Origin of the sequence: Thalassotalea loyana (assembly GCF_030161435.1) — a bacterium.
In the GTDB taxonomy this organism is placed as follows: domain Bacteria; phylum Pseudomonadota; class Gammaproteobacteria; order Enterobacterales; family Alteromonadaceae; genus Thalassotalea_G; species Thalassotalea_G loyana.
Genome location: NZ_BSSV01000002.1, coordinates 403701 through 461371 on the forward strand (window position 1 = coordinate 403701; position 57671 = coordinate 461371).

The 57671-nt window shown below is 41.2% G+C and carries 54 protein-coding genes, 1 other RNA gene and 1 pseudogene (2 of these 56 cut by a window edge); 31 read left to right on the top strand and 25 right to left on the bottom strand.

Annotation, left to right across the window (positions count from 1 at the left end; genetic code table 11):
• A protein-coding gene (locus QQK05_RS07030) for a hypothetical protein (protein WP_284296991.1) crosses the window boundary here: on the top strand, positions 1–1336 show its 3' portion. Its footprint begins 149 nt before the window's first position; only the last 1336 of its 1485 coding nucleotides appear in the window; its start codon lies beyond the left edge, outside the window; it ends in the stop codon at positions 1334–1336.
• Between the two features lie 74 nt (positions 1337–1410).
• Here the strand turns inward: QQK05_RS07030 and QQK05_RS07035 are convergent, their stop codons facing one another.
• Positions 1411–2196 (bottom strand): sulfite exporter TauE/SafE family protein, encoded by a 786-nt coding sequence (locus QQK05_RS07035; protein ID WP_284296993.1) that lies wholly within the window; start codon positions 2194–2196, stop codon positions 1411–1413.
• Between the two features lie 207 nt (positions 2197–2403).
• Here QQK05_RS07035 and QQK05_RS07040 point away from each other — a divergent pair, with 207 nt between their 5' ends.
• Together QQK05_RS07040 and QQK05_RS07045 are read left to right on the top strand one after the other, a co-directional pair.
• Positions 2404–3444, top strand: coding sequence for a flavin reductase family protein (locus tag QQK05_RS07040; protein WP_284296995.1), 1041 nt, complete (start codon positions 2404–2406; stop codon positions 3442–3444).
• Positions 3445–3509: 65 nt separating this feature from the next.
• Positions 3510–4502 (top strand): fatty acid desaturase family protein, encoded by a 993-nt coding sequence (locus QQK05_RS07045; protein ID WP_407704868.1) that lies wholly within the window; start codon positions 3510–3512, stop codon positions 4500–4502.
• 54 nt (positions 4503–4556) lie between these two features.
• On the opposite strand, the gene QQK05_RS07050 is transcribed toward QQK05_RS07045, so the two are convergent.
• Positions 4557–6194, bottom strand: coding sequence for an HAD family acid phosphatase (locus tag QQK05_RS07050; RefSeq protein WP_284296999.1), 1638 nt, complete (start codon positions 6192–6194; stop codon positions 4557–4559).
• Between the two features lie 270 nt (positions 6195–6464).
• Here QQK05_RS07050 and QQK05_RS07055 point away from each other — a divergent pair, with 270 nt between their 5' ends.
• The 3 genes and pseudogenes from QQK05_RS07055 to QQK05_RS18690 all read left to right on the top strand — a co-directional run.
• On the top strand, positions 6465–8561 hold the full coding sequence (locus QQK05_RS07055) for a metallophosphoesterase (protein ID WP_284297001.1): 2097 nt from the start codon (positions 6465–6467) through the stop codon (positions 8559–8561).
• Positions 8554–9663: an alpha/beta hydrolase family protein gene (locus QQK05_RS07060; protein WP_284297003.1), complete on the top strand. Its 1110-nt coding sequence runs from the start codon at positions 8554–8556 to the stop codon at positions 9661–9663. Before QQK05_RS07055 ends, QQK05_RS07060 begins: the two co-directional genes overlap by 8 nt.
• 310 nt (positions 9664–9973) lie before the next feature.
• Positions 9974–10363, top strand: a pseudogene (locus QQK05_RS18690) (hypothetical protein); the annotation flags it as partial.
• Positions 10364–10376: 13 nt separating this feature from the next.
• Here the strand turns inward: QQK05_RS18690 and QQK05_RS07065 are convergent.
• The 8 genes from QQK05_RS07065 to QQK05_RS07100 form a co-directional block, all read right to left on the bottom strand.
• The gene (locus QQK05_RS07065; protein WP_284297005.1) at positions 10377–11321 is read right to left on the bottom strand and encodes a sigma-54 factor interaction domain-containing protein; all 945 of its coding nucleotides are present in this window, start codon (positions 11319–11321) and stop codon (positions 10377–10379) included.
• A gap of 195 nt (positions 11322–11516) precedes the next feature.
• The gene (gene gcvP / locus QQK05_RS07070; RefSeq protein ID WP_284297007.1) at positions 11517–14417 is read right to left on the bottom strand and encodes an aminomethyl-transferring glycine dehydrogenase; all 2901 of its coding nucleotides are present in this window, start codon (positions 14415–14417) and stop codon (positions 11517–11519) included.
• Positions 14418–14575: 158 nt separating this feature from the next.
• Positions 14576–14965, bottom strand: a complete 390-nt coding sequence (gene gcvH, locus QQK05_RS07075; protein WP_284297010.1) for a glycine cleavage system protein GcvH — start codon at positions 14963–14965, stop codon at positions 14576–14578.
• 132 nt (positions 14966–15097) lie between these two features.
• Positions 15098–16183: a glycine cleavage system aminomethyltransferase GcvT gene (gene gcvT, locus QQK05_RS07080; RefSeq protein ID WP_284297012.1), complete on the bottom strand. Its 1086-nt coding sequence runs from the start codon at positions 16181–16183 to the stop codon at positions 15098–15100.
• A 240-nt stretch (positions 16184–16423) separates the two neighbouring features.
• Positions 16424–17653 (bottom strand): FAD-dependent monooxygenase, encoded by a 1230-nt coding sequence (locus tag QQK05_RS07085; protein WP_284297014.1) that lies wholly within the window; start codon positions 17651–17653, stop codon positions 16424–16426.
• Positions 17654–17673: 20 nt separating this feature from the next.
• Positions 17674–18870, bottom strand: coding sequence for a 2-octaprenyl-6-methoxyphenyl hydroxylase (ubiH, locus tag QQK05_RS07090; RefSeq protein ID WP_284297016.1), 1197 nt, complete (start codon positions 18868–18870; stop codon positions 17674–17676).
• Between the two features lie 9 nt (positions 18871–18879).
• Complete coding sequence (gene pepP / locus QQK05_RS07095; protein WP_284297201.1) at positions 18880–20205, bottom strand: Xaa-Pro aminopeptidase; 1326 nt, start codon at positions 20203–20205, stop codon at positions 18880–18882.
• A gap of 15 nt (positions 20206–20220) precedes the next feature.
• Entirely contained in the window at positions 20221–20790 is a 570-nt protein-coding gene (locus tag QQK05_RS07100; RefSeq protein WP_284297018.1) for a UPF0149 family protein, read from the bottom strand.
• A gap of 189 nt (positions 20791–20979) precedes the next feature.
• Here QQK05_RS07100 and QQK05_RS07105 point away from each other — a divergent pair, with 189 nt between their 5' ends.
• The 4 genes from QQK05_RS07105 to metK all read left to right on the top strand — a co-directional run bounded on the left by QQK05_RS07105 (position 20980) and on the right by metK (position 23859).
• Complete coding sequence (locus QQK05_RS07105) at positions 20980–21291, top strand: cell division protein ZapA (protein WP_284297021.1); 312 nt, start codon at positions 20980–20982, stop codon at positions 21289–21291.
• A gap of 136 nt (positions 21292–21427) precedes the next feature.
• Positions 21428–21609, top strand: a non-coding RNA gene (gene ssrS / locus QQK05_RS07110) — 6S RNA.
• Positions 21610–21690: 81 nt separating this feature from the next.
• Positions 21691–22527 (top strand): glutamate racemase, encoded by an 837-nt coding sequence (murI, locus tag QQK05_RS07115; protein ID WP_284297023.1) that lies wholly within the window; start codon positions 21691–21693, stop codon positions 22525–22527.
• A 144-nt stretch (positions 22528–22671) separates the two neighbouring features.
• Positions 22672–23859, top strand: coding sequence for a methionine adenosyltransferase (gene metK, locus QQK05_RS07120; protein WP_284297025.1), 1188 nt, complete (start codon positions 22672–22674; stop codon positions 23857–23859).
• Between the two features lie 12 nt (positions 23860–23871).
• On the opposite strand, the gene QQK05_RS07125 is transcribed toward metK, so the two are convergent.
• The 3 genes from QQK05_RS07125 to QQK05_RS07135 form a co-directional block, all read right to left on the bottom strand.
• Positions 23872–24639, bottom strand: a complete 768-nt coding sequence (locus QQK05_RS07125) for a substrate-binding periplasmic protein (protein ID WP_284297027.1) — start codon at positions 24637–24639, stop codon at positions 23872–23874.
• Between the two features lie 154 nt (positions 24640–24793).
• Positions 24794–27904: an efflux RND transporter permease subunit gene (locus QQK05_RS07130; RefSeq protein WP_284297029.1), complete on the bottom strand. Its 3111-nt coding sequence runs from the start codon at positions 27902–27904 to the stop codon at positions 24794–24796.
• Positions 27905–27913: 9 nt separating this feature from the next.
• Positions 27914–29107: an efflux RND transporter periplasmic adaptor subunit gene (locus QQK05_RS07135; protein WP_284297031.1), complete on the bottom strand. Its 1194-nt coding sequence runs from the start codon at positions 29105–29107 to the stop codon at positions 27914–27916.
• A gap of 226 nt (positions 29108–29333) precedes the next feature.
• On the opposite strand from QQK05_RS07135, the gene rsmE reads away from it, so the two are divergent.
• The 5 genes from rsmE to QQK05_RS07160 are packed head-to-tail and all read left to right on the top strand — an operon-like array spanning position 29334 to position 32981.
• Positions 29334–30068 carry a 16S rRNA (uracil(1498)-N(3))-methyltransferase gene (gene rsmE, locus QQK05_RS07140; RefSeq protein ID WP_284297033.1) on the top strand — a complete coding sequence of 245 codons (735 nt, stop codon included), beginning with the start codon at positions 29334–29336 and terminating at the stop codon, positions 30066–30068.
• Positions 30069–30084: 16 nt separating this feature from the next.
• A complete protein-coding gene (gene gshB, locus QQK05_RS07145) occupies positions 30085–31038 on the top strand; it encodes a glutathione synthase (protein WP_284297035.1) in 954 nt (317 codons plus the stop codon).
• Positions 31039–31053: 15 nt separating this feature from the next.
• On the top strand, positions 31054–31608 hold the full coding sequence (locus tag QQK05_RS07150) for a YqgE/AlgH family protein (RefSeq protein WP_284297037.1): 555 nt from the start codon (positions 31054–31056) through the stop codon (positions 31606–31608).
• On the top strand, positions 31608–32039 hold the full coding sequence (gene ruvX, locus QQK05_RS07155) for a Holliday junction resolvase RuvX (protein WP_284297039.1): 432 nt from the start codon (positions 31608–31610) through the stop codon (positions 32037–32039). Before QQK05_RS07150 ends, ruvX begins: the two co-directional genes overlap by 1 nt.
• 9 nt (positions 32040–32048) lie before the next feature.
• The gene (locus QQK05_RS07160) at positions 32049–32981 is read left to right on the top strand and encodes an AEC family transporter (protein ID WP_284297041.1); all 933 of its coding nucleotides are present in this window, start codon (positions 32049–32051) and stop codon (positions 32979–32981) included.
• Here QQK05_RS07160 and QQK05_RS07165 read toward each other — a convergent pair.
• Positions 32978–33895: a permease gene (locus QQK05_RS07165; RefSeq protein ID WP_284297043.1), complete on the bottom strand. Its 918-nt coding sequence runs from the start codon at positions 33893–33895 to the stop codon at positions 32978–32980. The two genes, QQK05_RS07160 and QQK05_RS07165, sit on opposite strands and share 4 nt — an antisense overlap.
• 117 nt (positions 33896–34012) lie before the next feature.
• Here QQK05_RS07165 and QQK05_RS07170 point away from each other — a divergent pair, with 117 nt between their 5' ends.
• Together QQK05_RS07170 and QQK05_RS07175 are read left to right on the top strand one after the other, a co-directional pair.
• Positions 34013–34315: an ArsR/SmtB family transcription factor gene (locus QQK05_RS07170; RefSeq protein ID WP_284297045.1), complete on the top strand. Its 303-nt coding sequence runs from the start codon at positions 34013–34015 to the stop codon at positions 34313–34315.
• Positions 34316–34348: 33 nt separating this feature from the next.
• On the top strand, positions 34349–34738 hold the full coding sequence (locus QQK05_RS07175; RefSeq protein ID WP_284297046.1) for an MAPEG family protein: 390 nt from the start codon (positions 34349–34351) through the stop codon (positions 34736–34738).
• A 30-nt stretch (positions 34739–34768) separates the two neighbouring features.
• Here QQK05_RS07175 and QQK05_RS07180 read toward each other — a convergent pair whose 3' ends face one another.
• The 3 genes from QQK05_RS07180 to QQK05_RS07190 form a co-directional block, all read right to left on the bottom strand.
• The gene (locus tag QQK05_RS07180) at positions 34769–35929 is read right to left on the bottom strand and encodes a hypothetical protein (protein ID WP_284297048.1); all 1161 of its coding nucleotides are present in this window, start codon (positions 35927–35929) and stop codon (positions 34769–34771) included.
• A gap of 110 nt (positions 35930–36039) precedes the next feature.
• Positions 36040–37173, bottom strand: coding sequence for a PilT/PilU family type 4a pilus ATPase (locus QQK05_RS07185; RefSeq protein ID WP_284297050.1), 1134 nt, complete (start codon positions 37171–37173; stop codon positions 36040–36042).
• Between the two features lie 8 nt (positions 37174–37181).
• Entirely contained in the window at positions 37182–38225 is a 1044-nt protein-coding gene (locus QQK05_RS07190; RefSeq protein ID WP_284297052.1) for a type IV pilus twitching motility protein PilT, read from the bottom strand.
• Between the two features lie 33 nt (positions 38226–38258).
• On the opposite strand from QQK05_RS07190, the gene QQK05_RS07195 reads away from it, so the two are divergent.
• The 4 genes from QQK05_RS07195 (at position 38259) to QQK05_RS07210 (ending at position 40850) form a co-directional block, all read left to right on the top strand.
• Complete coding sequence (locus QQK05_RS07195) at positions 38259–38933, top strand: YggS family pyridoxal phosphate-dependent enzyme (RefSeq protein WP_284297054.1); 675 nt, start codon at positions 38259–38261, stop codon at positions 38931–38933.
• A 36-nt stretch (positions 38934–38969) separates the two neighbouring features.
• Positions 38970–39779: a pyrroline-5-carboxylate reductase gene (proC, locus tag QQK05_RS07200; RefSeq protein ID WP_284297056.1), complete on the top strand. Its 810-nt coding sequence runs from the start codon at positions 38970–38972 to the stop codon at positions 39777–39779.
• A gap of 68 nt (positions 39780–39847) precedes the next feature.
• On the top strand, positions 39848–40396 hold the full coding sequence (locus QQK05_RS07205) for a YggT family protein (protein WP_284297058.1): 549 nt from the start codon (positions 39848–39850) through the stop codon (positions 40394–40396).
• 16 nt (positions 40397–40412) lie between these two features.
• The gene (locus tag QQK05_RS07210; RefSeq protein ID WP_284297060.1) at positions 40413–40850 is read left to right on the top strand and encodes a DUF4426 domain-containing protein; all 438 of its coding nucleotides are present in this window, start codon (positions 40413–40415) and stop codon (positions 40848–40850) included.
• 36 nt (positions 40851–40886) lie between these two features.
• Here the strand turns inward: QQK05_RS07210 and QQK05_RS07215 are convergent, their stop codons facing one another.
• Entirely contained in the window at positions 40887–41138 is a 252-nt protein-coding gene (locus QQK05_RS07215; protein ID WP_284297062.1) for a hypothetical protein, read from the bottom strand.
• Between the two features lie 133 nt (positions 41139–41271).
• Here QQK05_RS07215 and QQK05_RS07220 point away from each other — a divergent pair, with 133 nt between their 5' ends.
• From QQK05_RS07220 to tadA, 3 genes are read left to right on the top strand one after another with little or no spacing between them, the layout of a single operon-like run.
• Entirely contained in the window at positions 41272–41871 is a 600-nt protein-coding gene (locus tag QQK05_RS07220; protein ID WP_284297064.1) for an XTP/dITP diphosphatase, read from the top strand.
• A 4-nt stretch (positions 41872–41875) separates the two neighbouring features.
• Positions 41876–43039, top strand: coding sequence for a radical SAM family heme chaperone HemW (hemW, locus tag QQK05_RS07225; RefSeq protein ID WP_284297066.1), 1164 nt, complete (start codon positions 41876–41878; stop codon positions 43037–43039).
• Between the two features lie 4 nt (positions 43040–43043).
• Positions 43044–43556 carry a tRNA adenosine(34) deaminase TadA gene (tadA, locus tag QQK05_RS07230; RefSeq protein WP_284297068.1) on the top strand — a complete coding sequence of 171 codons (513 nt, stop codon included), beginning with the start codon at positions 43044–43046 and terminating at the stop codon, positions 43554–43556.
• A gap of 12 nt (positions 43557–43568) precedes the next feature.
• Here tadA and QQK05_RS07235 read toward each other — a convergent pair whose 3' ends face one another.
• Entirely contained in the window at positions 43569–43715 is a 147-nt protein-coding gene (locus QQK05_RS07235; RefSeq protein ID WP_284297069.1) for a hypothetical protein, read from the bottom strand.
• A gap of 197 nt (positions 43716–43912) precedes the next feature.
• Positions 43913–45349, bottom strand: coding sequence for a membrane-bound lytic murein transglycosylase MltF (gene mltF, locus QQK05_RS07240; RefSeq protein ID WP_284297071.1), 1437 nt, complete (start codon positions 45347–45349; stop codon positions 43913–43915).
• A 373-nt stretch (positions 45350–45722) separates the two neighbouring features.
• Here mltF and purL point away from each other — a divergent pair, with 373 nt between their 5' ends.
• Entirely contained in the window at positions 45723–49649 is a 3927-nt protein-coding gene (gene purL / locus QQK05_RS07245) for a phosphoribosylformylglycinamidine synthase (RefSeq protein ID WP_407704867.1), read from the top strand.
• A gap of 165 nt (positions 49650–49814) precedes the next feature.
• On the opposite strand, the gene QQK05_RS07250 is transcribed toward purL, so the two are convergent.
• Positions 49815–50594: a substrate-binding periplasmic protein gene (locus tag QQK05_RS07250; RefSeq protein ID WP_284297075.1), complete on the bottom strand. Its 780-nt coding sequence runs from the start codon at positions 50592–50594 to the stop codon at positions 49815–49817.
• 325 nt (positions 50595–50919) lie between these two features.
• Here QQK05_RS07250 and QQK05_RS07255 point away from each other — a divergent pair, with 325 nt between their 5' ends.
• Together QQK05_RS07255 and QQK05_RS07260 are read left to right on the top strand one after the other, a co-directional pair.
• On the top strand, positions 50920–51417 hold the full coding sequence (locus tag QQK05_RS07255; protein WP_284297077.1) for a DUF2569 domain-containing protein: 498 nt from the start codon (positions 50920–50922) through the stop codon (positions 51415–51417).
• Positions 51418–51588: 171 nt separating this feature from the next.
• Positions 51589–51939 carry a hypothetical protein gene (locus QQK05_RS07260; protein ID WP_284297079.1) on the top strand — a complete coding sequence of 117 codons (351 nt, stop codon included), beginning with the start codon at positions 51589–51591 and terminating at the stop codon, positions 51937–51939.
• Positions 51940–52041: 102 nt separating this feature from the next.
• On the opposite strand, the gene QQK05_RS07265 is transcribed toward QQK05_RS07260, so the two are convergent.
• Complete coding sequence (locus QQK05_RS07265) at positions 52042–52560, bottom strand: type II secretion system protein (protein ID WP_284297081.1); 519 nt, start codon at positions 52558–52560, stop codon at positions 52042–52044.
• Between the two features lie 159 nt (positions 52561–52719).
• Between QQK05_RS07265 and QQK05_RS07270 the strand changes: the two genes are divergently transcribed.
• The 3 genes from QQK05_RS07270 to QQK05_RS07280 all read left to right on the top strand — a co-directional run bounded on the left by QQK05_RS07270 (position 52720) and on the right by QQK05_RS07280 (position 55979).
• Positions 52720–53265 carry a dienelactone hydrolase family protein gene (locus tag QQK05_RS07270; protein ID WP_284297083.1) on the top strand — a complete coding sequence of 182 codons (546 nt, stop codon included), beginning with the start codon at positions 52720–52722 and terminating at the stop codon, positions 53263–53265.
• 96 nt (positions 53266–53361) lie between these two features.
• Positions 53362–54036, top strand: coding sequence for a nitroreductase family protein (locus QQK05_RS07275; protein WP_284297085.1), 675 nt, complete (start codon positions 53362–53364; stop codon positions 54034–54036).
• Positions 54037–54170: 134 nt separating this feature from the next.
• The gene (locus tag QQK05_RS07280) at positions 54171–55979 is read left to right on the top strand and encodes a cytochrome-c peroxidase (RefSeq protein ID WP_284297087.1); all 1809 of its coding nucleotides are present in this window, start codon (positions 54171–54173) and stop codon (positions 55977–55979) included.
• A 16-nt stretch (positions 55980–55995) separates the two neighbouring features.
• On the opposite strand, the gene QQK05_RS07285 is transcribed toward QQK05_RS07280, so the two are convergent.
• The 3 genes from QQK05_RS07285 to QQK05_RS07295 all read right to left on the bottom strand — a co-directional run bounded on the left by QQK05_RS07285 (position 55996) and on the right by QQK05_RS07295 (position 57346).
• A complete protein-coding gene (locus tag QQK05_RS07285; protein WP_284297088.1) occupies positions 55996–56682 on the bottom strand; it encodes a substrate-binding periplasmic protein in 687 nt (228 codons plus the stop codon).
• A gap of 82 nt (positions 56683–56764) precedes the next feature.
• Complete coding sequence (locus tag QQK05_RS07290) at positions 56765–56977, bottom strand: hypothetical protein (protein ID WP_284297090.1); 213 nt, start codon at positions 56975–56977, stop codon at positions 56765–56767.
• Positions 56978–56986: 9 nt separating this feature from the next.
• Positions 56987–57346 carry a ribonuclease E inhibitor RraB gene (locus QQK05_RS07295; protein WP_284297092.1) on the bottom strand — a complete coding sequence of 120 codons (360 nt, stop codon included), beginning with the start codon at positions 57344–57346 and terminating at the stop codon, positions 56987–56989.
• A gap of 77 nt (positions 57347–57423) precedes the next feature.
• On the opposite strand from QQK05_RS07295, the gene QQK05_RS07300 reads away from it, so the two are divergent.
• A protein-coding gene (locus QQK05_RS07300; RefSeq protein WP_284297094.1) for an RluA family pseudouridine synthase crosses the window boundary here: on the top strand, positions 57424–57671 show its start. 628 nt of this gene lie beyond the right edge of the window; the window shows 248 of its 876 coding nt (coding positions 1–248); its start codon is at positions 57424–57426; its stop codon lies beyond the right edge, outside the window.

Here is a 57671-nt window from a genome sequence, read left to right on the forward strand (position 1 = left end):
TGTCCTCTACGCATTACCTCGCCAACGGGTAAAAATAACGATTAAAAGTGAGCTTGTGACGAAAGAAGGAATTAAGCAAACAATCACTAAACGCTATGCTGAAGTAGACAAAAGTAAGGCAAAATTAATACAAGCAACCAAAGAAAAAAAGAGTGCAGAAGATCGATTAGCAGCTCATAAAAATGCAGAGGATATTGGAGAAAGCTATGAAACCTATGCAAGTCGTGTAGCAATTGAAATATTCGAAGCGAAAGCAATCATAAAAGTAGAAACAGACAAAATTTCTGCACTAAACAAACAAATCGTAAAGTTAAAAAATCAACTTACAAGTTTTCCTGATACACCTGCAATACATACAATTAGCATGACACCAGTAGCTGAAGCACCCCATGCCGATGGTGACGCAATGTTATCGGCGGTCATGGTTGATAACCCTAAAACCGCAGACTCATTTGAAATAACAACAACCGATGCGGGCCTATTATCAGGTGGTAGCGGCACTTCCAAGGGGCAAGTTGATGAAATTATTGTCTCGCTAGCAAAAGCGATTGGCGCATTTAACGCACCAACGACAACAGTCAATAAAAATGCACCTATTGGAAGCCATTCGTTTGTAGCCGCCAAAGGCCTTTGTAAACACAAAGCATTTAACAAAACCTTTGTGCTAGATTTTAAACATAGTGATGCTCCTGAAGCTGAAATTAATCGTTTTTTTAAAACAAACAAACTCTGCCTTAAATTTAATATCAATAACTCAAGCAGCTTCACTTCAGATTACTCATTACTCACTTATGACATCAAGGCCGAAGATGAAGCTGGAACTGAAGACGACGACAAAGGGCTTTATGACGGCCTCGTTTATCCAAGAAAGTCGGCGCTAAACATGTCATTGTGCGAAACCATCAATACAGATGTGCAGCAATGTAGCCCTATGGCATCTTTTCCAACCCAGTATTTTTCGTTAGACATCATAGATCCAAGTCGTGTCGGGGTGATAAAACTTGATCAAGGCACATTCGCTGACAACAATTATGAGTTTGAATTTAGCAATGGTTTATTAACGCGGTTCAAGAGTGATAAACCATCAGAAATTATTTCTGCACTAGCGATGATTCCTGCCGCCGCAAAAGCATTAGTTGAAATTCCAGCGGAGATCATTCAATTAAAATTTGATTTATCAGATAAAGATCGCGCGTACTACGAAATGCAAACAGCAATCTTGAAAGCTAAATTGGAGCACGATGCGATTTCAGAAAATCAAGAGCAATATCAGCAAAACATAGAAGACGAAATACTCGGTACCGGTGACACGACCGATGGCGACGATAACAACTAGCCAAATTCCCACTCATGTTGACTAAAAAAGCCACGCGTTAATCGCGTGGCTTTTTTAGTTAATGTTTATGTTGCTTAAAAGAATAAAAAGCGAATACCAACGACAAACAATAAGGCCGCAAATAACTTTTTAAGTAATTTAGTGTCTAACGAATGGGCAAGTTTAGCGCCTAACTTAGCGCTTGGAACACTCGTAATAGCAATACCAAGTACAGCAGGCCAGTAGACGTAACCAGTGCTCCATTCAGGTAATGCTGATTGATCCCAGCCTGTAACAACGTTTGATACCGTTGCAGCGATCGCAATAGGTAAACCACATGCAGCAGAGGTAGCGACGGCTTTCTTCATGTCGATTTTTAGCCAAGATAAATACGGAACCGTAAACGTTCCACCGCCAATACCAAACCAAGAAGAGCCGAAGCCAATTACGCCACCAGCAGCCGAAATCCCTAAAGCACCCGGTTCCTTGCCCTCACCAGGTGGTTGCCAGCCTGAAAACATTTTAAGTGACAGTAACAAAGCAAAAACACCAATAAGCTTTTGTAGAACGGGTCCTGGGACCGAGGAAATAAAGAACACGCCCATCGCCGTACCTATCACTAAACCAACAGTCATTGCTTTAACAACACGCCAAATCACAGCGCCCTTCTTGTGGTGAGCCATTACAGAACTAATTGACGTAAACACGATACTTGCGAGAGATGTCGCGACCGCCATATGCGTCAAGATATCAGGTGAAACACCAACAAAAATAAAACTAAAGATAAGCACTGGCACGATTACCATGCCGCCGCCAACACCAAATAGTCCGGCTAACAGCCCAGCGAATGCCCCAATCACTAAGTAAAGAAGAAAAAACATCAATATCCCTAATATACGACTAACCCAAATAGCGAACACATTATAACCAGCCACTTAACAATAGCCATCACTATCTCTGTAACAAATTGATTTAGCTAATAACTTTTTGCTAACCGATTGCTTTTTGAAAATAAGTTGATTTTTTACCCTTTCAGCGTACACTTGTACGCCTAATTTCAGCGTACACATGTAAGCTAAATAATTCATATGCAAAAAACGTTTAACTGGCTTAGCCAACAATTACTCAATCATTCGTCCGTAGGGGCATATTTTGAACCATTAATTCAACAACTTATGCCTGCTTGGCGAGTTGATTATTTTCGTGCAAAAGTTCAAACAATTGATTTTTTATCACCAGACACCGTAGCGTTATGGTTAAAGATCAATAAATCGTGGCCTATTCATCGTGCGGGCCAGCATATTCAGCTCACGCTTGAGATAGACGGGAAGCTCTGCACTCGAGTATTTACCATTGCGTCATCGCCACAAAAAGCAAAAGTAGACCATCTAATTAGACTGGTGATTAAACAACAGCCAACGGGGCAATTTACACCAAGTTTATCTTCGCTGGCTGTTGGCGACTGGATTAACATTTCAGCACCACAAGGTGATTTCACACTTGATAAGGTCTCAGAACATTCGCTTTTTTTGGCCGCTGGCTCCGGCATAACCCCCTTTATCGCAATATTGTCGGCAATGAATTTTGAGAATAAAAAGACAAAGGTTCACTTGATCTACTATGCGAAGAAAAGTCAGCATTTACTCGTTGATGAACTCGCAGCAATCGCAAATAAGCACGCAAACTTTAGCTTTGACCTATTGCATCGTGAAAACCACGGTGATGTTTCTCAGCACCTGGCAACACATGCGTCATCAAACTTTTATGTATGCGGCCCAGCGCCGTTTTATAACTGTATCGAGGGATATACAACGGCACAAAATCGCCAACTGTTTTCTGAGCACTTTACTGCGCTACCGTTGCCAACTACCAACCAAACAACGTTCAAATTGGGCTTTAGAGATAAACAACTTGACGTGACAAACAGTGAGCCTTTGTTAACCCAATTACTGTCCTTAGGTGAAAGCGTAACTTACGGCTGCAAAATGGGTATCTGCCATCAATGCCAATGCACAAAATCGAAAGGTGTTGTTAGAAACATACTCACTGGGGAACTGTCAGATACAGGTGAAGAACTTATTCAACTATGTACCGCACAAATGATAACTGACGTGGAGCTTAAAGCATGACGGAAATTGCAAAGCCAAACTATGAATTATTGGGCCAACAACTTGACGACCTGAGAGCCAAAACCATGGCTAAAGTAGGTCAAGAAGATGCTAACTACATCAAAAAAATCATTTTATGGCACCGATTGTTTGAGTGGAGTGGCAGAATCTTATTGATGCTAGGCTTCATCAACCCTGTGCTGTGGGTCATTGGTGTATTGTCGCTTGGCTTAGCTAAGATTCTCGACAATATGGAAATTGGCCACAATGTGATGCACGGCCAATACGACTGGATGAACGACAAGCATATTAACTCAAAGTCCTATGAATGGGATATTGCTTGTGACGGAGCTAGTTGGAATAGAGTCCATAATTTTGAGCATCATACATACACGAACATTATTGGCAAAGATCGTGACTATGGATATGGCTTATTGAGGCTATCGAACGACTTTACCTGGCGTATCAAAAACCTTTGGCAGCTTCTAACCTATCTCAATTTAAGCCTGCTTTTTCAGTGGGGAATTGCCTATCATGAACTGGCTGCTGAACGTGTTTTCTTCGGTAAAAAGAAAGACAACCGTGAAAATAAGGTGTCCCATACACAGCTTAAAAAAAGGTTTTTCAGTAAAGGGGCAAGACAAATAGCAAAAGATTACATCATCTTTCCAGTGTTAGCTGGTCCGCTCTTTTTGTGGGTCCTTGTGGGTAATATTTGTGCCAATATCATTCGCAATTTATGGACCTCAACCATTATATTTTGCGGTCATTTTACGGGCGATGCTCAAACATTTACCGAAGCTGAGTGCGAGAATGAGACCAAGGGCCAGTGGTACTATCGACAAGCGCTTGGCTCGTCAAATTTAAGAGGTGGAAACTTATTTCATGTGCTGACAGGTCATTTAAGTTTTCAGATAGAGCATCACTTATTTCCAGATATGCCTGCTAAGCGATATCGAGAAGTGGCTCCCGAGGTCCAACGTATCTTTAAACAGCATGGGATTCATTACAATACAGGAAGTTTTGTCCGTCAATACGGTTCCGTATTAAAAAGAATATTTAGGTACTCATTCCCTTAAAATAAACAATAAAAAAGGCAAACCTAGGTTTGCCTTTTTCTCTTCAAATGTGATCTACCAAGAGCCGTACATGGCGTTAGGTAGCAAGACCAGTCCATTTTTCTTCAACAACTGCTCGATATTTGCGTCGTGCTGTAATACACCAGCAAAGTCCTCAATATTGTCGCCAACTTGCATTAATATTGTCGCTTTTGGGAAGCCATTATGACGCTTGCCTTTGGACGCGAAACAACTTGTTTCACCATTGACTACTTGAGCTCGACGTAAGTCTTTATCGTTAATGACACCGTTTTTACCCATTTCTAGTTTGTCAGCTTTTGTACGCCCCATTAAACATGTATTTTCAATTGAAACAGGGATTTCCATCTGCTGTAGATTTTTCCATGTATGGTGGTCTAAGGCTCTTTCACGATTCGTCACTAACGCAAGCTTTCCACCATTTTCTAGCACAGCTTCAATAAACATTTTTGCACCTGGTACAAGTGCAGCTTTTTCAGAAGCAACCCATTGATTCCACGTTTTACGCTCGTAAGTTTTTCCAACCTTTTCGATACCAGCGTTATAAGGGCTGTTATCCAAAATAGTCTCATCAACATCCATTACAACAACCCAATCACCGTCAGGTTTTGTCATTGCCTTTAATGCCTTTGTTGCGTTTTTATACGCTAATTCAGTAAGGTAGCGATATTCAGCACTGGTTGTTTGCCAAGTTACTCCATTACTTAACGGAAGTGGCTTGTTTGTAAGCTCCAAGCTAACCGCGCAATGATCACTTAACATTGCCTTTGGCTCCATATCACTGAAAAGGTGTGCTTTGACATCTTTTTGATAATTTGAAGATAGTTTGCCTACTAAAATATGGTCTATTGGTGCAGGATAGTATGGATGACAACCAATTAACGCCTGAGTGGTGTTTTCCAGCGCAGCATACTCTGTTGTCGCGTTGGCTAACTTTTGTGTCATTGCATTGTATGGCGCAGATAAACGGTGATTGAAGTCACCTAAGATGATGTATGGCACAGAGGCTTTATCTTGCTCTTGTACCCAATCAACTAAAACTTCTGCTTGTTTAGCATAGGTCATACATGAGTCTTTGTCTGATCGTTTGTAATTATCGACAAAACAACCACTTTTCATGTGTACGTTTAATAGCTTAAATTTACCCAACGAAGAATTAACGACCAATTCAACACCATAACGCAAACCTGGGTTATCTAAACCTAACGCTTTTAAGCTTGTCAGGCTCTCTACCGCTACCCCTTTTTTAACAGCAAATGCGACTTTTTGTTGCGTCGACATAAACCCTGTTTTGCGACATTCGTAGGCTTCATTATCCGGTCTATCAGACATTAATACTTGCCAGTTATCGGCTGGGAATAGTTGCGCGACAGCTTGCTTTGATGCCACTTCTTGTAAAGCAACAATGTCTGCATCGATGCTTTTTGCGTAAGCTTTAAGTTGAGCGATTTCTTGTTCAGTTCGCGGTCGACAACCATCAGTATGTGGAAACGCTAAATGCTCAACATTCCATGTAGCGACTTTAAGCGACTGTGTTAAATTTGTATCGTGCGACTGCACGTTATGAGATGAAACATTCGCATCTGCTGCTGCTTGAACAGCCTCATTGCTTTTACACCCAGCGAGCGATAATCCGCACATCAACAGAGTTAAGTAAAATTTTTTATTAATCATAGCTTTATTTCGCAATATATATTTTTATAGTGATGAAGAGTCACTTAATGACAGCGTGTAACTCGAACATACATGAGAAGAAGTCTTAAACGATATTGTATGAATCAGTCGAGTATAAAATCAACCATTTTTGTTCAATTGGTCAAGAATCAAATCGATTGGAGAAGACATATTTATCCAGCAAAAACAGGGTGCTTTGCTAATAAGTTGTGAAAATAGAAAATTGGACTAGAGTTTTATTCATAAAAATAACAAAGATAAGGATATTGTATGTTTAAAAATATTTCTTTAGCAGGTATCTTTCTTTGCTTGTCCTCATGCTCTTCGCTAGATCTAGACAGCACATCTACCTACAGTAATAATCGTCAAGCAATTGAAAATAACAATCTAGCTTTTTCGGATACCCCCATATTATTTATCGCAGACAACCAGAAAGCGCTCGTTCCTACAGAGCCAATCTTTGAGCAAAGCTTTCTTTCAGAAATGGCAGTAAACACAGCCCACCGCCGCCCATCATTAGACGCGTTTTCTTTGGATATCGTCAATTATATTATCAACAATAATGAACACCAATTACTAATCCATGGTGGCGATTTACTTAACAACAGTTGTGTCGAAGAGTTCAATGTATCAGTGGAAACACTCAATCGAAATCCCAACAAATCTTGGTTTATTGCGCCAGGCAATCACGATGGATACTACCTGGGTATATCATCGCCGCTAAACCTTTCCAAACGAATGATTCCATTGCATAACACGTTACTGGATGAAAGAGCTGGGTGGGGATTAACCTGCACTCCCATTAACAATGAGCGTATAAATAAGGTCAATAATCTTCGAGCAACTGGTAAACTCAATAACACACAAGCTGCAGGTTATGAAAACTTAAAAGACTATGCAACCGTGCATAAAAATATTGCCGATAAATCCGTGTTTAATTGGTTGTATCTAAAAGCGTTAGGGATTAACGAGAAAATTGCCGAAGGAGTAACCGTAGACGTTCAGCCAACATTAAGTAAAGAGTTCGAACAATACTCATTACGTTGTGTCGATTTTGAGTCTCAAGGTGAATTACATAATACCTTTATGACAGACATTTGCTGGACACAGCACGAGAGCTATGGAGATAACTACTTCAAGGAACAACCAAATAAATATACGTATACGAACAATATAGAAACTCAATTTGTAGAGCGACATCCTTGGCGCAATTTCATTATTCAAAAGTTGACGACAACGTTCAGTAACGAACCTTTAGATATCATCATTATCGATACGTCGAGTTATAGCGAAGGAAGAGCTATAAAAAACAATGGTGAATTATATTACCGTAGCTATGGTGCTGCCGACGCCGCTGAAATCGTTCCTCCTCAACTAAAGATCTTTGATAAATGGATAAATGAAAACAAAGAGCTTAATAGAAAGACGATTATCGTTGGTCATCACCCGCTGTTTGATTTCAACGTCAAATCCTATGCAGCCATAAATAAGGCATTTGATAGTAAACACGTTTTAGCATACGTATCGGGTGACACGCACGACGGCTACCATGGCACGCACATTTTCCCTAAAGAGCAAATGAATAGTCAGGTACTTGAAGTCAACTTAGGATCTTCAATCGACGCTCCTATTGAATATGCTTTAATAGGGACAACACAAAAAGACAACACGCATTCATTTCTTGCCAAACGATATTCTTTGACACCTTTAGTATCGACAGAAACTGAGCAAGTCAGTCGCCCAAAACACAGGGCAACTATTATCAAACCGAAAAAATATAAGAAAAGTGGTCACCTAGATAGTCCCAAGTATTATGCCGAGTTTAATGATTCTCTCTGGCGAAAATGTAACGACCTTTGGACATTTGATAGTAATGCCAAGCCTTACGACCCTTTATCACTGTTGAGTTACGACGAGAGAACAACAATCGAATCACAAAACATCAAACAGCCTATTTCATATTTTGGTTTACCTTATTTAAACCTTACAAATTTAGATAATGTAAGAGATGATGCATTGAGGGCTTACAAACTAAACAGACTAAAACATTTAGCAATTGTCTATGAACAAATGTTTAATGCCGCCGATGTCGTATTTAGTGACAAGGTAAAACGATTACAAGGTTTAGCCTACGATGAATACGAAAATTTAAGAGCAAACAATTTTTCAAGTTATTGGACGCGGGAACAAGAGTATATTAGTACGCTTTTTAGACTAGCAGAGCTTATCCTAGCGATTGAAGCTGAACTCCCCCGCATTGACCAAGAAGGCAAAGACAATCCAAACCCAAGAGTACAATTGTTTACAGTATGTAGTGCGATTTTTGACGCGGAAATAGAATATAAGGCAGGAATATTCGATGGCTAAATTTCGTTATCGTCCTCTTGTTACATGTGGTGTTTTTTTCGCGTTAATTGCTTGCACGAATAATCCCTATCAGTTCACTGAGAGCTTTAGGCTTTTTAACACACCTTTTGCGGCAATAGATGAACAAAAAGATCTCTCATCAACGTTCAAAAGTAACTTCTGTAAATCGATTTCAACAGAAGCAGAATCTACGGCATGTACTCAGTATTTTTATCCTTACCCAAATGATAATAAAGATGGAGAAGTTACCCATCTCAGAGACATAGATGACAAAGCCAAATACCTATTTGTAATCGTCCCAGGCATTTTAGGCGAATGTATCATTGATGAAGTTGCTCCATTTGAGAAATCAATCCCCTTGGTCTCAGAGAAATATCCAAACATTCGTTTTCACACTATCAAGACTGTTAGTGGCAGAGCAAGTAGCACATACAATTCGAAAACAATTTATACCGAAATAGAAAGACTAGAGACCTACCCTGAGGAAAAAATCATCATAGTCGGCTATTCAAAAGGTGCAACCGACAGCTTGGTTTACTTTTCAGATTATTATTTTAATCCTAGTGTAAAAAATACAAAGATAATTTCAGGATTTGTAACCATTTCAGGCGTTATTCTTGGTACCCCCATTGCCAATACAGAATATTTAAACAGTGAATCCATCGTCGCTAATTTTCCAATTGATACGTGCCCAACAAAAGACGAAAGTGGCGTTAACGATTTAAGTAACTTAACTAGATTTGAATGGTTCAAACAACAATACAGTACTGAGATATCTAACATACCAAGCTTTTCATTAATATCAGCGAGTACAAGAAAAAACACATCATTAGTTTTTAACACTTTTCACAAAGATATAATGACGATGGCTGGGATAAATGATGGCCAAGTGCCCGCCAGTATGCAGTTTATGCCTAATTCATACTATTTAGGTACAGTCAATGCGGATCACTGGGCCGTCATCCTTCCCTTTAGTGATCATGAATCCTCTAACCTTACCTGGTTGAACAAATTGACTAAGAAAGTAGCCACCAAGAATACATACCCTAGAGAAGCCCTTCTTGAGGCACTTGTTTTAACGGTTGCCTCCAAAATTCATTAGCTCTCAATCAGTGTTGTTTGTTTCACGTTAATATCGTACTTCCATACGAAAGTACGACGTTAACATGTTGAATTTCGCCATTTTTTAGTGACAATAGCACAATAAACAAATAACAATAATCTATAACTCCTTAGTTTTCATACAGTTAATCCTTGGCACGATGTTAGCTTAGTTATTGGTAATTACTGAAAAAGGACAAGATATGGCTGCTACTAACGCAGATGAACAATCATCACAAACGTCAACCTCCAGGATTGGAATTATCGCAAACTATGAGCTGACCCGTTTATTCAACACTAAGCGCGGTTGGATGGCATTAACAGCATTTGCCTTAGTTTGGTATTTTATTTTGCGGTATCCAATTTATTACGCCACCTCAATTATCGCTGAATCAAATTTTGAAGAAATGCTGATTCAAGCTTTTGGCATGGTTGGTATAGAAAGCTTGCTTTCCTGGCCTGTCGCTGAGCTCGCTGTTTTTTGGGTTATTTCTCTCATACTTTATCCCCTATTTACACTACTCATTACGTCAGACCAAATATCTTCTGACAGTGCCCGCGGTACTTTGCGGTTCATCGTCTTGCGCAGTACGCGATTTGAACTCTTTTTCGGTCGATACCTTGGGCAATTATTGATACTCATTATTTTAGTACTGGCTACCTTAATTGCAGCATCGCTGATGGCGATATATAGAGATCCAGCGATAGCATCTTCTATCGCGATGCATTTTGGTTACGTGCTCTTTCACCTGACGTTCGTTTTAGCTCCTGTGGTTGCAGTGCCCTTAACAACTTTACTTGAGCATCTGGTGTCAGTTCACCGACTTCGTCTAAAAATAAAGTACCGCCATCTGCCTGTTCAAATAATCCAGAATGATCTTTTACAGCGCCAGTAAACGCACCTTTAACATGCCCAAAAAGTATTGAGTCAACTAAGTTTTCAGGTAGAGCACCACAGTTAATTGTTTTAATAGGCTTTGATGATCTATTGCTTGCTTTATGGATGGCGTTTGAAATGACCTCTTTACCTGTACCTGTCTCACCAAGTACCAATACGGGCAAATCCAACTCAGCTAATTTTTCAGCCTTTTCAATAACCGATTTCATTTGGTTTGATGTCGCTGTGATATCTTTAAATGCCTTGGTTTGGACAGGTAAGGCAGATGCTTTTGATGAAATTGACCTTGCAACGGATGCGTCATATTCAGCAACAAAGTTAAAAGGAATATCGTCTATAAATATTTCACCGCCTTCTCTTGATTGACAAAAGTTAGTGTTGTTTTTCCCTTTACCTAGGATAACGCTTACAGCCGACATCGCAGGAGTACCTGATGATAAATTTATATATAAACTTTCACTTTCCGCTGATAATTTATTTATCCACTTTTGTGATACATCAGAAATTGATTTGTAGTCTATGGGACTGGCGATTCTGACTCTGTTAATTGATACGTCCTCATATGGACGATGCGCTATTGCTAGTTTTTTCTTGAGCCAATTTTCATAATCGATCCAATCCTCATCCCAATAATTGGCAACGATTACAATTTTATCAAACGGCTGAGCCATTTTTAGAGCTATAACAGAAATAGGACCGCTAACATCCTTTTTCATGTTGTTGATATCAGTTTTGCCCAGCCAAGAGTATAGAATATTCACTGTTTACACTTTTTCTTGATTATTATGTAAATAATCTTACATGTTCTATTATTTTTTTACATAAAAAAGGTGAGCTAATTTGCTCACCTTTTAAATATTCAGACAATCTGATCTAACTAGTTTCCATGTACATTTGCGGTTTCCAAGTACATTTGTTCAGTTTCCAATTAGATCTGTCGTGATCATAACTTGATATTAGTCTTTGTATGTATCCGTTGAAGGACATGAACAAACTAAGTTACGGTCACCGTATACGTCGTCGATACGGTTCACTGTTGGCCAGAACTTGTTAGCTGCAGCAGCTGGTACTGGGAATACCGCTTCAGCGATTGAGTAGCCACGTGTCCACTCATCAGTAATGTCTGCCATTGTGTGTGGTGCATGGCTTAATGGGTTATCTTCTAAGCTCCATGTGCCCTGCTCTACCTTGCGAATTTCTTCACGAATACAAACCATTGCTTCAATGAAACGGTCGATTTCAACTTTGCTTTCAGACTCAGTTGGCTCAATCATTAATGTGCCAGCAACTGGGAATGACATTGTTGGTGCGTGGAAACCGTAGTCCATTAAACGCTTAGCTACGTCCATTTCAGTGATACCTGAAATTTCTTTTAACGGACGTAAGTCAACAATACATTCGTGCGCTACACGGCCATTGTTACCCGTGTATAAAATTGGGTAGTGTTGGCTTAACTTGTGCGCTAAGTAGTTAGCGTTAGTAATTGCGTATTTCGTTGAATCCGTTACACCTTGCTTACCTAACATTGCGATGTAAAGGTAAGAGATACATAAAATACCTGCACTACCCCATGGCGCTGCTGATACCGCTTCGTTACCTTGTGTTGACTCGTCAACGTTAATTAACGGGTGATCTGGTAAGAATGGCGCTAAGTGTGCTTTAACACCAATTGGACCCATACCTGGGCCGCCACCACCGTGTGGAATAGCGAATGTTTTGTGTAAGTTTAAGTGAGATACGTCTGCACCAATGTAGCCTGGTGAAGTAATACCTACTTGCGCGTTCATGTTTGCGCCGTCTAAGTATACTTGACCGCCGTTTTCATGAACGATGTCACAAATATCTTTGATTGTTTCTTCGTATACACCGTGAGTAGACGGGTATGTGATCATGATACAAGATAAGTTTTCACGCAGTTCTTCAGCTTTCGCTTTTAAGTCTGCCATGTCAACATTACCGCTCTTGTCACAGTCTACAACCACAACTTTCATACCAACCATTTGCGCAGACGCAGGATTAGTACCGTGTGCAGAAGAAGGAATTAAACAAATGTTACGGTGCGCATCACCACGGCTTTCGTGGTACTTATGAATTGCGATAAGACCTGCGTACTCACCTTGTGCACCTGAGTTAGGTTGCATTGAGATGTTGTCGTAACCTGTTAACTCAACTAACCATTTGCCAAGCTCGTCAATCATTTGCTTGTAACCTTGTGCTTGGTCCATTGGTGCAAATGGGTGCATGTTAGCAAATTCAGGCCATGATACAGGGATCATCTGAGCCGTTGCATTAAGCTTCATCGTACATGAGCCTAATGAAATCATTGAGTGGTTTAATGCTAAATCTTTTGTTTCTAAACGCTTAATGTAGCGAAGCATTTCTGTTTCACTGTGGTACGAGTTAAATACTTCGTGCGTTAAGAAGTCTGATTGACGTTGTAAGTCAGCTGGAATTGAAGAGTGACCACAGTCAACAATCTTCGCATCTAATTCCGCTACGTCTAAACCGTGGCCTTCGCCAAGTAATACGTCGAATAATACCGCTACGTCTTCACGTGTTGTTGTTTCGTCAAACGATATGCTGATTTGACCTTCAACGTCGGTACGTAAGTTCATGCTGTTTGCTAATGCACGTGCAACAATCTCTTCTTTATTGTCAACAGCAAACGTTAATGTGTCGAAGTAGTTAGCGTGAACGGCTGTTAAACCTTTCGTTGCTGTACCTAAACAAGCGATGTCTGCTAAACGGTGAATACGGTTAGCAATTGTTTTTAAGCCATCTGGACCGTGGTAAACCGCGTAGAACGCCGCCATGTTTGCTAATAATACTTGCGCAGTACAAATGTTTGAGTTCGCTTTTTCACGACGAATGTGTTGCTCACGTGTTTGCATTGCCATACGTAATGCGTTGTTACCGCGCGTATCTTTAGATACACCGATAATACGACCAGGCATTGAACGCTTGTACTTGTCAGACGTTGTGAAGAATGCCGCGTGAGGACCACCGTACCCCATTGGAACACCAAAGCGTTGTGATGAACCAATTACTACGTCAGCACCTAATTTACCTGGCGCTTCTAGTAAAATTAAGCTCATGATATCAGCCGCTACTGCAATGATACCTTTTTTCGCGTGAACCGCTTCAATTGTTGGGCGAATATCGCGTACTTCACCTGTTGCAGATGGGTACTGAATTAATGCACCGAAAACGTCATGGTTTTCAATCTCAGAAACTGGCGCAACAACCACGTCAAAACCGAAGAATTCAGCACGGTTTTTCACAACAGAAATAGTTTGTGGGTATACGTCGTCAGCAATGAAGTATGTGTTGCACTTCTTGTTTTTTGATACACGTTTCGCTAAAGCCATTGCTTCTGCAGCCGCTGTACCTTCGTCAAGTAATGACGCTGACGCTAGGTCTAAACCCGTTAGGTCTAAACACATTTGCTGGTAGTTTAATAATGACTCTAAACGACCTTGTGCAATTTCAGGCTGGTATGGCGTGTACGCTGTGTACCAACCTGGATTTTCTAATACGTTACGTAAAATTACGTTCGGCGTTAATGTGCCGTAGTAACCTAAACCAATGAATGATTTGTTTACTTTGTTAAGGCTAGCAACTGCTTTTAAGTCAGCTAATGCTTTAACTTCAGTTTTACTTTCTTCAATCGCTGGCAATTGCGATAAACGAATGTTTTGAGGAACAATTTCATCAATTAATGCATCAACAGATTCAGCGCCAATGTCATTCAACATAGCTTGAGTTTGCGCTTCGTCTGGGCCAATGTGGCGACGAATAAAGTCTTGAGTTTGCTCTAATTGTGCTAAAGACAATGAGCTGTGCGATTGAGTAGTCATAAAACAACAATACCTAAATATAAGCAATAAATTGGTTTATGGTTTTTGTTTGAGGCTAGTGTAGATTGCTAACCGTAAACTAAAACCATGCTTTAACTAAAGCATTAAAAAAATAAGCCCCGTAAGTATCCTTACGAGGCTTTAAATCTGGTCGGCGATTAATCTTCGTCGATAGAGTTTGCGTAACCTTCAGCGTCAAGTAAGCTTTCTAACTCACCTGCGTCTTCAAGTTTAATTTTGAACATCCAACCGTCACCAAACGCGTCAGAGTTAACTAACTCTGGAGAGTCTTCTAAGTCTTCGTTCACTTCAACAATTTCACCTGCAACTGGTGCGTAGATGTCTGAAGCTGCCTTTACAGACTCAGCTACAGCAACGTCGTCGCCAGTGCTTACGCTTTCACCAACTTCTGGTAACTCAACAAATACCATGTCACCTAATAATTCTTGTGCATGCTCTGTAATACCTACAGTTACGATGCCGTCACCTTCGTTACGTACCCACTCGTGTGACGTTGCGTATTTTAATTCTGAAGGAATGTTACTCATTTTTATGTTCCTAATTTTGACAGTTTTTAAAATTTTTATAATCTAGTTAGCAATCTACATCATGAATATAGAGCATCTGCCAACTTAATCAATAATCTTTTTGCTAAAAGCGTTGACGTTAATCAAGTAATCTTAAAGTACTGATTTACCGTTACGTACGAAGCTTGGCTTCACTACAGTCACTTTTACTAATTTTTTACGCATTTCAACTTCAACCGTATCACCTACTTTTACCGCACGTGGTACACGCGCCATTGCAATTGAGTGACCTAATGTTGGAGAGAATGTACCTGACGTGATAACACCTTCACCTTCAGGTGTAACAACTTTTAAGCCGCCACGTAATACGCCTTTTTCTTCAAGGACTAAACCAACTAATTTTGGCTCTGTACCGGCAGCGCGTTTTTCAGCTAAAACCGCTTTACCGTTAAAGTCACGCTCTTCATCCCAAACGATCGTCCAAGCCATGTTTGCCGCTAATGGTGTCACTGACTCGTCCATATCTTGGCCGTATAAGTTCATGCCTGCTTCTAAACGTAATGTGTCACGAGCACCTAAACCACAAGGCTTAACGCCTGCGTCTAATAATTTCTGCCAGAAGTCAGCCGCAATGTCGCTTGGTAATGCGATTTCGTAACCAGCTTCACCTGTGTAGCCAGTTGTTGCGATGAATAAGTCGCCTGCTTGTGCACTAAAGAATGGCTTCATGCCTTCAACAGCTGCTAATTGCTCGTCGTTTAATAACGTAGCAACTTTTGCTTTTGCTTGTGGACCTTGTACAGCGATCATCGCGTACTCTGGACGCTCTGTAATCGTTACGTCAAAGCTTTGTGCTTGTTCGTTGATCCAAGCTAAGTCTTTTTCACGTGTTGCTGAGTTAACAACTAAGCGGTACTGCGTGTCAGTGAAGAAATAAATGATTAAGTCATCAATTACACCACCTTCAGCATTACACATACCTGTGTAAAGTGCTTTACCAGCAACGTCTAATTTTGCCACGTCGTTGATCACTAGCTTGCGTAAAAATGCTTTTGCATCGCTACCGTCAACATCAACAATCGTCATATGTGAAACGTCGAACATACCAGCTTCTTGACGAACAGCATGGTGCTCTTCAATTTGAGAACCATAGTTAATCGGCATATCCCAGCCGTAGAAATCAACCATTTTAGCGCCTGCTTCAAGGTGCTTTGCATGTAAAACTGTTTTATTTGACATCAGTCGTTCCACTTTGTGTTGTTGTATATTTGGTTTAAAGCCTAGTCTAAATTGAATTAAATTCTTAACTCATCTTAGTGACTTTTTATCGTGCGAAAGATTATAACGATGCAATAAATGGGGATCAATCAATAACGAGTAATTTACAAATAAAAAACCACTTAATTAAATTCTTCCGAAGAATATTTAAAATAAGCGGTTTTTATAAAATAATATTTGGCTTTTTAGCGGTTTTTACAATTAGCTAACAGCCCATTTTTCTGACTGTTTGGTCAAGGTAGGCATATGAGATTTCTCACCTAACGCTTGTTTGATCATTAATTGTTTTGCTGGTTTTATTTGATTCAAAATATCTAAACCAAACCCACGCAATGTTTGTAATGGTAATGGTAAAGGTGAAAACACTTGTTTAATCGCTTCCATCGCGCTGATCATTTCAATCGCATCGTTTTTACGCCAACGTGCGAATGCTTTTAATGCAACGTGCGCATCAATGTCAGTAAGCTGGTTGCTGTTCACTAAGTCGGCAAAGCTATCGGCTAATGCTACTGCGTCAATAATACCGAGATTAACGCCTTGGCCCGCCAGCGGGTGAATGGTATGTGCCGCATCACCAATTAAGATCGCGCGATCTTTGATAAAGTCTCGAGCTAAACGCATCTTTAACGGGTAACTATAACGCTGACTCGCTAAGGTTAACTGGCCTAATTTACCGTCGCTTGCCGCGGTGATTTCTTTACCGAACTCTTCAGCAGCTAAGCCTTGTAAACGCTCAGCATCGTTAGGGTTTGTTGACCACACAATAGAGTAACTGCCTTCTTCGTATAACGGCAAAAAGGCTAATGGACCTGTCGGTAAAAAGACCTGCCAAGCGGTTGGTTTTAGTGCTTGTTCAGTTTTCACCGTTGCAACTAACGCGTGGTGATCATAATCCCTGAAGGTTAATGGCATATCTAACTGGCTTCGTAACCACGAATTAGCGCCGTCTGCACCAATAATAAAGCTAGCGACAATTGGCATTTGTCCTTCAAAGCTAGCAAACACCTCATTTTCACCAACGCCAATCGACGCAATTTTTTGATTAATAAACGCAATGCCAGAATCTTGTTGGGCTTTTTGCCATAACGCTGTGCGAATAACGTTGTTTTCGATAATCGCGCCAAGGTTGTCTTTATTTACATCGTCTGCGTCAAAATCGAGTTTACCGCCAGCCGATTTATCCCAAATATGCATCGCTTGGTATGGCTTATGGCGCAAGTTAGTGATCAACGACCACACATCCAAGTTCTTAAAGACTTGCTCACTGGCTTGGTTAATGGCACTCACACGTACGTCAGGCTCTGCCGTTAACTCGTTAGGTGAAGTATCATCAACAATGGCAACCGATAGGTTTGATAGCTTTCTCACAGCCAGTGCCAGCGTTAAGCCAACCATGCCACCACCAACAATTAATAAATCGTACTTTTGCATCTTCGACGTCTTGTGTTTCGTTAATAACCCATCGTTTTAGCAACGAAAGGTTGTTTAATACAGTTAAAGTAATTGAGCGCTTTTAGGCCAATATTTCGACCAGCAATTAATGGCGGTAACTCATTCGAGAATAAAGTCACTAAGGAGTCAGTTAAACCAATCACCTGCTGATGATCTTGTCGCCTTTTCGCTTGATAGTGTTGTAGCAAACTTAACGAGCCAATGTCTTGATCATTATCAATAGCTGCGCCAATCATCTGCGCTAAATCTTTGGTGTCTCGAAGTCCTAGGTTAAATCCTTGGCCCGCGATTGGATGAATCGTATGCGACGCATTGCCCACTAATATAGTGCGATGATAAACCTGCTCATTCGCTTGAATTAAATTCAGTGGGTAAATAAATCGCTGGCCTACTTGCGTGATCTCACCCAGCCAACCACCAAACGCTTCATATAGCGCTTGCTTAAATTCAACATCATTTAACTGAGAAATCGTTTGCGCTTGCTCTGGGTTTAATGTCCATACCAAAGAGCACCTATCTTTAGACAGCGGCAGCATGGCCAATGGACCATTCGGTGTGAACCGTTCAAACGCGACATTTTGATGTTTCTTTGCCGTACTGACGTTAGCGATAACGGCCGATTGTTGGTATGACTTTGACGTGGTATCAATACCTGCTGACTGACGAACAACAGAATGGCCACCGTCACAACCCAAGAGAAGTTTCGCCGTGATTGAGGTTTGATTATCTAACGTGATTGACACCTGCTGCGCTTGGTAGTCAACCTGCTCAATAGATTGCGGGCAAAACCAGGTAATATTGTCGTACTGACTCAGCTCTTGATGTATCGCTTTACCAATCAACGCCATTTCAATGACGACGCCAAGGGCAGAGACATTATGCTCATGAGCATAAATACGTGCTTTACCGTAATTGCCTTTGTCAGAAATATGAATCGTTTCAATCGGTGTTGCAGCAGATTTCATATGCTGCCAAACATCTAGCTCAGCAAGGTAACTCACACTTTGATGAGAAAGCGCGAGCACGCGATCATCAAAGTTTAAGCTTGGCGTGTTATTAATCGGTGCATTTTCTACTATCGCAATGCTGAGCCTTTTTGTAGGCTCTTGAGTCAACTGCGATAAACTCAATGCGGTTAGCGCGCCAGACAAGCCACCGCCTGAGATTACAATATCGAACGCGCTTGTTGTTGCCATAATACTCGCCTATTTACCTTCCGCCATTAATGCTTCAATCGCCTCAATCGTTTTAGGCACACCTAATGAGAAATTCTCAAAGCCCGTTTCAGTGACCACTACGTTATCTTCGATTCGAATACCAATACCTCGGTATTTTTCATCTACTTCAGCGTCTAATGGAATGTATAAACCTGGCTCTATTGTCATGATCATACCCGGTTCAAACGCTCGGTTTTGGCGTCGATCTTCGTCGATGTCGTAATCACCCACGTCATGAACATCCAATCCTAACCAGTGGCCTAAACCGTGGATAAAGTATTTTTTACAGGCCTTTTCTTCCATTAAGGTGTCAAAGTCGCCCGTTAAAATACCCAGCTCTAGTAAACCTTTGGTCAATACTTGGTGAACAATATCGTTAAGTTCAGCGAAGCTTACCCCTGGTTTGATAGCGTCAATCGAAGCAATTTGCGCGTCGAGTACTAATTGATAAATCTCTTTTTGCGCCGGAGTAAACTTACCGTTTACTGGGAATGTGCGTGTGATATCAGCGGCGTAGCCTTCTAATTCGCCACCAGCATCAATTAAAAGTAACTCATTGTCATTTAATGCTTCGCTGTTATCGGTGTAATGCAAAATATTAGCATTATCGCCACCAGCGACAATTGAGCCATACGCAGGATGACGAGCACCGTTGAAGGCAAATTCATGATGAATTTCCGCTTCAATTTGGTATTCAAACATGCCCACTTTACAGCTTCTCATTGCACGTACATGTGCATTAGCTGAGATGTCATTTGCTTTGCGCATCACGTCTAATTCAGCGCTTGATTTAATCAGTCGCATTTCCGCTAACATGCTTGAGCAATCAATTAATTGGCTTGGCGCTTTATCACCTGCTTTGACACCTGACTTAACTTGGCTCAACCAATCAAAAATTTGTGCGTCAAAGCCGTCGTTTTCATTATGAATCGTATATAAAGACGACTTGTGCTTGAGCATTTCGATCACTTCTTCGTCAACATGCTCTAACGTGAAGGTTTGATCAAATGCATACGTTTCTTTTGCTAATTCTGCACCAACACGGCGACCATGCCACACTTCTTGTAACGGATCTTTATCGCGACAGAATAAAGTCGATTGTCCCTGGCCTAAGGCATTTTTCACCAAGACCAATAGTGCTTCAGGCTCGTTAAAGCCCGTTAAGTAAAAGAAATTTTTGTTTTGGCAAAATGGAAATTCAGTGTCATTACTGCGTGTTACTTCTTCACCTGCACAGAAAATAGCAATGGAGTTAAGCTCCATTTGGTCAATAAAGCAGGCTCTACGAGCAACAAATTCTTGTACATCAATCAACATAATTAACTCTTATTAATGTAATGTTTTATTCGGGCTTTTTTGTTCTGGTGCGCTACCTAATTCTGAAAAAATTAATAGCGACGATATACGTACATACTCTTCAATTTCAAAAAAAGCTTGCTCGCCCTCTTCATCTTCGTCAACTTCTGTTGATAAATTGGCAATTTCAGCAAAATCTGCAATCACTTCTTTAACTTCTTCAGACGCGATATCAGATTTTTGATGTTGCATACCAAAACCTAAGTTAAAGCCTTGTACCCAATGTCCTAATCCGGCACTACGTTGGGCAAGCGATTCGTCATCGTCTGGTAGTAATAAGCTAAAACCGTACGAATCGTCTAATAATTTTTGCCAGATCTCGCTGTATACAGACTGCAAGCTTGATGTCAGTGTGGCACTAAATTTTTCGCCGTTATTAAATGCATCAGCAAGTAAGTCTAAGTAACTTGCTTCATCAAATTCATAACCAGCAGAAATTAACCCCGTTAAAAAGCCATGAAGCTCACTGGCATGAGCAATAACATCTTGGGTAGAAATAACAGATTGAAGGGTGGAAAAATCAATTGCGTGTGCTGAACTCATAGTCAACTTCTTTCTTTTGAAAAATTGGCACTATCCTACACTTATTCATGCCTTGGGGCTAGAATTATCATGTTAACCTATTGCATAGTTTTTGCTGCCTCGTTATAGTGCACTATTAACGGTAACATTCCGTTTTTCTTCGGTTTATTTAGCTAACTTTACCCAATTTCGTATAAAGAATAATCAATAATGAAATCACAGTGCTTAGAAGTTGAAATCGCTGGTAAAAAATTAAAGATAGCTTGCCCTGTTGGCGAAGAGTCTGCGCTTTTAAAATCTGCCCAAGATTTAACCAGTCGTTTGGAAAAAGCTCAACAATCTAACCCAACCGCGAAAACTGAAAATCTTCTTCTAATGATCGCCTTAAACTTAACCAATGAGCTAATCTCATTAAAAGCTGAAATGGTGCAAGAACGCGTTGACACACAAGAAAAAATTGCCTTGTTACAGTCAACTATCGAGCAAGCGATCAACGATTCTCAAAATAAAAAAGCAGGTTAATTCGTTAACCGTTTGACAGCTTTTTGAGCAAAATGAATCGTTTGCCTACTTCTTAGATAATTTTTGTCTAGCGAATAATCGATTGGTTACAATTATTAGTTTTCATGGCTTGTACATCGGCTATAATAGCTGTCAGAGCCTCTCGAAATTCTCGTGTGTTGACTATGTCCCCGAGCCGATAAGTTTTACCTAAGGAATTTCAGCTTTTGCTATTGAGCATGCTCGACTCGTATCGAGAAGCCTACGGTGAATGCGCAAGTTCCGCCTTGAACCACGGTGTTCAAGGGCTAACGTTAGCTGCGGTGTTTTGGGAGCGCTCCATAAATTCTCTTCTGATTGCTTTACATCTTTATCAAAAAACCATATAACTCCCAGTGTTATTAACACTGATCATGCCGTATGTCTGAACTAAAACCTGTAATTGTTCCCGCTCAACACGAATTACCAATTGGTATATTCGATTCTGGCATTGGTGGACTTTCAATTGCGCAATCGATCAAGCAAGAATTACCCAATGAGCATTTCATTTATGTCGCCGATAATTTAAATGCGCCTTACGGGGAAAAAAGCGATCAGTTCATTCGACAACGTGTTATCGAGATTGGTGAGTTTTTATCTGCGCATCCCGTAAAAGCGATTGTTGTTGCCTGCAATACGGCTACCGTTACCGCAATCAGTGCGTTAAGAGAAACACTTTCTATTCCGATTATTGGTGTTGAGCCAGCCATAAAACCTGCGGCAAGTAATAGCCTCAATAAAAAAGTTGGCGTACTAGTTACGCAAGCAACCGCGAGTACTCAGCGTTTACATGATTTAATTCACACCCATGCAACAGGTGCTGACATTTATATTCAGCCATGTCCTGGTTTAGTCGAATCAATCGAAAAACTAGGAGATCATCGCGCCGAAATAGATGATTTGCTTAAAGGCTACATGCAAGGATTTATTGAAGAACAAGTTGATACCGTTGTTTTAGGCTGCACCCATTACCCGTTAATTCGTTCATTAATTGAGAAGAATCTTCCGGCGCATGTTGACGTTATCGATACGGCAAAACCGGTAACAGCACAACTTGCTCGAAAGCTTTCCGAACACCATTTATTAGCCACTACTTCCAATAGTGATCTAGACGATGTGTTTTACACGTCAGCTTGTAATCACACCTTAGCGAAAAAGATAGAAGAGTTGTGGCAACATTCAGCAAATGTGCTTCCGCTCGTCTGCGATCCTTCATAAAGATCCGTCATTAGAAATCATTTAGCCGTCTAGACGTAAAAAAGCTAGTAAAAAATTAATTATGGCGTTAGAATTGCAGAAAATTTTGACCATACTTAGACATCTGTACGTATACACGTGCAATTTGTTACTGAATGAGGTTTTATGACAACTCACTTATTTACTTCAGAATCTGTATCTGAAGGTCATCCAGATAAAATTGCTGATCAAATTTCTGATGCAGTATTAGATGCTATTATTGCCGAAGATAAGTTCGCGCGTGTAGCCTGTGAAACTATGGTTAAAACAGGTGTTGCGATTATTTCAGGTGAAATTACAACTGAAGCTTGGGTTGATTTAGAAAAGATCACTCGTAAAGTTATCACGGACATCGGCTACACTTCATCTGAAGTTGGTTTCGACGGTGATACATGTGGCATCATGAACTTAATTGGTCAACAATCACCTGAGATTGCTCAAGGTGTTGACCGTGCTAAGCCAGAAGAGCAAGGCGCAGGCGACCAAGGGTTAATGTTTGGTTATGCAACCAATGAAACTCCTTCATTAATGCCAGCTCCACTATACTACTCTCACCGCTTAGTTGAGCGTCAAGCTGAAATGCGTAAGCAAGGGATTTTACCGTGGTTACGTCCAGACGCTAAGTCACAAGTAACGTTCGTATACGAAGACGACAAGCCTGTAGCGATCGACGCTGTTGTATTATCAACACAGCACAACCCTGACATTTCTCAAGAAATGCTTCATGAAGCTGTGATGGAAAACATCATCAAGCATGTATTACCAGAAGAGTTACTAACGGAAAACACCAAGTACTTTATTAACCCAACAGGTAAGTTTGTTATCGGTGGTCCGGTAGGCGATTGTGGTTTAACAGGTCGTAAGATTATTGTTGATACCTACGGTGGTATGGCTCGTCACGGTGGTGGTGCTTTCTCTGGTAAAGATCCTTCGAAAGTTGACCGTAGTGCGGCATATGCTGGCCGTTACGTGGCAAAAAATATCGTTGCCGCTGGTTTAGCTGACCGTTGTGAAATCCAAGTGTCATACGCTATCGGTGTTGCTGAGCCAACATCAATTTCAGTTGAGACATTCGGCACAGGTAAAGTGACAAACGAAAAGCTAGTTGAACTCGTTCGCGAGCATTTCGACTTACGTCCATACGGCATTACTAAGATGCTTGATTTATTACACCCAATGTACCGCGAAACAGCGGCATATGGTCACTTTGGTCGTGAACCGTATGAAATGACGGTTGGTAATGACACGTTTACCGCCTTCTCATGGGAGAAAACGGACAAAGCTGACGCATTACGAGCAGCGGCTGGTTTATAAACCAACATGATCTTAAGAAGGGGAGCGATTAGCTCCCTTTTTTTTCGCCATATGACGGTCGATATACCGTTGTATATCACCGTTGTCTTTTAGCTGTTTTATATGTTTATCAAGCAGTTCCTTTTCTTTAGTCAGCGCTTTTCGCAAAATAATATTCAATGGCACAACCGTAATCGGCTGTGGTGACTGATAGACTGTCTCATTGATAAAAAACGCGGAGTTAATCAAGTTCTTTGCATTAAACTCATTCATCACAGCATAGTCGCAACGTTGCTTAAATAGCATACGGAACATAGTGAGGTGGCTTGATGAATCTACCCGGTATAACCGCTTTTTATCGATATAGGGCTGTAAGGTTGGATAAACAAAGCCTTTTCTCATGCATATGTATTCCTGCACATCGGGGCTTGATAATGAAAAGTCAGCTGGGAAAGGGTTAGGACTGTATAGAAAACTTCGATGCTCTAACAAGGGTATTGTTGCGATCAGTTTATCTGGCTGAGACAACCAATGCTCACTGAGCATAATCATATCAGCAACCCCTTGATACATATATCCTTCACTGCGTTTTCTGCTGTTTGAGATATAGGTTACCTTTAACTGGTCGCTATCAATTAATGGTTGCAAAATATCAGGGATCACACCTTTGTAGGCTTCACTTTGTTCATCAAAATACAAATAGGGTGCTGAGCCAGGGTAGTTAACAATAAACTTTAGTGGCTTAGATGCATTAGCGTAAAGTGTGACTAGCCCTAATAACATGATAACAATTACTCTCATGTCACTAATCTTCTCTTATAAAAATTATTAAACATTTATTATTGAGTATAGAACAAGCTAATCTTGGCTAAGTAAATTCATCAGTTAATAAAATTTAGTTATAAAAAAAGCGTGTTAAAAACACGCTTTTTCGATTCAGTATGTCGCCATCTTGCTAGGCTTGTTCAACGCCTTTGACTTTCTCTCGCATGCGTTGTACCAACATATAGAAATATGGAATCAACAAGGTGCCAAAGATAGTGGCCGCCATCATCCCGGCAAGTACAGTCAAACCAAGAGATACACGGCTACCTGCACCAGCACCTGTTGCAAAGACAAGTGGTAATACACCAAGAACAAACGAGAACGCCGTCATTAATACCGCACGAAAACGTAATTTAGCGGCGTTAAGAGCAGCATCCATAATGGATTGCCCTTCAGCACGAAGCTCCATCGCAAATTCAACAATCAAAATCGCTGTCTTCGTTGATAAACCAATCAACAGCACCAGACCAACTTGTGCATAAATGTTGTTTGCCATACCCACAGTATATAGCGCTAGCATTGCACCAAATATCGCAAGCGGTACGGCCGCAATAACCGAAAATGGAATCGTCCAGCTTTCGTATTGCGCAACTAAGAACAAGTACACGAAGATTATAGCTAAACCGAATAGCACAGGCGCTAAGTTACCCGCTTCAATTTCTTGCTTCGACTGCCCTGCCCACTCAAAGACATAACCTTGCGGTAACTGTCCTGCCAACTCTTCCATCACTTCAATCGCATCGCCTGAAGCAAAGCCAGGTGCTGCTTGACCTGTGATACTTGCACTACGATATAAGTTAAAGTGATTAATGGTTGTTGGTCCAAGAATCGGTTTTAAGTTTGCTAACGTAGTCAGTGGCACCATTTCACCATCTTGGTTACGTACGTAATAATGGCGTAAGTCGCTCGGCTCTTTCCTGAACTCAGTTTCAGCCTGAATACTTACCTTGTACGTTCGACCAAATTGGCTAAAGTCATTGATGTATAACGAGCCCAGCTGCGCTTGTAACGTTAAGAAGATATCTGATAACGCAACACCTTGTGCTTTCGCTTTGTTACGGTCAACTTCTAAGAAGTATTGCGGCACATTTGCACGATACGTACTAAACACCTGCGTTAATTCAGGACGTTGGTTCGCTTCATAAATTAGACCATTCATTACTTGAGCTAAGGACGCAGGGTCGCGACCTTCACTGTCTTGTAACTTAAATTCAAAACCTGAACTATTACCCAATCCAGGGATTGGTGGTGGGTTGAAGACCATGATCTGGGCGTCAGGCATTGACCATAACTGTCCCATCAAGCGAGGAATAATTTGACGTAACCCAAGCTCAGGCGTAATTCTGTCTTCCCAGTCTTTCAGGAGTATAATAGCCAATGCATTGTTTGAACCCGCGCCACCTAATAAAGACGAACCGGCTACTGTGATAACATCATCAACGGCTGGGTCATTTTTAAGTATCGGCGTGATTTTTTCTAACACATCTTCAGTTCTGTTTTTCGATGCTGCATCGGGTAGTTGAATATCAACAAACAAATAGCCCTGATCTTCACCCGGTACGAATGCCGTTGGCACTTCTTTCGATAACCAGCCTGTTGCAAAAAACACAGTCACAACAATCACACCAACGCCTGCTGTGCGTTTTAATAAAAAGCCAACCGCATTAGTGTATTTGCCAGTTAAGCCGTTTAGCATGCGTTCAAATGGCTGCAACCAGCCAATCGGTTTCATGTGTTTTTCACTCAATAACACTGAACACAATGCCGGGCTTAGCGTTAATGCATTTAATGATGAAATCAGTACAGCAAATGAAATTGTCACCGAGAACTGTTTGTAAAGCTCACCTGTAATGCCTGGCATAAAACCAACAGGAACGAATACAGCAAGTAATACGAGCGTCGTGGCGATAATTGGCCCACCAACCTGCTTCATCGCCTTACTCACTGCCTCTTTAATCGGTAGTTTTTCTTCTTTGAGTAGCCGCTCGACGTTTTCTATAACAATAATCGCATCGTCAACCACGATACCTATTGCCAATACAAGACCGAACAAGGTAATGGTGTTGATCGTGTATCCCATCGCCAACATGAAGGCGAATGTACCAATCAGTGATACAGGTATTGCCAATGATGGGATTATCGTTGCACGCCAGTTTTGTAGGAATAGGAATACCACGAGTATTACTAACGCGACGGCCTGAAATAAGGTCACGATAACTTCATCTATCGAACGAATGATAAATTCAGTGGTATCAAATGGAACAACGTAATTAACACCATCAGGAAATCGCGTTGATAGCTTTTCCATTTCAGCTTTAACTAAGCTTGCAACTTCCGTCGCGTTTGCGCCAGGTAACTGATAGATAACTAAGAATGCCGTTTCTTGGCCATTTAATTTGGCACTAATTGAGTAGTTCTCAGAGCCTAGTTCAATACGACCAATGTCAGATAGCCTAATAAAACTACCGTTTTTACGAGCGCGAATAACAGTTTCGCCAAACTCTTCAGGTGTTTTTAAGCGACCTTTTGCTTGGATAGTGTATTCAAATTGCTGGTTCGGTAACGCTGGAGAAGACCCCAGTTTACCCGCCGCAACAATTAAGTTCTGCTCTTGTAACGCTTGTTGTACTTCGGTAATTGTGACACCCAATGATGTCATTCGACTTGGGTTCAACCAGATACGCATGCTGTAGGTCATTTCACCCATGACTTCAGCACTAGCAACGCCCTTGATACGCCCTAACGGTTCAACAAGGTAGTTTGTTGCGTAGTTACTTAAAAATAACTGATCAATACCCTCTTGGTCGCTATATAAGTTGACACCCAAAAGCATTGAGCTCGATTTTTTCTTAACGTTAACACCTTGGCGTGTCACTTCACTGGGTAAGGAACTCGTCGCCAGTGAGACACGGTTTTGCACGTTAACTTGCGCAATATCTGAGTCGGTGCCTACTTTGAAGTACACGGTAATATTTGCCGAGCCATTGTTATTGGCAGAAGACTCGATATACATCATGTCTTCTACACCATTAACCTGCTCTTCAATTGGCCGTATGACCGACTCCTCCACAACTTGGGCACTTGCGCCTGGATAAACGGCAGTGATTTGAACTTGCGGTGGTGCAATTTCTGGGTACATGTTTACTGGCAACATAAACATTGCCAATAAACCCGCTATCGATATGACAATCGATATAACAAAGGCAAACTTGGGCCTTTCAATAAAGGTTTGACTAATCATTGGTCACCTCTATTGTGCATTAGTTTGCGGTGCAGAAATGGTACCAGTAACAACATCTACGGCTTTCAGCACAGGGTTAACCACAACACCAGGGCGTACTTTTTGTAGCCCTTCAATGATCACTTGCTCATTCGTCGTTAAACCTGACTCTACAACCCACATCGCATTAACACGACGGCCAAGCTGAACAATGCGTTGTGTTACCGTATTGTTCTCATCGACGACAAGGACAAATTTACCTTGCTGATTTTCTTGCACTGCCGCCTGTGGAACGTACGCCATTTGCTCTTTTTTAACACTTTCAATAATTAGGTTAACAAACAAGCCAGGTAAGATTACGCCGCTAGAATTTGGGAACTTAGCGCGCAAAGCAACGGTACCAGTGCCTTCATCAATTTTGATGTCAGCATAATCAAGTTCACCTTTTTCTGGGTAGATAGTATTGTTTGGTAACACTAAAGAAATATCAATTTGACCTTCACGTTGGCCTTGATTACGGGCTTGCATATGCGTTACGTAGTCACTTTCTTTCACTTGAAAGTTTACGTAGATTGGGTCAGTAACGGTTAACGTCGCTAAGCTGCCACTTTGTGGACCAACAACGTTACCAACGTTAAAGTTTACTTTACCAATTCGGCCATCGAAAGGTGCGACAATCTTGGTATAGCTTAAATTTAATTCGGCTTTTTCAAGCGCGGCTTGAGCAACAGAAACAGCTGATTTAGCTTGCGACTCTTCCGTCGTTAATTTGTCGTAATCAGATTGTGAAATGTAACCATCACCAATCAAATCATTCGCACGCTTTAAGTTTCGTACGGCATTGTCATAACCAGATTCACGGCTATCAACGTCTGCTTTTGCTTGCTCGTATGAGGCTTGATAAGCACTTGGGTCAATCTTAAGTAGCACATCGCCTTTTAATACGCGGCTACCTTCTCTAAACGATTTTTCGATCAACTCACCTTCAACACGAGCAATTAGCTCTGCTTCTTTGAATGCCTCAGTTCGGGCAACAAACTCATGATGTTCGCCAACAGCAATTTGTTTAACTTGATAAACCGATACAGCCGGTGGCGGTGGCGCAGCTTTTTGTTCTGCCTCGTCGCTACATGCGCTAACTAATGCAAGTAAACCTAACGACATGCTAATTTTGGCTAAACCGCCAAACTTTGTTTTATTATTTGAAAGTAATTGTTTTAACATCAATATGTTCCCTACTGAACCATGAAGTGGGTTATTATCTGTGTCATAATTGAATTATGTCACAAAAATATGTCGTAGCTATCATCTCCATATTAAACTTTAGTAACATTTACGCAAGATTTACACGGTAAATACAAAAAGTTACATATTGAAATTTGAACTTGTAGCTACAATATCTAAACCAACTAGATAATTAATTGCATTCTTACGCAGTACGAAACGCCAAATGACAAATCCAAGAATTTATCAAGATACACCATTTGCTTTAGAGCAAGAATTTGAGCTCGATGACAATGCATTTGGTCATGCCGTTCGTGTTCTTCGACACAAAGAAGGCGACCCATTACGATTTTTTAATGGCCAAGACGGTTACGAGTACCAAGCGACGTTAACGCAGGTCAAAAAGAAAACCGCGTTTGCACAAGTCACCGATCGCACTAAGGTAGAAAATGAATCACCTTTGAAAATTGAGCTTGGTCAGGGTATTTCTCGCGGCGATAGAATGGACTTTACGTTACAAAAATCGGTAGAGCTTGGCGTGACATCCATCACACCATTATTCACTGAGCGATGTGGCGTTAAACTAACGGGTGAACGTCTTGCCAAAAAGCGCGAGCAGTGGCAAAAAATTGTCATCAGTGCGTGTGAGCAAAGTGGACGCGTTTTTGTCCCAACCGTCAATGAGCCAGTGTGGCTTGAAGAGTGGTTGTCGATAGAAACTGACGCACTCAATATTAATTTACATCCAAGAGCAGAGCATAGCATTATGTCTTTGCCTTTTGATTCACAGAATATTCGTTTACTGATCGGCCCAGAGGGTGGTTTAAGTGACGAAGAAATCGATAAAGCTAGCGCAGCACAGTTCAAAGAAGTGTTATTGGGACCTAGGGTCTTGCGCACAGAAACAGCGGCATTAACCGCTTTAACAGCACTTCAGTGTCGCTACGGCGACCTCGGATAACGGGAAGGATTATCAAATGACTATTAAACTCGGCGTTGTCATGGACCCAATTGAGAACATCAACGTTAAGAAAGATTCGTCACTCGCCATGATGCTCGAAGGCCAAAAACGTGGTTACGAGCTTTACTACATGCAAATGAAAGACTTGTATTTATTTCAAGGCGAAGCGCGTGCACAAGTGCAGATTGTCAATGTTGCTGACGATGTCGACGATTGGTATGAAATCGTTGAAGAAAAAGACATCGCATTAAGCGAGCTTGACGCAATTTTAATGCGTAAAGATCCGCCGTTTGATACTGAATATATCTACGCAACTTACATGTTAGAACGCGCTGAACTTGCAGGCACCTTGATTGTAAATAAACCACAAAGCCTGCGTGACTGTAACGAAAAGCTATTCACTGCATGGTTCCCTGAACTAAGTGCTAAAACGCTAGTAACTCGCAACGCAAAACAGATTCGTGAATTCCATCAAGCAGAAAAAGACGTCATTATCAAACCACTTGATGGTATGGGTGGCTCATCAATTTTCCGCATTAAGGAAGGTGATGCGAATGTTGGTGTCATTATTGAGACACTAACGGACCACGGTAACCAATACGCGATGGTTCAAGAATACATGCCTGAAATAAAAGACGGTGATAAACGTATTTTAATTGTAAACGGCGAACCCATGCCATATTGCCTCGCGCGTATCCCTGCGCAAGGTGAGACCCGTGGTAATTTGGCTGCTGGTGGCAGTGGTGTTGCTCGTCCATTAAGTGCAAGTGATAAGCTCATTGCTGAAACAATTGCTCCTGAATTGAAAAAACGCGGTCTATACTTTGTAGGGTTAGATGTTATCGGTGACAAAGTTACTGAGATCAACGTCACAAGTCCTACATGTATTAAAGAAATTGAAGCTGCCTACCCTATCAACATCAGTGGTAAGCTAATGGATGCAATCGAGCATACATTGAAAAACTCATAACGGCAGGAGAAATTGATGGACAGTCTAGAAAATCAATTATTAATAGCAATGCCCACATTAAACGATCCGTATTTTAATAAAACGGTGACTTATATCTGTGAACACAATGATGATGGCGCCATGGGATTAATCATTAATTTACCCGTGAACCTGACACTCAATGAATTGCTTGAACAAATTGATGCAGACAACAAAGACTGTCTATCACTTGAACAACCAGTTTTAACTGGTGGTCCCGTCGCTCCTCAACGTGGTTTTGTTCTTCATAGCCCTCAGCACTGCTGGACAAGTTCATTGTCACTTAGTAGTGACTTTATGATCACAACATCAAAAGATATTTTGATGGCATTAGGTACCGAAGAGGCACCTGAATCGTATGTCGTAACACTGGGTTATGCTGGTTGGGGACCAGGTCAGTTAGAGCAAGAAATACTCGAGAACTCTTGGTTAACGACACCGGCAGATGCGGATATTATTTTTAATACGCCTATCGAAATGCGTTGGAAAAAAGCCACTGAAAAACTAGGAATTGACCTAGCACACCTCTCAAATGATATAGGACATGCTTAATGGCAGAACAAGGAATGCGTACCATTCTTGGTTTTGATTTTGGCAAAAAATCAATCGGCTGCGCCATCGGACAAGAGATCACCGGTACCGCCAATCCCCTCAACGCGATAAAAGCAAAAGATGGCATTCCACAATGGAGTGACATTGAAAAGTTACTCAAAGAGTGGCAACCGCAGCTTGTTGTGGTTGGCCTTCCGCTTAATATGGACGGCACCGAGCAACAACTGACCAAAGATGCGAAAAAATTTGGCAACCGCATCCATGGCCGCTTCGGTGTGCAAGTCGAGTTTCAAGATGAACGATTAACCACGGCGGATGCAAAAGAACAGCTTTTTGCCGCTGGGGGTTATCGAAACCTATCAAAAGGCAATGTTGACTCACAATCAGCCGTGTTAATTATCGAGAGCTTTTTCGAAGCCAGCTACCAATAATATCTATCTATGAATATAGCGGGAATCATCGCACCATTGGTCTTGGTTGGCCTAATTGGTTTTATTGCAACTAAGTCAAAATTACTAAAACGCCAGCAGCTTGATGCACTGAGTAAATTTACTTTTCATCTCGCAATTCCTGCCTATTTATTTTTACGAATGGCTCAAGCAGATATTCAAAGCCATTTTGACGTGACCATTTACGGGGCATTTTATTTACCCGTATTAATGATATTTTTCTTCGCTTATTTCAGTAATTATTTCTTTCACAACAATTACCGAAAAAAACATGATGCGTCAGCAGTGTATGCCTTGGCCTCAAGCTACTCAAACAATGTTATCGTTGGCCTGCCTGTTATTTTACTTGCGCTCGGTGAAACTCTGTTACCCATCGTGTTTATGATCGTGGTATTTCATTCGGCCATGTTGTTTACCCTGACAAGTGTGTTAGCGGAAAAAGGCCAACAAACGAGTATCGCAAAAACCGCTAAATCGACCTTTTTTAACCCGCTAATCATGAGTATTGTCGGTGGCGCACTGACGAACTTATATCTCACACTAACAGGCTATCAATTACCAAATATCTTGGTAGCGAGTATGCAGATATTAGGCAAACCAATCGTATCACTCGCGCTTTTTGCCTTAGGTGGCTCGATGGCGTACTACCAGGTAAAAAGTGAGAAATACTTTATTAGCTTTGCCTGTCTGTTGAAGTTAATTGCCCTGCCAACACTCGTGTATTTAGCTTGTATTGGCTTAGGATTATCATTACAAGTTACCCAAGTACTTGTGGTTATGAGTGCCTGTCCTACGGGCGTAAATGCTTACTTGATTGCCAAGAACTATCAGAATCATCAAGACACGGTAGCAGGTACAGTAGTGGCAAGTACCGTAATCAGTGTCTTAACAATTCCAGCTTGGTTAATGTTTTTAACGCATTAAAATATTGCGTTATATCCAAAGCCTGCGGTAATCGCCATCGTTATCACGACAACAACGAATGCGATGATAAGCGGCGTTCGAAAGATTGATTTCAATAACACGACTTCCGTTAAGCTTGCGCCGGCACTGCCGATAATGAGTGCCATGACAGCACCAAGTCCCATACCTTTTGCCACAAGCGCTGCGCTAAGTGGAATAACGGCCTCAGCTCGAATATACAAAGGAATACCAATAATTGCGGCCACAGGAATTGCCCACGGGTTTTCATCACTTGCGACATTGGCGATATATTCTGCTGGCATAAAGCCGTAGATCACTGAACCTATTGCAATACCACCGATAAGGTAAGGTAATACTGTTTTGAAGTCTTTCCAGGTACTTTGCCAAATTTTTGCCCAATGGCTTTCTACTTTTTTAGCTGAGCCACAGGCACTACCGCAACCACTTGCCTTCGGAACTTCGTATGCTTGAGGTTTGATATATTTTTCAAATCCAAGCTTTTCCAAGGTAATACCTGCGATAACCGAAACCATCATTGCGACGACAAAATAAAATACCGTCACCTGAACGCCAAATGTGACAAAGAATAAACCAATAATAATCGGGTTAAGTAAAGGACTTGCGAATAAAAACACCATCATGGTGCCAAAGCCAGCTTTAGCTCTTAGTAACCCCTTTAAAAACGGGATTGTTGAGCAAGAACAAAATGGTGTTATCGCGCCCAATAGTGCAGCAACAACATAACCTTTGCCTTGTTTGTCGCTCAAGATTGACTCGATTTTTTTAGGTGGAATGTAGTGCTGTAGCACACCCACCACATAACTAATTGCCAAAAATAAAAGTGTTAGCTCAATGGCTAAGAATGCAAACATTTCTAATGTTTGTCTCATTGCTTGTGAAGATATTTCGAACATTTTATTAAATCCATATTTCTAGAATATTCGAAATATAAATTAAAACATTAGCCGTGACAAGATATTTCTAGTAATATCGAAATATAAAGTAAGAATTAAGCAGATGGGTTGAGCATTATGGATATAGAAATTGCTGCAAAAGCATTGAAAGAATTAGGCCATAAGACGCGACTTTCGATATATAAAGAAGTCGTAAAGGCGGGGCATGATGGGATTAGTGTTGGTAATGTGCAGGAAAAACTGAGTATACCTGGCTCAACACTTTCGCATCACATTTCGGGTTTAAGCCAAGCTCAACTTATTCATCAACGACGTGAAGGGCGCACGTTATTTTGTGTTGCAAACTATCAACAGCTTAACGATGTCATTGGTTTTCTCATTGACGAGTGTTGTATTGATGAAATAAAACCAACAAAATAAGCCATTAACAATAACAACAATCATGAGGTGTTTATGACAATTTTAATCTGGTGTTTAATTATTGCCACGCTCTTACCAACGCTAGCAAAGGCGCCTGTTGCTTATGCTCAACAAAAAGCAGGTGGCTACAACAATAAGCATCCAAGATCACAACAAGCACAGCTTGAAGGTTTTGGCGCAAGAGCATTAGCCGCACATAAGAATGCTTATGAGTCGCTCACCTATATTATCCCAGCTTTTTTACTCGCCATGATCACCAATAACACCGGGAACACGTTCGAGTTACTGGCGATAACAGTGGTTGTATCACGCGTTGTGTTTAATGTGTTTTATTTAATCAACCAAGATATTTTACGTTCACTTTCTTGGTTTGTTGGTATCGGTTGTTCAATCGCTATGATGGTGATGTGCATTCCCGGATAACCCCCTCAGGCACAACACCTTGTTGTGCCTTTAAAACTGAATTGATACATAGCATTTATCTGCCCCATCCAAATGCTTAATTTCAGGAATAAAACTTGTTAACTTTTCACTTCGAAACATCGAACCATAGGGTTTTGCATACGCGTTAACAAAGTACCTATACCACGCATCATTCTCGGTTTTGGGGCCAAACCTAGCATACTCAATCCACTTGTAATACTCGGCGTGTTCTAGCGAGTGGACAACAGAGTTGCTCCACACCAAATAGGCAAGCGGAATGGTCGTTGCACGAATCTCTGGTGGTATTGGGTAAATCGTGTCATTGAACCAGGTTGAAAGGGCTTGTAATTGCGATTTGGTAAAGCCTTGACGGTCAACATATTCCCGAATAAACGGGTAGAAGCTATGAATTTTTTGCTCAAACGCAAAATCAGATCTTAATGTCGGCTCCCACTCCATGCCGAAGTTATCTGGGTTAGCAATGTCTTTCGCCATCGGTTTGGCAGGTCGTGTTTGTTGGTCAATGTCCCAGTACTGCTGAACTCTGGCCAAAATAGAGTCACTCGCCCGCATATTAGCGTAATCAGGTAATAGCGTATGGCAGAAAAACGTTGAACTTGAGGCTTGAATACCGCCGTTGTTGTAGACCAAGGTGTAACGAGAATGGCGATTCAAGAAACGCTTTAATTGACTATCATCAATTCGATTGGCATAAACAGCCAGTGCTGTTGGCGCATGAAAATGAACGAAGGAATGATAATGAATCGGCACGGCCAAGAAACACGCGCGTTGTGCTCTATCCATTGTATCAAATTCACTTTCACCCGCTCTTGGTCTTGGTGTTGCAGTTTGGCTTTCTGGATCGATATCTATCTCAGCAGTTCGCATCCCAATGTTTTCAAAATACCTAAGGTCGAGCACGTTGCTTCTGACATATCTTGCTAAACCTGTTGTAGTGATTAACAAATAGAGTGTCTGAGGCGTTAAATCTTGGGAAGGTTTATTATCAAAAAAACGTCGAATTATATGATAGTAGCCTCGACCTATCACCAGCCTTGGCATTTTCATGACGAGTGCTTTGGCATAATCCACCACACTCACATCTTTTGGTGTAGCATGAAATGCCGTTACATCATTATGCTTTGACTCGTAAGCTTGCTGGTAGGATGCAACAGACTTTTTAAATTCCATAGTTCTATCCCTAATGACTACGTTGTTTCTTTTTTAACCTACAGTACGAAAAAAACAGACATAAAAAAAGCACCTTGCGGTGCCTTTTATTTTTGAAAACGAGCAATTAATTAGAAATCGTCTTTATCATTTTCTAAACCCGCTAATGTCACGCCTGATAGCGCACCCGTTCCGCCCTGATCATTTGTTCTAAGCTTGATCATTAAGCGTAAGTCATTAGGAGAATCCGCATGATGAAGTGCATCTGCGTAATTAATCATGCCTCGCTGGTACAGGTTAAATAACGCTTGGTCAAACGTTTGCATCCCCTGCTCCGTTGATTTTTCCATGACTTCTTTAATCTCACCGACTTCACCCTTTTTGATGAGTTCAGCAATGTAAGGTGAGTTCAATAAGATCTCTATTGCCGCTACTCGACCATTTCCGTCTTTTGTAGGGATAAGCTGTTGAGCAATAATGCCACGGAGGTTAAGTGCCAAGTCGAACAGTAACTTACCATGTTGTTCAGCTGGAACTAAGTGCATGATACGGTCAATGGCCTGGTTGGCGTTATTGGCGTGAAGTGTTGCAATACACAAGTGACCAGTTTCGGCAAAGCTTAACGCATGCTCCATAATTTCTTGGCTACGAATCTCACCAATAAGAATAACATCTGGCGCTTGTCGTAATGAGCTCTTCAGTGCAGCATCAAAACTTTCTGTATCAAGGCCAACCTCACGTTGTGTAATCATTGACTTTTGATGCTCATGAACAAATTCAACGGGATCTTCAATCGTTAATATGTGACCACGAGAGTTTTTATTTCTAAAGCCAATTAGCGCCGCCATCGAGGTTGATTTACCGGTACCCGTACCACCAACAAACAACACTAAGCCACGCTTAGACATCACAACATCTTTTAATACGGATGGTAAGCCAAGTTCATCCGCATCCGGAATATCCGTAACAATACGACGAATAACCATACCCGCCATATCACGTTGCCAAAATGCACTAACACGGAAACGACCAATACCGTCGATTGAAATCGCAAAGTTACATTCTTTCTCTGAATCAAACGCCTCTTGTTGTTTCGCGTTCATTGCACTGTGAACTAAACTCAACGCATCTTCCGGGCTTAGCGGTTTTTCATCAATCGGCACAAGTTCGCCGTTGATTTTCGCACTAACCGGTAGTTTAGCGGTGACGAACATATCTGATGCTTGCTCATCGACCATTTTCTGGAGTAAATCGTGAAAAATCATACTATCACCTAAAAGCCAGTGAATTGGTTTTTATCATGCGCTTTAGCAGCCGCGTCTTGGCGTGTAATTAAACCACGGTTAACTAAGTTCAATAAACACTGGTCCATCGTCTGCATACCATGCGCCATACCCGTTTGGATCGCACTGTACATCTGCGCGATTTTATCTTCGCGAATCAAGTTACGAATTGCAGGAACACCAATCATAATTTCATGAGCGGCAACTCGGCCACCGCCAACTTTTTTCACTAAGGTTTGTGAAATAACTGCGCGTAGTGACTCAGATAACATTGAACGCACCATTGATTTCTCTTCCGCTGGGAATACATCAATAATACGGTCAATGGTTTTAGGTGCAGAGGTTGTATGTAGTGTACCGAAGACTAAGTGACCGGTTTCAGCAGCGGTCATTGCAAGACGAATCGTTTCCAAGTCACGTAATTCACCAACGAGAATAACGTCAGGGTCTTCACGTAACGCACTGCGAAGCGCATTGTTGAAACTTAATGTGTCACGATGCACTTCACGTTGGTTGATTAAACAGGCTTTGTTTTCATGAACAAATTCAATTGGGTCTTCAATCGTTAAAATATGGTGGTGTTTGTAGCTATTGATGTAGTCAATCATAGCTGCCAGGGTTGTTGACTTACCCGAACCCGTTGGTCCTGTTACCAATACCAATCCACGAGGGTTATCCGCAATATCACGGAAAATATCTGGGCAACCGAGGTCTTCTAACGTTAATACTTTTGACGGGATAGTACGAAATACAGCCGCTGGGCCTCGGTTTTGGTTAAAGGCATTAACCCTGAATCGTGCCAGATTTGGCACTTCAAATGAAAAATCCGCTTCGAGGTTTTCTTCGTATTCTTTACGTTGTCGATCTGTCATAATGTCGTAGACAAGTGCATTAACATCTTTAGCATCAAACGCAGGAATATTGAGTTTACGCACATCGCCATCTACACGGATAGATGGAGGCGTACCTGTTGATAAATGTAAATCAGATGCATTATGTTCAACGCTGAACGCTAACAGTTCGGTGATATCCATAAGGACCTCTTATTAAAATAGTTATAAAGCAACATGAGTAATATTAAAGATAACCTTGGCAAAGTTGAACAGCAAATTAAAAATGCATGTCAAATAAATCAGAAATCCCCAACACGTGTCCAACTTTTAGCCGTCAGTAAAACGAAACCAGCCTCAGACGTAGAATCAGCATACAACGCTGGTCAACGATTATTTGGCGAGAACTATGTGCAAGAAGCTGTTGATAAAATTAACGAACTTGATCACCTTGATGAGATTCAGTGGTACTTCATTGGCCCGATTCAATCGAATAAAACAAAACTAATCGCAGAGCACTTTGATTGGGTTCAAAGCGTTGATAGAGTCAAAATTCTTCAGCGTTTAAACGAACAGCGTCCGTCTGAAAAGGGCAAACTCAACGTATGTTTGCAAGTAAACATTAGCGATGAAGCGTCTAAATCTGGCGCAACATTAGCTGAGCTACCGGCACTAATTGATACGATTAAGCAATGTGAAAATCTTGTGCTGAGAGGGTTTATGGCGATTCCTGAAAAAGGTAACCCAAGCTTGAGTTTTGAAAAAATGGACCAATTATTTACACAATACCAAGCGCAAATTCCAACAATTGATACACTATCAATGGGAATGTCTGGCGATATGGAACTCGCGATTGCAAACGGCTCAACCATGGTACGTATAGGCACAGCAATATTTGGCGCTCGACATTAACTAACCTGAATGACAGGCATTAGAAAGAGAAAATTAATGACAAAAGTAGCTTTTATTGGCGCAGGTAATATGAACAGCGCCGTCATTCTCGGACTCATTAACGCTGGCTTTACGCCATCAGATATTATGGTGACAAACCCATCACCAGCAAAAAGAGAAGCACTTGCAAATGCGCATGGCATTCGCCAAAGTGCCGATAACCTAGAAGCAGCAAAGTTTGCCGATGTTATCGTGCTAGGTGTTAAACCTCATTTAATCACTCAGGTAAGTCAAGAAATTGCGCAATCTGTCGATGTATCGAAAAAGTGCTTTATATCCGTCGCCGCTGGCACGACCATGGCACAAATCAAACAAGCATTAAACAATTTAGGTAGTGTTATTCGTGTGATGCCTAACACGCCATCACAGCTTGGACTTGGTGTATCAGGGGTTTATGCGTGTGAGAACACATCAGATGAACAAAAACAAATTGCGACTAAAATTATGGAAGCAGTTGGCATCGTCAAGTGGCTTGATAAGGAAGCAGACATTGACAATATCATCGCTGTTTCAGGCTCAGGCCCTGCCTACTTTTTCTTGTTTATGGAAGCGATGGAAACAAAAGCAAAAGCCTTAGGTTTCACTGACCAAGAAGCCAGAGCTTTGGTGCAACAAACGGCGCTTGGCGCTGCGCAAATGGTTGTTGAGAACGATATTTCAATCGCTCAGCTTCGTGAAAATGTGACCTCGAAAGGCGGCACAACACAAGCAGCACTTGATACCTTTAGAGCAGGAGGTTTGCCTGAGCTCGTAGATAATGCAATGGACAATGCTATTGCACGTGCAAAAGAGATGGCGAAAGGTTAACCTTTACCGAATATCACTCTTTTGATTTTTAACTTTTTTATACTCAGCTTTTTAATTTGGAGTAATTCATGGAAGCGATAAACTTTCTTTTACGCTTTGCCTTCGACGCCATCATTATGGTGTTAATATTGCGCGTCTGGTTGCAACTTGTACGTGCTGATTTTTACAACCCGCTTAGTCAATTTATCGTAAAAGTTTCCAACCCATTAGTCATCCCTGTGCGTCGTATCGTCCCGAGCATTGGCGGCTTAGATACGGGTACCCTAATACTTGCTTTTATTTTTTCAGGATTAAAGTTTGTCGTTATCCCGTTGGTAAACGGTGGGCCATTTGATCCACTTTCAGCAGCTTACTTCGGCTTTTTATCATTAATCAAGCAAACAGGCTTTTTGCTGTTCATGATCATGTTAGTGATGGCAATCATGAGCTGGGTAATTCAAGGTTACAACCCAACACTTGCGGTATTCTCGCAGTTGACTGAGCCGTTTCTAACGCCAATTCGTAGAGTAGTTCCAGTTATCGGTGGTTTGGATTTATCTTTATTGGCTGCGTTTTTAATACTCAACGTGATCAATATTTTGTTATCCGGCTGGATCCCATATTGGGCAATGCTTTAACTCTTAAGGAAGTAAAATGTCATACTTTGCAAAAGCAGGTGTTCTATTATTCGCGTTAATTGGCATGTCTTTCTCTGCGCATTCAGAGCAAAAGCAAGTATTAGGTGATCTTGATGTTCACTATATCGCGTTAAATTCAACGATGATTCCAGCTAATGTTGCGGTTAATTATGATATTACCCGTAGCAAAATCAATGCACTAATTAACATCTCAGTGTTAGACAACACTCAAGCAAATAAACCTGCTAAGAGTGTTGGTATTTCTGGCGTTGCAACAAACCTACTCGGCCATAAGAAAAACCTAGAGTTTGTTGAGGTGGTAGAAGGTGATGCGATTTATTACTTGGCTCAATTGCGATTCACAAGTGAAGAGCAGTTTACCTTCAACATCACCATATTGGACGAGGGGCAAGAGCATAATTTAGTGTTTAAACAAAAGCTCTACGCCGACTAATTTCAAATCTAAGAGTTACGAAGTCAATTCGTAACTCTACTTATCCTTTTTAATTAACCATTGGAAAAAAGAGACAAAAAAGGTATCCGCGTCACTCGCACGATCCCGTTTTTGGTTTGCTAGCGCCCCCTCTTCCTGAGCAGCCTGTGGTTGTCCGATAGATTCATAGTATTCCCTTGCTTTATCGTGATTTTTTGCCTGGCTTTTTAATTCCTGGGTTGAGCTACAACCAGTCACGACGATAACAAGAGCGAAAACCAGACTAGAGTGTCGACGAGTTAATTTCATATTTCTTTCCCTGTTAATACTTCGGCCGCAGGGTAGCGCTTTTCCATTGAGAAAACAAATCATCAATGGCTTTTTCACCCGCTTTACGCCATAATTCGCGCCAGAAAAATTCTTTCCTTTTAGGCGTATTTCCATGAACAAAATTGTTTTAGCAACGGGTAACCTTGGCAAAGTTAAAGAACTTGGTGAACTACTCAATCAACATAACATTGACGTAGTGCCACAAAGTGAATTTAATGTTGGTGATGTTGCCGAAACAGGCACTACATTCGTGGAAAATGCGATAATCAAAGCACGCCATGCCGCTAAAATTACAGGATTACCTGCAATTGCTGACGATTCAGGATTAGAAGTTGATGCATTGAATGGCGCGCCTGGCGTTTATTCGGCGCGATTCGCAGGCGCTGAAGCAACTGACGCCGACAATAATGCCAAGCTCCTATCAGAGTTAACGGGTGTTGAAAAATCTAAGCGCACTGCAAGGTTTCATTGTGTATTAGTGTTTATGGCTCACGAAAATGATCCAACACCAGTCATTTGCCATGGCACTTGGGAAGGTGAAATTCTCGAAACACCAGCAGGTGAACAAGGTTTTGGTTACGACCCTCTTTTCTGGGTTGAATCGGAGCAAAAAGCGTCAGCACAGCTTACGCGAGAAGAAAAAGGTGCATTAAGCCATCGCGGTAAAGCGCTCGCGAAACTTGTTGCTCACTTTAATCAATTAAACGGTTAATCTCGTGTTAAAAGTTCAGCCCCTTTCTCTTTATATTCATATACCTTGGTGTGTGCAAAAGTGTCCATATTGTGATTTTAATTCTCACGCTTTTGGCAAAGGTAAAGGGCAGCAAGACATTCCAGAAACGCAATATGTTCAAGCGCTAATTAAAGACTTAGATGATGATATCAAGCGCTTTAATTTAGCTAACCGACAATTGCACACCATTTTTATCGGTGGTGGCACACCGAGCCTGTTCTCAGCTGAAGCAATTGGCGATATTCTCAACCAAGTAAAGTCTCGTTTTATTATCGACGAAGCGCGCTTTGAAGTAACCTTGGAAGCTAACCCAGGTACTGTTGAAGCGGATAAATTTTCAGGTTTTGCCAAAGCTGGTGTGACACGCTTATCTATTGGTGTACAAAGTTTTGAGTCAGATAAACTAATAAAACTCGGCCGAATTCATGATTCGAATCAAGCAAAACGCGCGGCTGAATTTGCTCACCAAGCAGGCATTAAGAGTTTTAATTTAGATTTAATGCATGGCTTGCCAGATCAAAACTTAACCAATGCTCTAGACGACTTAAAAACTGCCATCGCGTTAAACCCTGATCATATTTCTTGGTATCAATTAACCATTGAGCCAAATACCGCTTTCCATTCTAAGCCACCCGAATTACCGCAAGATGAAACGTTATGGTCTATTCAAGAGGAAGGTGTCAAATTACTTGAAGAAGCGGGCTACCATCAATATGAAATTTCTGCTTATGCTAAAAATAACAAGCAGTGCCAACATAACTTAAATTACTGGCGCTTTGGTGACTATTTAGGTATTGGCTGTGGTGCTCATGGAAAAATTACTGACGATACATCTGGAAAAATCTATCGCACGGTAAAAGTTAAGCACCCTAAAGGCTATTTAGAAGAGGGCCGCGCTGCTCTGGACCACTTAAATGAAGTTGAGCACGCTGAGCTTACCTTCGAGTTTATGATGAACCAGTTAAGGCTAAAAGAGCCCTTTACGCTCTCCCATTTCAGTCAAAGTACCGGGCTTGATAGCAAAGCGTTACTAACACAACTAGAAAAAGCCCAGGCGCAACAGCTAGTTGAGAAACAAGGCGATTCGTGGCAAGTTACTGCGCAAGGACATCGCTATTTAAATGAACTACTCACTCAGTTTTTGTAATGCTATGAAGCCAAGTATTTTTAATGCTAACGATCATTTATTTATGCAACGAGCGATTGAGCTTGCGCTTAAGGCTGAAGCAATTGATGAAATTCCTGTCGGCGCTGTCGTTGTCCATAACAATGAAATTATTGGTGAAGGTTACAACCAATCTATTACCCTCAATGATCCCTCTGCACATGCAGAAATGATTGCTATTCGACAGGCAGGGGAAAAGCTAGGCAACTACCGATTACTAGATTGCACCTTATACGTCACATTGGAGCCCTGCCCTATGTGCGCAGGTTTGCTCGTGCACAGTAGAATTAAGCAAGTCATCTACGCTAGCCCAGATCTAAAGACTGGTAGTGCGGGAAGTGTATTTAACCTAGTAGCCAACGAAAAACTTAACCACCAAATTGAGCATCGCTTTGGCCTGTACCAAGAGCAATGCTCATCAATGTTATCTAGTTTTTTCAAACGTAGAAGAAAAGAGAAAAAGGCACTTAAACAAGCGTTAAAACAAAACGAAAGTTAAGTGTTGGATCTGTTATTTAAAAGGAATTGAATTATCGTCTTCAACCGTTAATTGGAAAAAAACGGCGCGACGGTCAACAATCTTTTTACGACGCTCGTGAACGAGGCGTTTGCGGCGAGTCGCTACAACTTGTCGATGACTGTTATTTGATCTTCTCATTTATGCCTCCTGTTAAAGTAAATAAATAAGGTAGTAATACACGAATAAAAAAACCTGACCAATTTATCAGCTTTTTTATTTTATACCAACTCCTTTAAGTTGTTGCTCTCTCAGCAGCACTCAAAGAAAGCGGTATTTTCGCTTTGTTTTATGACAATTAGATGACAATGGATCACTTATATTTGGGCATTCGCCAATTAATCAAGTGATGCTGTGGATTGTTGTGGTGCGGTAAGCTCTTGCATACGTTGTTTTTCATCGAACCATTGTAATGTGTCATAGTATCGACGAATGTTTTCAACATAATTGACAGGCTCGTCACCCCGAGCATAACCGTATTTGGTTTTCTTGTAGTATTTCTTTTGTTTAAGCAGCGGCAAACGTTCTTTAACTTCAACCCATCGGTCTGGGTCACCACCTTGTTGCTGAGTAATAATACGCGCATCGTTCAAGTGACCAAAGCCAACATTGTAAGACGCTAATGCAAACCAGACCTTGTCGGGCATAGGAATTCTATCAGGCATCCGGTTAATCAATTGGGTGATATATTTTGCCCCACCACGAATGCTTTGTTCTGCATCTAGACGTGACTTAACGCCCATTTGTTTTGCTGTAGGCAAGGTGAGCATCATCATTCCGCGCACCCCTGTGTAGCTTCTTGCTTTGGGGTTCCAATGTGACTCTTGGTAACTAATTGCTGCCAATAATCGCCAATCAATTTCCTCACCGTACTTTTCAAACATTGGACGATATTTAGGTAATTTATTTTCAATCGCTTTGATAAAGGTGCGGGTATCGACGTAATTGAATTTTTCAATATGGCCGTAGTATTTATCGTCTAACGCAAGTAAAGTTCCATCATGGTGAACACCACCGAAAAATTCAACCAGACTCGTTAATAGAGAATGGTCGCCTTGCTTTTTCACTGCCCAAGCTAAAGGCTCCGGTTTTTTTATCGTAAAACCGATGCTTATCTCTGGGTAATAACGACGGTTGATGGCTAGTGTGTTGGAATCAATCACAGTGTAATCGATGTTCTCTTCAAGAATCTCCAGCAAAAGCTCTTCGGCGTCGAGTTCGCTATTTTCTTGCCAAGTTAAGCCGTCGTGCTGGTTCTTTAATTTCTGTAGGTTTTCAACATGACTTGAAAGTGCTGTAACAACCAAATTGCCCGTTAGGTCTTCAATTTTTCTTGGGCGAACTTTTCCCTGTTTAAACACTAACTTTTGACTGATTTGGTCATAGCTTGGCGCAAAACTAAATTGTTCCAATCGCTTCGGCGTGACTGCAAGACCCGCAGCAATAAAGTCGACTTCGCCACTATCTAATTTAGGAAATAATGTTTCCAAATTATAACTGGGCACAATTTGTAATTTTACGCCCAGATGTTCAGCATATTTCTTCGCAAGTTCGTACTCGAAGCCCGCAGGACCTTCGGCGTCAATGTAGTATGTGTTTGGACCAAATAGTGTACCGACCGTAATACTACCTTTTTCAACTATGCGACTTAGTTGATCTGTTTCCGTTTTTTGATAGCAACCAGAGAGCACAACAGCAAAAGCAACAAACAGACAATACTGCCATATTTGTTGTTGCATGTTTTTCAGCTTTTCCGTTATACCGACTGCTTTCATACTAACTTTCTACAAGCCTATTAACTACTTACGAATTCATCATAATCATGATGATATTTTAAGTATACCCAAAACCATGGCATTTTAATTAACAAATTTTTAAAACATTAGTTTTCACCCGGCAATCTCCCAAAATTTGACAAGAAATTCCCCCTTATCGGCTGAACATCTTTTCTAACCCCATGTTCTTAAAGTGAAAAAAATACCACAGCAAATTACTAACCATTTAGTCAGGTTGTTTGTGATTGAAGCTATTGTTTTAACAACAAAATTTTCTATTATTTTATTCACACCAGTTCTATATTTTAGGCGCCCTTCCATATATAATACGCGCGATTTTTTCCTAATAAATCCAACCTTGGTGACAAAGCATATGGCAATGTTAATAAAAACCCTTCGCGGTGCGCCGGCACTATCTGACTTTCGCGTTAAAAAGTTACTGGCACAATGTGAAGATTTAAACCTTCCTGTTCGTAGTATTTATGCTGAATTTACTCATTTTGCACACGTAAATGAGGAATTAACTGCAGATGAATCTGAAGTACTAGCAAAATTATTAACATACGGTCCAACAATTGAAGAGCATGAGCCAACAGGCACGCTTTTATTAGTTACGCCTCGTCCAGGTACCATTTCACCTTGGTCATCAAAATCAACAGATATCGCTCATAACTGTGGCTTAAGTAAAGTAGAACGCCTAGAACGCGGTATCGCGTATTACGTAGAGAGCGACAAGTTATCTGAAGCGCAAGAAAAAGCGTTAAATAATTTAATTCACGACCGCATGATGGAGTCAATTTTTGCTGACTTCAACGACGCACAAGCATTATTCGCAACAGCAGAACCAGGTGAATTCGGTAGTGTTGATGTCATGGCTGGTGGCCGTGACGCACTAGCAAAAGCAAACGTTGAATTAGGTTTAGCGCTTGCAGAAGACGAAATTACATATCTTGCAGAAAACTTTGCCAAGTTAGGTCGTAACCCACACGACATCGAACTTTACATGTTCGCCCAAGCTAACTCTGAGCACTGTCGTCACAAAATCTTCAACGCTGATTGGACAATCGACGGCGAGAAGCAAGAAAAATCATTGTTCAAAATGATTAAAAACACCTACGAAACAAATTCTGATTACGTATTATCAGCATACGCTGACAACGCGGCAGTTATGGTAGGTTCAGAAGGTGGTCGCTTTTACGCAGAACCTGACACATTAGAGTACGGTTACCACCACGAAGATATTCAAATTTTAATGAAGGTTGAAACTCACAACCACCCTACTGCAATTTCTCCATACCCAGGTGCAGCAACAGGCTCTGGTGGTGAAATTCGTGACGAAGGTGCAACGGGTGTTGGTTCTAAACCAAAAGCTGGTCTTGTTGGCTTCTCAGTGTCAAACTTACGTATTCCTGGTTTTGAACAGCCGTGGGAATCAGATTTCGGTAAGCCAGATCGTATTGTTACGGCTTTAGACATCATGCTCGAGGGCCCACTAGGTGGCGCTGCGTTTAACAACGAATTTGGTCGTCCAGCAATCAACGGCTACTTCCGTACATACGAAGAAGAAGTTAACTCGTTCAACGGCGTTGAAGTACGTGGTTACCACAAGCCAATTATGATCGCGGGTGGTTACGGTAACATCCGTGACGAGCACGTACAAAAAGGCGAAATCAATGTTGGTGCAAACCTAATTGTATTAGGTGGTCCAGCAATGAACATCGGTCTTGGTGGCGGTGCAGCTTCATCAATGGCATCTGGCCAATCAGCAGAAAACTTAGACTTTGCTTCAGTACAACGTGAAAACCCAGAAATGGAACGTCGTTGTCAGGAAGTTATTGACCGTTGTTGGCAACTAGGTGAAGACAACCCAATTCTATTTATCCACGATGTGGGTGCTGGTGGTCTTTCAAATGCATTCCCTGAATTAGTATCAGACGGTGGCCGTGGCGGTAACTTCGAATTACGTAACGTGCCAAACGATGAGCGCAGCATGGCGCCTCACGAAATTTGGTGTAACGAGTCACAAGAACGCTACGTGTTGGCCGTTTCTGACGAGCAATTACCATTATTCGAAAAAATCTGTCAGCGCGAACGCGCACCATTTGCCGTAGTTGGTAAAGCAACAGAAGAAGAGCACTTAACGGTAACTGACTCACACTTCGAAGGCACTGACAAAGACACACCTATCGATTTACCACTAGACGTTTTATTAGGTAAAACACCTAAGATCAAGAAAAATGTTCAATCAGTAGCGACTCAAGGTAGCGAGTTAGATTTAGCGAACGTTGATGTGGCGGAAGCAGCTGATCGTTTATTACGTTTACCAGCAATCGCTGAGAAAACATTCCTTATCACTATTGGTGACCGCTCGGTAACCGGTATGGTTAACCGTGACCAAATGGTTGGTCCTTGGCAGGTGCCTGTGGCTGACTGTGGTGTAACAGCAGCAGCACTTGATTCATACCATGGTGAAGCAATGGCAATGGGTGAGCGTACGCCAGTAGCTCTACTTAACTACGGCGCATCTGCACGTTTAGCAGTAGCTGAGTCATTAACGAACATCGCAGGTACTGATATTGGTGATTTAAACCGTATTAAGCTTTCTGCGAACTGGATGTCACCAGCAGGTCACCCGGGGGAAGATGCAGGTCTTTACGAAGCGGTTAAAGCCGTAGGTGAAGAATTATGTCCAGCATTAGGTTTAACCATTCCAGTTGGTAAAGACTCAATGTCAATGAAGACCAAGTGGGAAGATAACGGCGAAGAAAAATCTGTTACTTCACCAATGTCATTAATCATCACTGCCTTTGGCCGTGTTGAAGACATCCGCAAGACAGTAACGCCAGAGCTTCGCACGGATAAAGGCGACACTCGCATTGTTGCAATTGACTTATCAAAAGGTAAGAACCGTTTAGGCGCTTCATGTATTGCTCAGGTTTACAAGCAACTTGGTAAAGAAACACCAGATGTTGATTGCCCAGAAACATTAAAAGGTTTCTTTAACGCAATGCAAACGCTAGTGCGCAAAGAAATGCTTGTGGCTTACCATGACCGTTCAGACGGTGGTTTATTCACAACCGTAGCTGAAATGGCGTTTGCTGGTCACACTGGTGTAACCGTTGATATCGACAAGCTTCCTGGTAGTGACTTAGAAGTATTATTCTCAGAAGAGCTTGGCGCCGTGATTCAAATTAAAGAATCTGACGTTGATGCGATTCACGCAATCTTTGAAGAGCACGGCATTTTAGATTGTTGTGCTGATGTCGGTCGTTTAAACGATTACGACATGATCACCTTCAAACGTGGTGATGACGTTGTACTTGAGAACTCTCGTACATACTTCCGCACAGTATGGGCAGAAACAACGTTGAAGATGCAGTCTTTACGTGACAACTCAGAGTGTGCACAAGAAGAATTTGACGTTAAATTCGATACAGAAGATCCAGGCTTAAACGCTGAATTAACCTTCGACATTAACGAAGATATCGTAGCTGATTTAATTGCTAAAGACGCTGAAGAAGAGACAAACCCACGTGTTGCGATTTTACGTGAGCAAGGTGTTAACTCTCACGTTGAAATGGCAGCAGCGTTTGACCGTGCAGGTTTCATTGCAATTGACGTTCACATGTCAGACATTTTAGAAGGTCGTGCAGATTTAGCTGACTTCCAAGGCTTAGTTGCTTGTGGTGGCTTCTCTTACGGTGACGTACTTGGTGCTGGTGAAGGTTGGGCAAAATCAATCTTATTTAACCCGAAAGCACGTGAAATGTTCAAAACATTCTTTGAGCGTGAAGAAACATTCTCATTAGGTGTATGTAACGGTTGTCAGATGCTTTCTAACTTAAAAGAAATCATCCCAGGCTCTGAACACTGGCCACGTTTCGTTCAAAACGAATCAGAGCGTTTTGAAGCACGTTTCTCACTAGTCGAAATTCAAGAAAGTCCGTCAATCTTCTTTAAAGGTATGGCTGGTTCTCGCATGCCTATCGCCGTTTCTCACGGTGAAGGTCGTACAGAATTTACAAGCGATGAAGCGATTGATGCAGCGAACGATTCAGGTACAGTATCAATGCGTTACGTAAATAACTACGGTGACGTAACGGAAACTTACCCTGCTAACCCTAACGGTTCACCTGATGGTATTACGTCATTAACGACAACTGATGGTCGTGTAACGATTATGATGCCTCACCCAGAGCGTGTATTCCGTACAGTTGCTAACTCATGGCACCCAGATTCATGGGGTGAAGATTCTCCATGGGTTAGAATGTTCCGCAACGCGAGAAAGTTTGTTAATTAGTTTTTCATAAATGGCTTAACTTCTTTGTTGGTCATGCTCACATACACTTGTATGCTACGCGTGACCGCCGCGAATTTAAGCCATTATATTTCTGACTAATTTAACAAAAAGTTTATTGTAAAAGCCCGCTAATGCGGGCTTTTTTATTAGATTATTTCAAGCGTTTTAATCGGCAATGACTTCTGAATATCTTTGTTGATACGTTTCTACTAATTGATTGATCGCTTCGTCGTTACTCTCTATCGCCTTATTGAGCTTTTTAACGTCTTGCGCATCAAACCTAGCAGGATTTAACATATAGTACACAGGGTTGCTGTTTATGGTGATGTTTGTTGGTTGAACGAATTGATTGAGCTTATTCTGGTTGATGATATAAATGCCTGCAAGCAACTCTTCTGCAGCAAAGTCGACCCTGCCCATGCTAACAAGATTTATCCTCTCTGACGCTAAATTAACTTCAACTATACACTCGGAACAGTTATTCATGTAATTGGCAAAGTTCTCGCCATAGTATCCGCCTCTATTGATTGCAATCAAGCTATCACGTGTATATGAGGTTTCCTTGTCATACTTCGTATTTGAAAAAAGCTGCATCACTTCGTAACGATATGCTGCGCTATAGGTAGCATAGCTTGCGCGCTCTTGGCTGTAGCTAGCAGCAAATATGAGATCGATATTACCTTTCTTTAATTCTAGTAACGCTCGACTAGAAGACGGGTAAGAGTAATAGCGCCAGCAATAGTTAATTGATTTTAATATCCGCTCGGTTATCTCAATGTCTAACCCTTTATACTCGCCTTGCTCTCGATAAGAAAATGGCGGCCAATCTTTAGCAACACTAATTGAAAGCGTTTTATCGCACGCAAAAACCTTTGTCTGTGCAGCAAAGTAAAACAGTAAAAATAAAGAAAGATTTTGTAAATATTGACAAGTACTGAATCTCAATGTGAATTCCTGCGAACTTACACAGTGGGCAACAAGTACCTTTATTTTAGACCACAGCGCGTTTTTTAACGGTTAATGTTTGGTGTTTTTGATCCTCAAACACCTTAAGTTATGCCTGATAAATAGCCCTATCATTCTATTGATTTAGAATACGTAGGTGAAGTAAATCTCAGTTTTTTTTGCCTGCCTACATTTAATCCGTGTTGCCAAGAAAAATGTACAAAAAACACATCTAACATAAACAGTTGGCTTAATCAGAATTCCCAGTTAAAGTATAAGCTACTGATTTTCAGCTTGTTTATTTAAAAATCATCAGGAGAATTCATTGGATACATTGGATGTACATGAAACGGAACAACCGTTAAAAATTGGCGGCTGGTTAATAGTCGTTGCAATTGGCGTTGTGTTATCACCGATGCGATCACTCATGCTAATGAGTACAACTTATCCAGATATCTTTATGGACGGAACATGGGAGGCGCTAACAGTCGTCGGCAACCCGGCATACTCTCCAATGTGGGCGCCTTTAATCCTCGGTGAAATGCTCATTAACGTGGTATTTTTTTGTTTAGGACTGTATTTAGCTTACTTGTTTTTTACCAAGAAAGTTACATTACCCCGCTGGTACTTCGGGTTAGCATTATCTTCTAGTCTCTTTATTTTGATTGACGCATACGTTATCAGCATCGTGATACCAGATACAGCTATGTTTGATTCAGAAACACAAAAAGAGTTTTTTAGAAGCCTAGTCAGTTTATTTATTTGGTCACCCTATTTGTTTTATTCGCAACGAGCAAAAGACACTTTTATTCAAGCTAAGTGACCACATTTGTCTCATCAAAACAGGCTCCAGTCATCCGCTTTTATGGCGAAGAACTCACTTGGCAATCTTCGCCACGCAAACAACTATTGCCAAGTAAAAATCTCCATTAACGGAGAAAAGCGTGCTCAATGACGTTCAACACAATAAAAACATAAAAAGGAAATAAAAATAATGAGAAACACGATCACCTTACTTTCGGCATTAACCTTGGCTGCATTAAGCTTTTCAACAGAAGCGACGGTAGTGACAAAATCTTTCACCGTGACTGATAAATCACTGCAATTAACATCAGATCCATATTGGCCAAGAGTTTATATTAAAGGCGTCGAACTCGATGGTGCAGCACTAGGGTGTGAAAATAATATTCCAGTCATTTCACTTGGCGAAGACAATCCACAAGGGCAAATGATGTACGAAACACTGCTCGCAGCAAAGGAATCAGGAAGAACAATCTCAATTGTTGCCAATAAGTGTTGGGGCGGGTTTTCAACACCGCAGGTATACTCTATTACGACCTATTAATTCCTAGCGTCAAATAAGCCCAGCCATTGGCTAATAAAAAAAAGCCCTAAACAGTGACTCACTGTTTAGGGCTTTTTTGAAATCATAAAATATGTATGGTGATTAACAGTCTTCAGTTACCACCGTTACAGTACAGTCAGGCTCGCCAAACGAATCATAAATCACGTAACAACCCTGGTCAGTTAGCGGTGAGCTTTGACTTGGGATGTTATAACCAATAAATGTGTATTGGTTTGTGGTTACCGTTGGCTCAAAGTCATCTGAGTCAATTTCTAAAAAGTCGATCATATCTAGCTGAGTACCAAGCTCGGCACTGCTTTCTGGACACAAATTACGAAAATCAATTTCCGCTGTGCCAAAACCAAAATCAACAATATATGCAGACTGGCCAGATCCTGGGTTTGAAGATACTGCTTCTAATCCCTTAATGCGTGCTTTTGCCTTAACGAGATCAATAGTCGTTTCCATAGAACCTTTTATTGAATTTAAGGTTGCGATTTTAGCGTCGCTCGCCACATCAATAAATCGAGGAGCAGCCGTTGCGGCTAAAATACCTAGAATAACGATAACAACAACAAGTTCAATTAATGTAAAACCCTTTGCACGTGACGAAAATGACATATTATGTTCTGCGTTAAAAAAAAGTTAATTTAGTATAAACGCTATATCACTGATAAAACAATTGTTTTACTATAGATAATCAGTATTTACGCAAAAAATTTTGTGCGTTTAATGCAACACGCTTCTAGATCGGCGAACTTAATAAAAGTAGAAAATACGATGAAAACGATCATCCTTGCTGACATTTTCGGCATTACGCCACAACTGAAATTACTCGCGAGTAACTTGTCACCTGACTATCAACTACTTTCACCATACGACGATGACAGCCTTTCTTTTGAGGATGAGAAAGTTGCCTATCAGTATTTTTCACTCAATACTGACATCACCAAATACTCACTAAAGCTATCTGAGTGCCTTGCAAACCATACGGAGAGTGTAAATATTCTTGGATTTAGTGTTGGCGCGAGTGCACTGTGGTTATGTGCGGACCAACAGCATCCCAACGTGAATAAAGGTATTGGCTTTTATTCAAGCCAAATAAGACAGCATCATGCATTGTCTCCCACATTTCCTATCCACCTCATTTTTCCAGACAAAGAGCCACACTTTGATGTTGATACTGTTATCAGTAAATTGACAAACAAACCATTCACAAAAATATCAAAAAGTTCTGGCCTGCACGGTTTTATGAATTATCGTTCGGTTAATTTTAACGAGTGTCTTTATCACGATTACCTCACTTTACTATTGGCGGAAATTTAACCTGACACTCATGACACAATGAACGAAATTTACACCTTGCCGGTCTACTTAAATTCAAGATAAGCTAAAACAAAAACCAGCAGGAAGAATAATAAAATGCAAGAGCACGATAGCTACCCTTTAACAGACTTTATTGAATACCCACAAGATGAAATGTTGGCACGTTCGCAAGCGTTCCTTGAAGATATGAAACGTCGCCACTCGATTCGCAGCTTTAGTGATAAACCTGTACCAAAAGAAATTATTGAAAATTGCATTAAAACCGCTGGTAGAGCACCTAACGGAGCAAATCATCAGCCGTGGCATTTTGTTGCAATCTCAGATCCAGAGATAAAAAAACAAGTCCGAGAACAAGCGGAACTTCACGAACGTGGTTTCTACGAAGGTCGCGCTGGTGAAGAGTGGCTTGACGCATTGAAACCACTAGGGACAGATGCACAAAAACCCTACTTGGAAACCGCGCCGTGGTTAATTGCTATTTTCAGTCAGAAAAAAGGCGGTATAAACGCGGAAGATAAAAACACCAATTACTATGTACACGAGTCCGTAGGTATTGCCACAGGTTTTTTAATCACTGCGTTACACAATGCAGGGTTAGCGACGTTAACACATACGCCAAAACCCATGTCTTTCTTAAATAAAATTTGTGAACGTGGCGATAACGAACGTGCTTACATGCTGTTAATCGCTGGATACCCAACAGATGATGCAACGATTCCTCATCATTCTACGGTTAAAAAGTCACTCGACGAAATAGCAACATTTAAATAACCGTTAACAATAAGGCGTGATTTATCACGCCTTATTTGTATCTCACACTTTACGTAAAGAAATGTAAAACTCCTTGCTCTACTACATACCGACATTTATGTTTTGAGTAACACTTTTGTTTCAAGTAGTTTTATATGACACATTACGCGTTTAGGTTATCTTGCTCCCTTATCATAAGTGCAGTACTTTCGGGCTGTGGCGGGGGAGGAAGCAATAGCGAAACAAATGACACACCTACGCTACCAAGTAATGTGAGCCCACCGGAAATAACATTTACACCACACACTATAGCGCTTTTGTCGACAGAGTCCGCGGTAGTAGAACTATCATTCACAGACGACCAAACAGCACAATTATCTCCTGTAATCGTTTGTGAAAACGGCGGCGTTTTTGACGCTTCTGCTAACACATATACAGCGCCAGAAACCTCTTCAGTATTAGTCACGAATTGTACCGCAAGCGTTTCTGACAACGCAGGAAATGAAAGTCATGCGACCCTATCTATCACCGTCAACCCTCAAGTTGCAGATACGACAGCGCCCACTATTTCATTCAGCCCAAGTACATTGAACATGGCCTCGGGAACTTCGGCACAGGTTCAACTTTCTTTTTCAGACGACACAGATACCACGCTAACACCACAAGTAGAATGCGTTGATGGGGCATTCAACGATAATGTTTACACGGCGCCAAACACACGTCTTACACGCGAGCTTTCATGCACTGCAACGGTTTACGACGCTGCTCAAAATCAATCGACGTCAATATTAACCATTAATGTAGCTGGCAGCGCTGTTGCAGATTTGTCGATTGATATATTTAATTTGCCAAATTATCAAAATCAACCAGTGCCTGATTACATTTCTCAAGATAACACTGAAGATAACCCAATAACGGATCTGGGTGCGACCTTAGGCCGCGTCTTGTTTTATGATAAAAACCTGTCAACAAACAACACAATTTCTTGCGCGAGCTGTCATCAACAAGCCCATGCATTTTCTGATTTAGCCCCGCTTAGTCAAGGTGTTAATGATGTTACAGCACGCCACTCCATGAGACTTGTCAACGCTCGGTTTGCCGAAGAAACTCGCTTTCGGTGGGACGAAAATGCAGAATCACTTGAGCAACAGACGACAATGCCAATAAGAGATTTCGCAGAAATGGGCTTTAGTGGCAATAATGGCGCACCAAGTTTCGATGACTTGCTCTCTAAATTGTCGGCGATAGATTACTATCAAGATTTATTTGCGTTAACCTTTGGTGATTCCAATATCACTGAAGAAAGAATGCAACGTGCCATGGCACAGTTTATTAGAAGTATTCAGTCCTTTGACACTAAATATGATATCGGACGCGACCTAGTTGCAAACCATGATGAAGATTTTCCAAACTTTACAGCATCTGAAAATGCAGGAAAGAGGCTCTTTACACAACCTTTCGAATTCGAAACTGATGTAATCCAAGATCAAGGACAAGTGCCGGTTGAGGGAACCGGTCAAATGTTTGAGGTATCTCGCCGAATTAGCGGCGGTATCAATTGTGCAACCTGTCATCGTCCACCTGAATTTGATATCGACCCTGCTTCATTAAACAATGGATTTATTCGCGTGGGCGCACCTGCAGGAGAAAACCCAAGAGGACAATTCGATTTATCAGTTACCCGCTCCCCTTCACTTAGAGAGTTAATGAAGCCAAATGGCGAACTCAATGGAGGCATGTTCCATACTGGGTTATCTTCTAATCTTACAGGTATCCCTGCACATTATGATTTTCGGCGATTAGTCCCAGAGAATGACAACTTGGATCCTCGCCTTGCGCCCAATGGTTTGCCACAATTCTTAGATTTAACCAATGAAGAAGCTGGCCAACTATTCGATTTTTTAAGAACACTTTCAGGCAGTAACGTCTACACTGACGCGAAATGGTCAGATCCTTTTGAATAAACCCACAATGCCCTTGTTAATCCTGTTTACTCTCAATTAAGCAAGCTTTCAAAAGAGGAAACGACAATGCGTTTTTTGACAACGCTAAATAAACAGGATGTTCCTCTAACTTTTTGACCAATGACACATCGGTGAACGTATTCGTGTCAATAATATGTTTAATGATTTCGCTTACGCCGACAACATAATCAACACGCCCTTTCTCGAGCATTTTTACCGCTTGCTCTGCATCTGTTACTTCAACTACGCGAGCACCATTTAATACACTTTGGTCAAAGTTAACTGCACGTATCACAGCGACATAATCTTGTCGCGAAAGCTCAAGGTCAGTGCTCAATGTTGATGCCTTGGCATACAACCCAATAGAAATAGTTGAAAAGGCGCGAATGGAGAAATCTAAGTATTGCGCTCGTTCTTCTGAATACATGGTAGGATATATCGCGTCAACTCGTCCTTGTTCAGCGTACTTTAAGGTTCTTGCCCAATTTGCATGCTTGATAGAAAAGCGAGAAAGGTGTGAAGACAAATACGCCCTAACTTCATCCGTCAATTCACCAACAGGCTTGTCGTATTTTATTTCGACAAGGGGGGGTACATCCGTCGTCATGACTCTCATAGGTGCATCACAAGCGTCAGCTTGCGCAGCCGCAGGTTTAGCTGCGATTAGGTAGACGAAAGCCAATAGATAAATTATATATCGCACAACAATTACATTAGTGGTTGATCCGTCTTAAAATTATAAGTGATGTCGATAAATTTGCTAACGATAGCAATATGTTATTTACCTAACTCATATCAAGCTCAATATCGGTGCACTTTTTGGTACAAGCGACCCTGCCCGGTTTTTCTTTTTTAGGAGGTGAGAAGACAACTGGCATGTTACATACAGCGCAAAGCACTTTTTTACCTGCTAACACCTGCTTAATAATATTACGTTGCTTGAAAAAAGAATCTTGAGAAGCTTTTTCAAATGCCTTCAGGCTTGCTTTATCAATCACATTATTTACCTACGATTGCGCTAAAACGCCTTGCGCCTGCGTATACCAGCCATCGAATACACCACCAAGCTCTGCACTGTTCTCAATTAATAGCTGAGTGTACCCTTCAATATTTTGGTTCGATAACGGCATAGCTGGGTAAGCCGTAATTTCCCAAGGGTGTGTTTCGCTGCCTTGATATGGAGAAAATGACAGCTTTTGATTATTCTCCAATAATAGCTTGCCAAAATTAAGCGCCTGTTCTTCTTGTTCAAAAATGACTGAAAACTCGACTTCATGCGTTTGGCCTAAATCTACGCCTGCTTGCAACAACTGCCACAACATATTCCCCGTTTCGTTTTCTGGGTAAACAGTCAAATCTCTATTCATTTACGTCTCGATATATCTTGGTTCAAACTTTTTCCCGTATGATAACAAGATAGGGTAAAATGCCCAATGAAATACTGATGAAAGACATTACAGAGCCAACATTGAGTAAATTTGAATTGCACCTAAACGTAGAGAGTGCAGACACAAACGCCCTTGAATTATTAAAAACTCACTGTGAGTTGCCAGTCAGCCAAATCAAGGCAGCGGTGGCTAAAGGTGCACTTTGGTTAGAAAAAGGCAAATCTGTAAAACGTTTTAGACGCATAAAAAAAGCGCTAGCGCCCAACAATAAGCTTCACTTTTATTTCGACGAAAAAATCCTCAA

Coding starts and splice junctions, on each gene's coding strand:
- QQK05_RS07190 (WP_284297052.1), bottom strand. CDS start 38,225: ATGGATATCACCGAACTGTTAGCGTTCAGCGTTGAACATAATGCATCT.
- gcvH (WP_284297010.1), bottom strand. CDS start 14,965: ATGAGTAACATTCCTTCAGAATTAAAATACGCAACGTCACACGAGTGG.
- QQK05_RS07275 (WP_284297085.1), top strand. CDS start 53,362: ATGCAAGAGCACGATAGCTACCCTTTAACAGACTTTATTGAATACCCA.
- QQK05_RS07215 (WP_284297062.1), bottom strand. CDS start 41,138: ATGAAATTAACTCGTCGACACTCTAGTCTGGTTTTCGCTCTTGTTATC.
- rsmE (WP_284297033.1), top strand. CDS start 29,334: ATGACAAATCCAAGAATTTATCAAGATACACCATTTGCTTTAGAGCAA.
- QQK05_RS07170 (WP_284297045.1), top strand. CDS start 34,013: ATGGATATAGAAATTGCTGCAAAAGCATTGAAAGAATTAGGCCATAAG.
- QQK05_RS07185 (WP_284297050.1), bottom strand. CDS start 37,173: ATGATTTTTCACGATTTACTCCAGAAAATGGTCGATGAGCAAGCATCA.
- QQK05_RS07260 (WP_284297079.1), top strand. CDS start 51,589: ATGAGAAACACGATCACCTTACTTTCGGCATTAACCTTGGCTGCATTA.
- metK (WP_284297025.1), top strand. CDS start 22,672: ATGACAACTCACTTATTTACTTCAGAATCTGTATCTGAAGGTCATCCA.
- QQK05_RS07135 (WP_284297031.1), bottom strand. CDS start 29,107: ATGTTAAAACAATTACTTTCAAATAATAAAACAAAGTTTGGCGGTTTA.
- QQK05_RS07035 (WP_284296993.1), bottom strand. CDS start 2,196: ATGTTTTTTCTTCTTTACTTAGTGATTGGGGCATTCGCTGGGCTGTTA.
- QQK05_RS07265 (WP_284297081.1), bottom strand. CDS start 52,560: ATGTCATTTTCGTCACGTGCAAAGGGTTTTACATTAATTGAACTTGTT.
- QQK05_RS07100 (WP_284297018.1), bottom strand. CDS start 20,790: ATGAGTTCAGCACACGCAATTGATTTTTCCACCCTTCAATCTGTTATT.
- QQK05_RS07040 (WP_284296995.1), top strand. CDS start 2,404: ATGCAAAAAACGTTTAACTGGCTTAGCCAACAATTACTCAATCATTCG.
- QQK05_RS07105 (WP_284297021.1), top strand. CDS start 20,980: ATGAAATCACAGTGCTTAGAAGTTGAAATCGCTGGTAAAAAATTAAAG.
- ubiH (WP_284297016.1), bottom strand. CDS start 18,870: ATGGCAACAACAAGCGCGTTCGATATTGTAATCTCAGGCGGTGGCTTG.
- QQK05_RS07130 (WP_284297029.1), bottom strand. CDS start 27,904: ATGATTAGTCAAACCTTTATTGAAAGGCCCAAGTTTGCCTTTGTTATA.
- QQK05_RS07125 (WP_284297027.1), bottom strand. CDS start 24,639: ATGAGAGTAATTGTTATCATGTTATTAGGGCTAGTCACACTTTACGCT.
- QQK05_RS07270 (WP_284297083.1), top strand. CDS start 52,720: ATGAAAACGATCATCCTTGCTGACATTTTCGGCATTACGCCACAACTG.
- tadA (WP_284297068.1), top strand. CDS start 43,044: ATGAAGCCAAGTATTTTTAATGCTAACGATCATTTATTTATGCAACGA.
- mltF (WP_284297071.1), bottom strand. CDS start 45,349: ATGAAAGCAGTCGGTATAACGGAAAAGCTGAAAAACATGCAACAACAA.
- QQK05_RS07195 (WP_284297054.1), top strand. CDS start 38,259: ATGAGTAATATTAAAGATAACCTTGGCAAAGTTGAACAGCAAATTAAA.
- QQK05_RS07220 (WP_284297064.1), top strand. CDS start 41,272: ATGAACAAAATTGTTTTAGCAACGGGTAACCTTGGCAAAGTTAAAGAA.
- QQK05_RS07060 (WP_284297003.1), top strand. CDS start 8,554: ATGGCTAAATTTCGTTATCGTCCTCTTGTTACATGTGGTGTTTTTTTC.
- QQK05_RS07045 (WP_407704868.1), top strand. CDS start 3,510: ATGGCTAAAGTAGGTCAAGAAGATGCTAACTACATCAAAAAAATCATT.
- QQK05_RS07055 (WP_284297001.1), top strand. CDS start 6,465: ATGTTTAAAAATATTTCTTTAGCAGGTATCTTTCTTTGCTTGTCCTCA.
- ruvX (WP_284297039.1), top strand. CDS start 31,608: ATGGCAGAACAAGGAATGCGTACCATTCTTGGTTTTGATTTTGGCAAA.
- QQK05_RS07175 (WP_284297046.1), top strand. CDS start 34,349: ATGACAATTTTAATCTGGTGTTTAATTATTGCCACGCTCTTACCAACG.
- QQK05_RS07295 (WP_284297092.1), bottom strand. CDS start 57,346: ATGAATAGAGATTTGACTGTTTACCCAGAAAACGAAACGGGGAATATG.
- gshB (WP_284297035.1), top strand. CDS start 30,085: ATGACTATTAAACTCGGCGTTGTCATGGACCCAATTGAGAACATCAAC.
- QQK05_RS07160 (WP_284297041.1), top strand. CDS start 32,049: ATGAATATAGCGGGAATCATCGCACCATTGGTCTTGGTTGGCCTAATT.
- gcvP (WP_284297007.1), bottom strand. CDS start 14,417: ATGACTACTCAATCGCACAGCTCATTGTCTTTAGCACAATTAGAGCAA.
- gcvT (WP_284297012.1), bottom strand. CDS start 16,183: ATGTCAAATAAAACAGTTTTACATGCAAAGCACCTTGAAGCAGGCGCT.
- QQK05_RS07210 (WP_284297060.1), top strand. CDS start 40,413: ATGTCATACTTTGCAAAAGCAGGTGTTCTATTATTCGCGTTAATTGGC.
- QQK05_RS07085 (WP_284297014.1), bottom strand. CDS start 17,653: ATGCAAAAGTACGATTTATTAATTGTTGGTGGTGGCATGGTTGGCTTA.
- QQK05_RS07050 (WP_284296999.1), bottom strand. CDS start 6,194: ATGATTAATAAAAAATTTTACTTAACTCTGTTGATGTGCGGATTATCG.
- proC (WP_284297056.1), top strand. CDS start 38,970: ATGACAAAAGTAGCTTTTATTGGCGCAGGTAATATGAACAGCGCCGTC.
- QQK05_RS07165 (WP_284297043.1), bottom strand. CDS start 33,895: ATGTTCGAAATATCTTCACAAGCAATGAGACAAACATTAGAAATGTTT.
- purL (WP_407704867.1), top strand. CDS start 45,723: ATGGCAATGTTAATAAAAACCCTTCGCGGTGCGCCGGCACTATCTGAC.
- QQK05_RS07150 (WP_284297037.1), top strand. CDS start 31,054: ATGGACAGTCTAGAAAATCAATTATTAATAGCAATGCCCACATTAAAC.
- murI (WP_284297023.1), top strand. CDS start 21,691: ATGTCTGAACTAAAACCTGTAATTGTTCCCGCTCAACACGAATTACCA.
- QQK05_RS07280 (WP_284297087.1), top strand. CDS start 54,171: ATGACACATTACGCGTTTAGGTTATCTTGCTCCCTTATCATAAGTGCA.
- QQK05_RS07180 (WP_284297048.1), bottom strand. CDS start 35,929: ATGGAATTTAAAAAGTCTGTTGCATCCTACCAGCAAGCTTACGAGTCA.
- QQK05_RS07205 (WP_284297058.1), top strand. CDS start 39,848: ATGGAAGCGATAAACTTTCTTTTACGCTTTGCCTTCGACGCCATCATT.
- QQK05_RS07235 (WP_284297069.1), bottom strand. CDS start 43,715: ATGAGAAGATCAAATAACAGTCATCGACAAGTTGTAGCGACTCGCCGC.